We start from the raw sequence: 56,187 nt of genomic DNA, 5'->3' as shown, positions 1-56,187 counted from the left end.
GGCGTCGGTCACAACCAGTTGATGTCCACTGATGTTGACTTGCATACCGCTTTCTCCTTATTGCCAGTGCATAAAGAGACAGGTCGGATAACCTGCCACTGGAACGCTGTGGCTCATCTGGCGCGCCCACCGGCGGCGCTTGCGCGCCGCCAGGATCACATCAACCGCTTGCGTTCGCTGGACGGCGCGATCCCAAGGGATTCACGGTACTTGGCGACAGTGCGGCGGGCTACCTGGATGCCTTGTGCCTCCAGTAAACCAGCGATCTTGCTGTCACTCAATGGCTTTTTCTGATTTTCGGCGGCAACCAGTTTCTTGATGATCGCGCGAATTGCCGTGGACGAGCATTCACCGCCTTCGGAGGTGCTGACGTGGCTGGAGAAAAAGTATTTCAGCTCGTATATGCCACGCGGCGTGTGCATGTATTTCTGCGTGGTCACCCGCGAAATGGTCGACTCGTGCATGCCCACCGCTTCAGCGATATCGTGCAGTACCAGTGGCTTCATGGCCTCGTCGCCGTAGTCAAGGAAACCACGCTGGTGCTCGACGATCTGGCTGGCCACCTTCATCAGGGTTTCGTTGCGGCTTTGCAGGCTCTTGATGAACCAGCGCGCTTCCTGCAACTGGTTGCGCATGAAGGTGTTGTCGGCGCTGGTATCGGCGCGGCGCACGAAGCCGGCGTACTGAGGGTTGACCCGCAGGCGCGGCACCGCTTCCTGGTTCAGTTCCACCAGCCAGCGTTCGTTGTCCTTGCGCACGATCACGTCCGGCACCACGTATTCGGCTTCGGTGGACTCGATCTGCGAGCCAGGGCGCGGGTTGAGGCTCTGCACCAGCTCGATCACCTGGCGCAGTTCGTCTTCCTTGAGCTTCATGCGCCGCATCAGCTGGCTGTAGTCGCGGCTGCCCAGCAGGTCGATGTACTCGGCCACCAGACGCTGGGCTTCCGCCAGCCACAGGGTCTTGGCGGGCATCTGGCGCAATTGCAGCAGCAGGCACTCGCTAAGGTCGCGGGCACCAATGCCGGCGGGCTCGAACTGCTGGATGCGGTGCAGCACGGCCTCGACTTCGTCCAGCTCGATGTCGAGCTCCGGGTCGAAGGAGTCGCAGATTTCCTGCAAGGTCTCGTCCAGGTAGCCCTGGTTGTTGATGCAGTCGATCAGGGTGACGGCGATCAGCCGGTCGGTGTCGGACATGGGCGCCAGGTTCAGTTGCCACAGCAGATGGCTCTGCAGGCTCTCGCCGGCCGACGTGCGGGTGGTGAAGTCCCATTCGTCGTCATCGTTGCTGGGCAGGCTGCTGGCGCTGGTCTGATAGATGTCTTCCCAGGCGGTGTCGACGGGAAGCTCGTTGGGAATGCGTTCGCTCCACTCGCCATCTTCGAGGTTGTCGACGGTGGGTGCGGTGGTTTCCTGGTAGCTGGGCTCCTGGATTTCCGGCGTGACCTGCTGCTCGGCCTTGTCGGCCATCGGGTCGCTGTTGTCGAAATCGTCGCCTTCTTCCTGGCGCTCGAGCATGGGGTTGGATTCCAGGGCCTCCTGGATTTCCTGCTGGAGGTCCAGGGTGGAGAGCTGGAGGAGGCGGATGGCCTGTTGCAACTGCGGTGTCATCGTCAGTTGCTGGCCCATTCTTAGGACGAGCGATGGTTTCATGGCAGGGGCTTAACACCTTATTCGCCGGCGCAAAGCGCCATCCACTACAGGGCGCCGAGGCTCTCGGCTTTTGTCGTAAGCAAATTATATGCCTGAAACCGAAGTGTTTGCCTAGAGCGATGCCGCAATAAAAGCCCCGTGGGGCTAAAAAAATGCGACACGCCCAGGCATCAAGCCAAACACCTCGCCTTTACAGGCGGAACTCGTGACCGAGGTAAACCTCTTTCACCAGTTGGTTTGCCAGGATGGTTTCGGCATCGCCCTCGGCGATCAACTGGCCATCGTTGACGATGTAAGCGGTTTCGCAGATGTCCAGTGTCTCGCGAACGTTGTGGTCGGTGATCAACACCCCGATACCCTTGTTCTTGAGGTGGTGGATGATCTGCTTGATGTCGCCGACCGAAATCGGGTCGACACCGGCGAACGGTTCGTCCAGCAGGATGAACTTGGGCGCGGTGGCCAGGGCGCGGGCGATTTCCACTCGGCGCCGCTCACCACCGGACAGGCTCATGCCCAGGTTGTCGCGAATATGGGTGATGTGGAACTCCTGCAGCAGGCTTTCCAGCTCCTTGAGGCGCCCGGGCTTGTCCAGCTCCTTGCGCGTCTCCAGGATCGCCATGATGTTGTCCGACACCGACAGCTTGCGGAAGATCGAGGCTTCCTGTGGCAGGTAGCCGATACCGGAGCGTGCGCGGCCGTGCATCGGCTGGTGGCTGACGTCCAGGTCGTCGATGAGCACGCGACCCTGGTCCGCCTGCACCAGGCCGACGATCATGTAGAAGCAGGTGGTCTTGCCGGCGCCGTTGGGCCCCAGCAGGCCGACGATCTGCCCGCTTTCGATGGACATGCTGACGTCACGCACCACTTGCCGGCCCTTGTAGGCCTTGGCCAGGTGCTGGGCTTTGAGAGTCGCCATTACTTGCCCTGCTGCTGGTCGGTTTTGCTTTTCGGCTGGATGACCATGTCGATCCGTGGACGCGGCGCCGTGATCTTGGTGCCATTGGCACGGCCAGCGTTGACCACCTGCTTGACGGTGTCGTAGATGATCTTCTCACCTTCGGAGGTATTGCCGTCGTTCACCACCTTGGCCTGGTCGATCAGGGTGATGTGGTTCAGCGCCGACTGGTACTGGATGGTCTTGCCCCAACCCTGCACGATCGGCTTGTCGATGGCCGGCTTCTGCTCGTAGTAGGCCAGGTTGCCCACGGAGGTGAAGGTGTCCACGTCGCCCTGCGCGTTTCGGGTGATGGTCACGGTGTTGCCGGTGATCTTCATGGTGCCTTGGGTAATGATCACATTGCCCTTGTAGACAGCCACGCCCTGCTTGTCATCCAGTTGCGCATCGTCGGACTGGATGTGGATCGGTTGGTCGCGGTCCGTTGGCAGTGCCCAGGCGCTAACGCTCCCCAGTGCAGAGCCCAGGGAGAGCAATAAAGGGAGGGTTTTAACGAGCCTCATACAATCCTCTTACGTTGGACAGCAAGTTGATCTTGCTGTCTTTCAAATATGCCTTCATGCCCTTGCCCGTAGAGACGCCACCGGCGCCGTCGATTCTAACGTCTCGGTCTGTCTGCGCATATTGCTGTTGTGGGAATACCGTCATGCGTGTGCTGGTAATCAGGGTAGGGCGGTCTTTCTGGTCGGTACGGGCGATGCGCACGTTGTCGATAAGCTCGACCTGGGTGCCGTCCGGGTTCACTTCGCCCTTGTCGCTGGTCACATGCCATGGGTATACGGTGCCACGGTACAGGTTCATGTCCGGGTTCGTCACCTTGGTGATCTGGCTGGCCTGCATGTGCTCGACCTTGTCGGCGGTCATGCGGTATTGCACGCCCCCATCCGGCAGGTACTGCACGCTGTGGGCGTTGATGGCGTAATAGTCGATGGCACTGTCGTCGATGGCCGCGGCGGGCTTTTCGAGGAAGGTGTCCGGGTTGATGTTCCAATAGCCGACCGAGACGAAGATCGCCACGATGACGCAGAACAGCAGTAGGTTGCGCAGTTTTTTGCTCGGCATGGGAAACTCTATAAATAGGCGGCCAAGGCCGCTTCGAGGTTGCCTTGGGCGCGCAGGATCAGCTCGCAGAACTCGCGGGCGGCGCCTTCGCCGCCACGGGCCTGGGTGACGCCGTCGGCATGTTCGCGCACGAATGGCGTGGCGTTGGCCACCGCCATGCCCAGGCCGACGCGGCGAATAGGCGCCAGGTCGGGCAGGTCATCGCCCAGGTAGGCTACCTGTTCATAGCTTAGGCCCAGTTGCGCCAGAAGCTCGTCCAATACCACCAATTTGTCTTCGCGGCCCTGGAACAGGTGGGCGATGCCCAGGCTCTTGGCCCGGCGCTCGACGATGGGGTTCTTGCGCCCGGTGATGATGGCGGTGGCCACCCCCGAGTTGATCAGCATCTTGATACCCTGGCCATCCAGGGTATTGAAGGTCTTGAGTTCGCTGCCGTCTTCCAGGAAGTACAAACGACCGTCGGTCAGTACGCCGTCGACGTCGAAAACGGCCAGCTTCACGGCCTGGCCGCGTTGCAGCAGGTTCTGGGTCATTTACATCACTCCCGCACGCAACAGGTCGTGCATGTTCAGGGCGCCCACGGGGCGGTCTTCCTTGTCGACCACCACCAGCGCGCTGATCTTGTGGTCTTCCATGATCTTCAGGGCTTCGGCGGCCAGCATCTCGGCGCGGGCGGTCTTGCCATGCGGTGTCATGACCTGCTCGATGCGCGCGCTGTGCACGTCGATGGCCTTGTCCAGGGTGCGGCGCAGGTCACCGTCGGTGAAGATCCCGGCCAGGCGGCCATCGGCCTCCAGTACCACGGTCATGCCCAGGCCCTTGCGGGTCATTTCCATGAGCGCGTCCTTGAGCAGGGTGCCGCGTTGCACCTGCGGCAGTTCGTCGCCGGCATGCATCACGTTCTCCACCTTGAGCAGCAGGCGGCGGCCCAGGGCACCACCGGGGTGCGAGAAGGCGAAGTCCTCGGCGGTGAAGCCGCGGGCTTCCAGCAGGGCAATGGCCAAGGCGTCGCCCAGCACCAGGGCCGCGGTGGTGGACGAGGTGGGCGCCAGGTTCAGCGGGCAGGCTTCGTGAGCAACGCGAGCGTCCAGGTTGACTTCGGCAGCCTTGGCCAGCGGCGAATCGGGGTTGCCGGTGAGGCTGATCAGTTGAATGCCCAGGCGCTTGATCAGCGGCAGCAGGGTGACGATCTCGGCCGTGGAGCCCGAATTGGACAGGGCCAGAATGATGTCGTCGCCGGTGATCATGCCCATGTCGCCATGGCTCGCTTCGGCCGGGTGCACGAAAAACGCCGTGGTGCCGGTGCTTGCCAGGGTGGCGGCGATCTTGTTGCCGATATGCCCGGACTTGCCCATGCCGACCACCACCACGCGGCCCTTGCTGGCCAGAATCAGCTCGCAGGCACGGACGAAATCGGCATTGATATTGGCCAGCAGGCCTTCTACCGCCTCGAGTTCAAGGCGGATAGTGCGTTGTGCCGATTGGATCAGGTCGCTGGATTGGCTCATGTCGAAAACGTATTGCCCGATGAAAAGGCGGCGATTATAGCGGTATTGAGCGAAACCCTCACGTTCGATCGTCAACCTTTAAATGTCTTGTTGCTCAACCACTGGTTCGACGGCCTTGGGGCGGGTGTGTCAGGGGTGATATAGTTCGCCGCCAGTTGGCCCGCCAGAAGCGCGCGTGTCTTCGTGACAGGGGGAAGCGTCCGAGGACAGGCTGCATCGCAAGGAGTTTAGATGAGTGCCGATAATGACTACGCGGTCGAGCTGAAGGGTGTTTCCTTCAAGCGCGGCTCGCGGAGTATCTTCAATAATGTCGATATCCGCATTCCACGCGGCAAGGTCACCGGTATCATGGGACCTTCCGGCTGCGGCAAGACCACGCTGCTGCGCCTGATGGGCGCGCAGCTGCGCCCCAGCGCCGGCCAGGTACTGGTCAACGGCCAGGACCTGCCGACCCTGTCGCGCAGCGCGTTGTTCGATGCGCGCAAGCACATGGGCGTGCTGTTCCAGAGCGGCGCGCTGTTCACCGACCTCGACGTGTTCGAGAACGTGGCGTTCCCGCTGCGGGTGCACACCGACCTGCCCGACGACATGATCCGCGACATCGTGCTGATGAAGTTGCAGGCCGTGGGCCTGCGCGGCGCGGTGGAACTGATGCCCGACGAGCTGTCCGGCGGCATGAAGCGCCGCGTGGCACTGGCCCGGGCCATCGCCATGGACCCGCAGATCCTCATGTACGACGAGCCGTTCGTGGGCCAGGACCCCATCGCGATGGGGGTACTGGTGCGCCTGATTCGTCTGCTCAACGACGCGCTGGGCATTACCAGCATCGTGGTGTCCCATGACCTGGCGGAAACCGCCAGCATCGCCGACTACATCTATGTGGTCGGCGATGGCCAGGTGCTGGGCCAGGGCACGCCGCAGGAGCTGATGGCCGCCGACAACCCGCGCATCCGTCAATTCATGAAAGGCGACCCCGATGGGCCGGTTCCTTTCCATTTCCCGGCGCCGGACTACCGCGCCGATCTTCTGGGGACGCGCTGATGCGCAAGAAATCACTGCTGGAACGCATTCGCCTGTTCGGCCGCGCGGCCATCGACATGGTGGCGGTGCTGGGGCGCTCCGGGCTGTTTTTGCTGCATGCGCTGGTCGGCCGCCGGGGTATCGGCGGTGGCTTTCAACTGCTGGTCAAGCAGTTGTACTCGGTGGGCGTGATGTCGCTGCTGATCATCGTCGTGTCCGGCATGTTCATCGGCATGGTGCTGGCCCTGCAGGGGTTCAGCATCCTCACCAAGTACGGTTCCGAGCAGGCCGTGGGGCAGATGGTTGCGCTTACCCTGCTGCGTGAACTGGGGCCGGTGGTCACCGCGTTGCTGTTCGCAGGGCGCGCCGGTTCGGCGCTGACCGCCGAAATAGGCAACATGAAGTCCACCGAGCAGTTGTCGAGCCTGGAAATGATCGGCGTGGACCCGCTCAAATACATCGCCGCGCCGCGCTTGTGGGCCGGTTTCATTTCCCTGCCGATCCTGGCCATCATTTTCAGCGTGGTCGGTATCTGGGGTGGTTCGTGGGTCGCCATCGACTGGCTGGGCGTGTATGACGGTTCGTTCTGGGCCAACATGCAGAACAGCGTCAGCTTTACCGACGATGTCGTCAACGGCGTGATCAAGAGTGTCGTGTTCGCCTTCGTGGTGACGTGGATCGCCGTGTTTCAGGGGTACGACTGCGAGCCCACTTCAGAGGGGATCAGCCGTGCCACCACCAAGACCGTGGTGTACGCCTCGCTGGCCATCCTGGGCCTGGACTTTATTCTGACCGCTTTGATGTTTGGAGATTTCTGATGCAAAACCGCACCCTGGAAATCGGTGTCGGCATGTTTTTGCTGGCCGGGATACTGGCGTTGATTCTGCTGGCCCTGCGTGTCAGCGGCCTGTCCACCAGCGCTGCCAACGACACCTACAAGCTGTATGCGTACTTCGACAACATCGCCGGCCTGACCGTCCGCGCCAAGGTCACCATGGCTGGCGTCACCGTCGGCAAGGTCACGGCCATTGACCTGGACCGCGACAACTTCACTGGCCGCGTCACCATGCAGGTCGACAAGAAGGTCAACAACCTGCCGGTCGACTCCACCGCTTCCATCCTGACGGCTGGCCTGCTGGGCGAGAAATACATCGGCCTGAGCGTGGGGGGCGATGACAAGCTGCTCACCGACGGCGGAACCATTCATGACACCCAGTCGTCCCTTGTACTGGAAGATCTGATCGGCAAATTCCTGCTCAATACCGTTAACAAAGACGCCAAATGAGGAGTTACTCCATGATGTCCATCCTGCGACGTGGCCTGCTCGTACTGCTGGCCTGCATGCCGCTGCTGGCCACTGCTGCCGACCAGTCGGCCCATGACCTTGTGGATCGCACCACCAAGGAACTGCTGGCCGACCTGGCCGCGAACAAAGAGCAGTACAAGACCGATCCAAGCAAGTTCTATGACGCGCTGAACACCATCATTGGCCCTGTGGTCGATGCCGACGGTATTTCCAAGAGCATCATGACCGTCAAGTACTCGCACAACGCCACCCCTGACCAGGTCAAGCGCTTCGAGGAGAACTTCAAGAAAGGCCTGATGCAGTTCTATGGCAACGCGCTGCTGGAATACAACAACCAGGGCATCACCGTGGGCCCGGCCAAGGGCGACGAGGGTGACCGCACCAGCGTCGACATGACCGTCAAGGGCACCAATGGCGCCGTCTACCCCGTGCAGTACACCCTGGTGAAGCTGAACGGCGAATGGAAAGTGCGTAACGTCATCGTCAACGGCATCAACCTGGGCAAGCTGTTCCGTGACCAGTTCGCCGATGCCATGCAGCGCAATGGCAACAACCTGGACAAGACCATCGACGGCTGGGCCGGCGAAGTGGCCAAGGCCAAGGCCGAGAAGGGCACTGGTGCTGCCCAATGACCGACGCCGCCATCAGCCAGGGCGCCGGCGGCGAGCTGCTGCTGACCGGCGTGCTGGACTACAGCACGGGCACCGCCTTGCGCAAGCAGGGCCAGGCCCTGGTCAAGGCCAGCCCCGGCACCGCCCTGGTGCTGGACTGCGCCGGCGTGGTCAAGTCCAGCAGCGTGGGCCTGTCCCTGCTGCTGTGCCTGCGGCGTGAGGCCATCGCCTGTGGCAAGACCCTGACTTTCAGGGCCCTGCCGCGGGACATGCAGCAGATCGCCGAGGTGTGCCAACTGAGCGGAATTTTATCCGCGGCGTGAGCAATCAGGCACAATGAACAAGCCCCTCCGTCAGAGTCCTGTTAACCAGGGTTCGCAGGCGAGGGGCTTTTTTTGTATGATGGCCGACCCGCGCGCACAGGGCGCCGATCGAGGTTGAGCATGCAGGCCGTAGAAGTTAAGCGTTTTCTTGAAGAAAAACTGGCAAATGTCCAGGTCGAAGTTGAAGGCGAAGGCTGCAACTTCCAATTGAACGTGATCAGCGACGAGCTGGCCGCACTGAGCCCGGTCAAGCGTCAGCAGCAGATCTATGCTCATCTCAATCCCTGGATCGTCGATGGCAGCATTCATGCGGTCACAATGAAATTTTTCAGCAGCGCAGCCTGGGCTGAGCGCACCTGAGCCTGAGGGCGTCGAGATTCTTATGGACAAACTGATTATTACTGGCGGCGTTCGTCTTGATGGCGAAATCCGTATTTCCGGGGCGAAGAACTCTGCCCTGCCGATTCTGGCGGCCACGCTGCTGGCCGATGGCCCGGTGACCGTGGCGAACCTGCCGCACCTGCACGACATCACCACGATGATCGAGCTGTTCGGCCGCATGGGCATCGAGCCTGTGATCGACGAGAAACTGTCGGTCGAGATCGACCCGCGCACCATCAAGACCCTGGTCGCACCGTACGAGCTGGTGAAAACCATGCGTGCCTCGATCCTGGTGCTGGGCCCCATGGTCGCCCGTTTCGGCGAGGCCGAAGTGGCCCTGCCTGGCGGTTGCGCTATTGGTTCGCGCCCGGTAGACCTGCACATCCGTGGCCTTGAAGCCATGGGCGCGGTCATCGACGTGGAAGGCGGCTACATCAAGGCCAAGGCGCCGGAAGGCGGCCTGCGCGGCGCGAACTTCTTCTTCGACACCGTCAGCGTGACCGGTACCGAGAACATCATGATGGCCGCGGCCCTGGCCAATGGCCGCAGCGTGCTGCAGAACGCCGCGCGTGAGCCGGAAGTGGTCGACCTGGCCAACTTCCTGATCGCCATGGGCGCCAAGATCCACGGTGCCGGCACCGACACCATCACCATCGATGGCGTCAAGCGCCTGGACTCGGCCACCTACAAGGTGATGCCCGACCGTATCGAGACCGGCACCTACCTGGTGGCTGCCGCCGCCACCGGTGGCCGCGTGAAGGTCAAGGACACCGATCCGACCATCCTTGAAGCCGTGCTGGAAAAACTCAAGGAAGCCGGCGCCCAGATCACCACCGGTGAAGACTGGATCGAGCTGAACATGCATGGCAAGCGTCCGAAGGCCGTCAATGTGCGCACCGCGCCGTACCCGGCTTTCCCGACCGACATGCAGGCGCAGTTCATCTCCCTGAACGCCATTGCCGAAGGCACTGGCGCGGTCATCGAGACCATCTTCGAGAACCGCTTCATGCACGTGTATGAAATGCACCGCATGGGCGCGCACATCCAGGTGGAAGGCAACACCGCCATCGTCACCGGTACCGAGAAGCTCAAGGGCGCGCCAGTGATGGCTACCGACCTGCGTGCCTCGGCCAGCCTGGTGATCTCGGCCCTCGTGGCCGACGGTGACACCCTGATCGACCGCATCTACCACATCGACCGTGGTTACGAGTGCATCGAGGAAAAACTGCAGATGCTGGGCGCCAAGATCCGTCGCGTACCGGGCTAAGCTGTTTTCGGGCGCAGGGACGCGCCCCATGAATCTGTCCAGCCGGGCCCCCAGGGGGCCGGCAGTGGCCCGGCGCCGGTTGCGACCGGGCACAATCCTGATTAAGGAAAGACGTTTTCCATGTTGACCATCGCGCTGTCCAAGGGCCGCATTCTCGATGACACCCTGCCACTGCTGGCAGAGGCGGGCATTGTTCCGACCGAGAATCCGGATAAGAGCCGCAAGCTGATCATCCCCACGACCCAGGACGATGTGCGCCTGCTGATCGTGCGTGCCACCGACGTGCCGACCTACGTCGAGCATGGCGCCGCCGACCTCGGTGTCGCCGGCAAGGACGTGCTCATGGAATACACCGGCCAGGGGCTGTACGAGCCACTGGACCTGCAGATTGCCCAGTGCAAACTGATGACCGCCGGTGCCATTGGTGCCCCAGAGCCCAAGGGCCGCCTGCGCGTGGCCACCAAGTTCGTCAACGTCGCCAAGCGCTACTACGCCGAACAGGGCCGCCAGGTCGACATCATCAAGCTGTACGGCTCCATGGAGCTGGCCCCGCTGGTGGGCCTGGCCGACAAGATCATCGATGTGGTCGACACCGGCAACACCCTGCGTGCCAACGGCCTGGAGCCCCAGGAGCTGATCGCCACCATCAGCTCGCGCCTGGTGGTGAACAAGGCGTCGATGAAGATGCAGCACGCCCGCATCCAGTCACTGATCGATACCCTGCGCAAGGCGGTGGAGTCGCGACACCGCGGCTGACCCACATGCGCGGCCTTGAGCCGTGCCCATCTATCCGTGTCATAGCCAGAATTCTCAGGTGCCCACGCGGATGGCTTGGTAGTCTAGCGGCGCCTGAGATTTGCTATTTTCAGCATTCGCCAACTATTGAGGCCCGCTATGACCACGTCCACAGCAATCCGTCGACTCAACGCCACTGATCCGGACTTCGCGCGCCATCTGGATCATCTGCTGAGCTGGGAAAGCGTGTCCGACGACTCGGTCAACCAGCGCGTGCTCGACATCATCAAGGCGGTGCGCGAGCGCGGCGATGCGGCGCTGGTGGAGTTCACCCAGCGTTTCGATGGCTTGCAGGTGGCCTCCATGGCTGACCTGATCCTGGGCCGTGAGCGCCTGGAGCTGGCCCTGACCCGCATCACCCCCGAGCAGCGCCAGGCCCTGGAAAAAGCCGCCGACCGCGTGCGCAGCTACCACGAGAAGCAGAAGCAGGACTCGTGGAGCTACACCGAGGCCGACGGCACCGTGCTGGGCCAGAAGGTCACCCCGCTGGACCGCGCTGGCCTGTATGTGCCGGGCGGCAAGGCGTCGTACCCGTCCTCGGTGCTGATGAACGCCATTCCGGCCAAGGTCGCCGGCGTGACCGAAGTGGTCATGGTGGTGCCTACGCCGCGTGGTGAGGTCAACGAACTGGTACTGGCCGCCGCGTGCATCGCCGGTGTCGACCGGGTGTTCACCATCGGTGGCGCCCAGGCCGTGGCCGCGCTGGCCTACGGTACCGAGAGCGTGCCGCAGGTCGACAAGGTGGTGGGCCCCGGCAACATCTACGTGGCCACCGCCAAGCGCCACGTGTTTGGCCAGGTGGGCATCGACATGATCGCCGGCCCGTCCGAGATCCTTGTGGTATGCGACGGCCAGACCGACCCGGACTGGATCGCCATGGACCTGTTCTCCCAGGCAGAGCACGACGAAGACGCACAGGCCATCCTGGTCAGCCCTGACGCAGAGTTTCTCGACAAGGTGGCCGCCAGCATCGACAAGCTGCTGCCCACCATGGACCGTGCCGAGATCATCAATACGTCGATCAATGGCCGCGGTGCCCTGATCAAGGTGGCGGACATGGAACAGGCCATCGAAGTGGCCAACCGTATCGCCCCCGAGCACCTGGAGCTGTCGGTGGCTGACCCGCAAGCCTGGTTGCCGAAGATCCGCCACGCTGGCGCCATTTTCATGGGCCGCCACACCAGCGAGGCCTTGGGCGACTATTGCGCGGGCCCCAACCACGTGCTGCCGACGTCCGGTACCGCGCGTTTCTCCTCGCCGCTGGGCGTGTATGACTTCCAGAAGCGTTCGTCGATCATCTTCTGCTCGCAGCAGGGTGCATCCGAGTTGGGCAAGACCGCTTCGATCCTGGCCCGCGGTGAGTCGCTGAGTGCCCACGCTCGCAGCGCCGAATACCGCATTCTCGCCGACGACCAGCAAGGGAACTGAGACATGAGCAAATTCTGGAGCCCCTTCGTCAAGGAACTGGTGCCCTACGTGCCGGGCGAACAGCCCAAGGTCGCCAACCTGGTGAAGCTCAACACCAACGAAAACCCTTATGGCCCGTCGCCCAAGGCCATAGAAGCGATGCGTGCCGAGTTGGGTGACAACCTGCGCCTGTACCCGGACCCCAACAGCGACCTGCTCAAACAGGCCGTGTGCGAGTTCTACGGCGTTCAGCCCAACCAGGTGTTCCTGGGCAACGGCTCGGACGAAGTGCTGGCGCACATCTTCCACGGCCTGTTCCAGCACGACCTGCCGCTGCTGTTCCCGGACATCAGCTATAGCTTCTACCCGGTGTATTGTGGTCTCTACGGCATTGCCTCGGCGCCGGTGGCGCTGGATGAGCAGTTCCAGATCCGCGTCGAAGACTATGCCCGCCCCAATGGCGGCATCATCTTCCCCAACCCGAACGCGCCTACTGGTTGCGTGCTGGCACTGGACGCTGTGGAGCAACTGGTGAAGAACAGCCCGGATTCGGTAGTGGTGGTCGACGAGGCCTACATCGACTTCGGCGGCGAGACCGCGATCGCCCTGGTCAACCGCTACCCCAACCTGCTCGTGACCCAGACCCTGTCCAAGTCGCGGTCCCTGGCCGGCCTGCGGGTTGGCCTGGCCGTTGGCCACCCGGACCTGATCGAGGCGCTGGAGCGGGTCAAGAACAGCTTCAACTCCTACCCGCTGGACCGCCTGGCGATTGTCGGTGGTGCGGCTTCGTTCAAGGACCGCGAATACTTCGAGCGCACCTGCCAGCTGGTGATCGACAGCCGCGAGAAGCTGGTGGCCGAACTGACCCAGCGTGGTTTCGAGGTGCTACCGTCTGCCGCGAACTTCATCTTCGCCCGCCATTCGCAACAGGATGCCGCTGCGATCGCGGCGAAAGTGCGGGAAAAGGGCGTGATCGTGCGCCACTTCAAACAGCCGCGCATTGCCCAGTTCCTGCGCATCAGCATCGGTACGCCCGAACAGAATCAGGCGCTGCTCGACGCGCTGTAACCGCTGGGCCGTAGCCGCTTTAGAAAGCGGCTATGGCCCGCTCGGCGGGATGATGGGCATTAGCCAACGCTGACGCGTTTGATCGAAATGCTATCGAAGGCAACGTCGGAACCCACAAGCACCAAGGTCAACGTGTCACGGGTGACCATAAGGGGATGTCGGTATATACGCTCATCTTCCCTGATTGCAAAAATCGGTTGTTCCGATGGTCCCTCAGGCCCATCGAATCTGATATAGACTTCACCGAAATAAAATGGTGAAAAAGGCTGGGTGGTGCAGTGGAATTCGTAAGTGGCTCCAGGGACTAAATCGCGAATAGTTTGAGTCACATGAGCATTGTTCTGTGCCACGCACAGCCCGTCGTAGAAGCGTACTGTGCCTTGAGTCGTCCAGCCTTCACCACCGAAATCAAATTCACCATTGCGAACTCGTTCTTCCAGGTCAGGCACGTCCCTGAACAGTAGAATTTCGTTAAGATAAAAGGGTGTCGCATTTAGGCCAGTGAAGCGGGCCTGCAACGATGCAGTACTTTCACGGGTCACGAAACTAAGCTTGAAATCCCCCCCCTGGGGATTAGCGGTTTGGGTAACGACTCCATTTTCCACTATTTCGGCGAGGTTCGCCCCAATGCCCGCGGATTTGAAGCGCAGGGTATAGGGTGCTGCTGACGCGACCTCAACCTGCTGGGCAATGGTGCCCTGGTTTTTCAGCTCGGCGCTGCCGTTTACGGTTTTGCAATTGTCGGGGTCGCCCTTGTCATCAACTTCCCAGTGATCAAAACCGTCATCAAAATTATTATTTTTAATCAGGTTGTCGATGCGGAGCGAAGCGTCCGAGTGTTCGGCTGAGTGAGCATTGTGCGATTTTTTTTGCGATGATGAATTTGTCATTTCATTTTCCTGGCCATAGTGGTTTTAGGAACGACTGCCAGGTGATCTTCGAGTCAGAACAATATGGCGACAACTGTCATATCTTACAGATGGCCTAATGGCGGCATGCTCTTGGGCGCGCCATGTTCAATCGCACACAGTTTGTCGGCGGCAATCTCCGTCCCGCTCAGTCCATGAAAAAGCCCGCGTTCGCGGGCTTTATCGTTACTGCACTTCTTCCGTGGCACTCGGCGCCGGTGGCGGCCGCAGGCCCACTTCGGCGGTGAGTTTCTTCTCCTTGCCATTGCGCATGATCTGGATCTCGATGCGGTCGTTCGGCTTGGTGCGCGCCACCTGATTCATGGACTTGCGCCCGTCACCGGCTGGCTGGCCGTCGATGCTCAGGATGACGTCGCCCAGTTGCAGGCCGGCTTTCTGCGCCGGGCCGTCGCGGAAGATGCCAGCGACGACGATGCCGGGCCGGTCTTTCAGGCCGAAGGAATCGGCCAGCTCCTGGGTCAGGGGCTGTACTTCGATGCCCAGCCAGCCGCGGATCACCTGGCCGTGCTCGATGATCGATTTCATCACCTCCAGCGCCAGCTTGATCGGGATGGCGAAGCCGATGCCCTGGGAGCCACCGGACTTGGAGAAGATGGCCGTGTTGATACCGGTCAGGTTGCCGTTGGCGTCCACCAGCGCGCCACCAGAGTTGCCCGGGTTGATGGCGGCGTCAGTCTGGATGAAGTCTTCATAGGTGTTCAGGCCCAATTGGTTGCGGCCCGTGGCGCTGATGATGCCCATGGTCACGGTCTGGCCGACGCCGAACGGGTTGCCGATGGCCAGCGCCACGTCCCCGATGCGGATGGTGTCGGAGCGGCCGATGGTGATAGAGGGCAGGTTCTGCAGGTCGATCTTGAGCACCGCCAGGTCCGTCTCCGGGTCGCTGCCGATCACCCGGGCCAGGGTTTCACGGCCGTCCTTGAGGGCCACCACGATCTGGTCGGCGTTGGCCACCACGTGGTTGTTGGTCAGCAGGTAGCCTTCGGGGCTCATGATCACGCCCGAACCGAGGCTTGACTCCATGCGCCGCTGCTTGGGCAGGTTGTCGCCGAAGAAGCGGCGAAATTGCGGGTCTTCGAACAAGGGGTGGCTGGTCTTGTTCGCGACCTTGGTGGTGTACAGGTTGACCACGGCGGGGGCCGCCAGCACCACGGCGTCGGCATAGGTGACGGGGCCCTGGACCACGCTGGAGGAACTCTGGGCCACTTGTTGCAGGTTGACGTCCTGGCTGGGCAAGCCCACCAGTTGCGGGAAACGCTGAATGATCAGCAAGGCGATGAGTAAACCAGTCAGCAGCGGCCAGCCAAAATAACGCAGTGCCTTGAACATTTAACGGATCCTGGGAATTTGCTAAGGAGCGCGAGCCATTCCCCAGGGCGTGGGGGAGGCTCATAATGGGCGCCATTATACGAGGGCTTGCGCCGCTCTGAACTGCCTATTTAGGAGTCTTTTATGGCTGTTGCACTGAGCACACTGGTGGAGGAAGCCGATCGCTACCTCAGCAGCGGAAAAATCCAGGATTATTGCCCCAATGGCCTGCAGGTGGAAGGCCGTCCGCAGGTGATGCGCATCGTCAGTGGCGTGACCGCCAGCCAGGCGCTGCTGGACGCGGCGGTGGAAGCTGGGGCGGACCTGGTGCTGGTGCACCATGGCTATTTCTGGAAGGGCGAAAACCCCTGCGTGGTCGGCATGAAGCAGCGGCGCCTGAAAACCCTGCTCAAGCACGACATCAGCCTGTTGGCCTACCACCTGCCCCTGGACCTGCACCCGGAAGTGGGCAACAACGTGCAGTTGGCGCGCCAGCTGGACATCACCGTGGAAGGGCCGCTGGACCCGGACAACCCGCGCGTGGTGGGCCTGGTGGGTTCGTTGGTCGAGCCCGTGACCGCCCGCGACTTTGCCCGCCGGGTGCAGGAAGCCCTGGGCCGTGAACCCCTGTTGATCGAAGGCCAGGAGATGATCCGACGGGTGGGCTGGTGCACGGGCGGTGGTCAGGGCTACATCGACCAGGCGATCGCCGCGGGTGTCGACCTGTACATCAGCGGCGAGGCCTCGGAGCAGACCTTCCACAGCGCCCGGGAAAACGGCGTCAGCTTCATCGCCGCCGGCCACCATGCCACCGAGCGCTATGGCGTCCAGGCTTTGGGCGACTACCTGGCCCGGCGCTTCGCCGTGGAGCACATCTTCATCGATTGCCCCAACCCGATCTGAAGTCGCCCGGTTCTGCAAAGGGCTGCGTCCGGGTGGGATGCCGGGCTGCGCCAAACCTGCGGGCATATTCTTATACTGCTTCGTTCTAACCACCCAATTAGATAGAAGAGGCCGCTGTGCTAGAGTGGGCGGCTCGAACACGGCCCGCAGGCCGTCCATAACGAATGTAATTCCGTGAGTAGCCATGGTCGACAAACTGACGCATTTGAAACAGTTGGAGGCAGAGAGCATCCACATCATCCGTGAGGTGGCTGCCGAGTTCGATAACCCGGTGATGCTCTACTCCATCGGTAAAGACTCTGCCGTGATGCTGCACCTGGCACGCAAGGCGTTCTTCCCAGGCAAGCTGCCGTTCCCGGTCATGCACGTGGACACCCAGTGGAAGTTTCAGGAGATGTACAAGTTCCGTGACCGCATGGTCGAAGAACTGGGCCTGGACCTGCTGGTGCACGTCAACCCCGAAGGCGTGGCCCAGGGCATCAACCCGTTCACCCACGGCAGCTCCAAGCACACCGACATCATGAAAACCCAGGGCCTGAAACAGGCGCTGGACAAGTACGGCTTCGACGCCGCCTTCGGTGGCGCGCGCCGCGACGAAGAGAAGTCGCGTGCCAAGGAACGTGTCTACTCGTTCCGTGACAGCAAGCACCGCTGGGACCCGAAGAACCAGCGCCCCGAGCTGTGGAACGTCTACAACGGCAAGGTCAACAAGGGCGAGTCCATTCGCGTGTTCCCCCTGTCGAACTGGACCGAGCTGGACATCTGGCAGTACATCTACCTGGAAGGCATCCCGATCGTGCCGCTGTACTTCGCTGCCGAGCGTGACGTGATCGAGAAAAACGGCACGCTGATCATGATCGACGACGATCGCATCCTCGAGCACCTCAGCGAGGAAGAGAAGGCCCGGATCGTCAAGAAGAAAGTGCGTTTCCGTACCCTTGGCTGCTACCCGTTGACGGGCGCGGTGGAGTCGGAGGCCGAGAGCCTGACCGACATCATTCAGGAAATGCTCCTGACGCGAACTTCCGAGCGCCAGGGCCGGGTCATCGACCACGATGGCGCCGGTTCGATGGAAGACAAGAAACGTCAAGGCTATTTCTAAGTTAGGGTCAGACCATGTCGCACCAATCCGATTTGATCAGCGAGGACATCCTCGCCTACCTGGGCCAGCACGAGCGCAAGGAACTGCTGCGCTTCCTGACCTGTGGCAACGTCGATGACGGCAAGAGCACCCTGATCGGGCGCCTGCTGCACGACTCCAAGATGATCTACGAAGATCACCTGGAAGCCATTACCCGTGATTCCAAGAAAGTCGGCACCACCGGTGAGGACATCGACCTGGCACTGCTGGTGGACGGCCTGCAGGCCGAGCGCGAGCAAGGCATCACCATCGATGTGGCCTACCGCTACTTCTCGACCGCCAAGCGCAAGTTCATCATCGCCGACACCCCCGGCCACGAGCAGTACACCCGAAACATGGCCACGGGTGCCTCCACCTGTGACCTGGCGATCATCCTGGTCGACGCCCGCTATGGCGTGCAGACCCAGACTCGCCGCCACAGCTACATTGCGTCGTTGCTGGGCATCAAGCATATCGTCGTGGCCATCAACAAGATGGACCTCAAGGGTTTCGACGAAGGCGTGTTCGAGGAAATCAAGGCCGATTACCTGAAGTTCGCCGAAGGTATCGCCTTGAAGCCGACCAGCCTGCACTTCGTGCCGATGTCGGCCCTCAAGGGCGACAACGTGGTGAATCACAGCGAACGGTCGCCGTGGTACACCGGCCAGACGCTGATGGAAATCCTCGAAACGGTGGAAGTGGCTGCCGACCGCAACCTCACCGACCTGCGTTTCCCGGTCCAGTACGTCAACCGTCCGAACCTGAACTTCCGTGGCTTTGCCGGCACCCTGGCCAGCGGCATCGTGCACAAGGGCGACGAAGTGGTGGTGTTGCCATCGGGCAAGAGCAGCCGCGTCAAATCCATCGTCACCTTCGAAGGCGAACTGGAGCAGGCCGGTCCTGGCCAGGCCGTGACTTTGACCATGGAAGACGAGATCGATATCTCCCGTGGCGACCTGCTGGTGCACGCCGATAACGTGCCAGCCGTGACCGACAGCTTCGATGCCATGCTGGTGTGGATGGCGGAAGAGCCGATGCTGCCGGGCAAGAAATACGACATCAAGCGCGCCACCAGCTACGTGCCGGGCTCCATCGCCAGCATCGTCCACAAGGTCGACGTCAACACCTTGGCCGAAGGCCCGGGCAGCGCGCTGGCGCTGAACGAGATCGGTCGTGTGAAGGTCGCGCTGGACGCTTCCATCGCCCTGGACGGCTACGACAGCAACCGCACCACTGGTGCGTTCATCGTCATCGACCGTCTGACCAACGGCACCGTCGGCGCCGGCATGATCATCGCACCGCCAGTGGTGCCGCATGGTTCGGCCAGCCACCACGGCAAACTGGCCCATGTGGCCACCGAGGAACGTGCCCTGCGCTTTGGCCAGCAGCCAGCCACCGTGCTGTTCAGCGGCCTGTCGGGCGCTGGCAAGAGCACCCTGGCCTATGCCGTGGAGCGCAAGCTGTTCGACATGGGCCGCGCGGTGTTCGTGCTGGACGGCCAGAACCTGCGTCACGACCTGAACAAGGGCCTGCCGCAGGACCGTGCCGGCCGTACCGAGAACTGGCGTCGTGCCGCCCACGTGGCGCGTCAGTTCAACGAAGCGGGCCTGCTGACCCTGGCTGCCTTCGTGGCGCCGGACGCCGAAGGCCGTGAACAGGCCAGGGCCCTGATCGGTGCTGACCGCTTGTTGACCGTGTACGTACAGGCTTCACCGCAGGTGTGCGCCGAGCGTGACCCGCAAGGGCTGTACGCGGCCGGCGGGGACAACATCCCCGGCGAGTCCTTCCCCTACGACGTGCCGCTCAATGCCGACCTGGTGGTCGACACCCAGAGCGTGTCGCTGGAAGAAGGCGTCAAGCAGGTACTGGACCTGTTGCGCAAGCGCGGCGCTATCTAAGCACTGGCATGCTCACCCAACCCCGCTTCGGCGGGGTTGGTCGTTTCCGGGGGAAGCAAACCCAGCGGTAGATCGTTACCACCTGGCGGGGCGTTGTTCGCGGTGTTATGCGCGGACCTCATCCAGACAGGACCCGCTCATGAACGATCTCTACTCCCTCAGTGCCCAGGTCGCACGGTTGGCGCCGCTGGCCAGCAGTGTCAGCAAGCACTTCGCCGGGCGCCCGACCTTGCAGGATGCCGCCCGGCAGGTACTGACCATGCAGTTGGCGCTGCTGTACCCCGACTTGGCCATCGACCCCGCGCGCCTGGAACTGCTGGCGCCCATAAAGGACCCTGGCACTGGCCGGTTCGGCGGTTACCACCGCACCCTGATGATCGACGCATTGATGCGCCGCTACCTGGTTGATGAAAACATCCTGCTGATACCGGACTATCACTTGCTGACCCATGAAGGCGGGGCTGAACAGCCCGGCGCACTGGCCGTGGATATCAAGCAGGTGCAGCGCATTGTCAACGAATGGGGCCCGCAACTGTTGAATGTACACGGGCAGGCCCTGTGTGATTACTGGAACGTAGTCCAGCTTGGCGGCGGCAACCGCTGGAAGTGGCTGGCTGTGTGGCTGCAGACCCGGTTGAAGCGGTGCGTTGAGCGCGACCACAAGGCGGGGGCGCTGGACCAGGACCAGGCTGCCACCGCCATGGCGTTGGTCACACTGCCCGATGCCCTGCACCGCAGGCAATACAGTGGCGATGCCCTGCGGGCCTCGCTGATCGGCCTAAGACCTGCCGGTGACGATGCGGCCAGCGTGGCGCAGGTCACCCATGCGCTGGTGATTCAGCGGCACGTCAGCCTTGATGATCGAGACGTGGTCCTGCTGTATACGCCCCTCAAGGGTATCGAGGCCTTCGCCAGCCTGGACGCCCTGGCCGTCAGTGTGGCCAAGCTGTTGCCGCCTCAGTTCTCGCCTTCGGCCATCCGCCTGGCACTCTTTGAGCCCGATGAAAGCGTGTTCGAGGTGCAGGCCAAGGCCATCCTCGCCCAGCAACTGGCAGCCGTGCAGGCAGTGGGCGCGCGCTGCCGGGCCGAAGCCAGCACCGTCAGCGAACTGGAGCGGCAAGTGGAGCGCGTGACCTGCCTGTTCGAGGTGGATACTGCCGAGGAGGTGGCCGAACTCAAGTCCGTGGAGGGTGCTGTGCCCCAGTGGTTGCTGGCGGCGAGCGGCGCTGATCGGCGCGCGTACTCCCTGCATCTGGCGGACCTGGCCGTGCTGCGCCAGCAGCAGGGTGGGCGTGTGTTTACCGATGGTATTGCGTCGATCATGACGTTCGCCCGTCAAGCGTTGAGCGAAGCAGTCGCCAAGGCCCATCCACAGGCGCCCGCTACACTGCTCGATGATGTGCAGGTGCATATCCTCACCCTGCCCGATGCGCCGATGAGTATCGTCGACGGCGGGCACAGGACGATGGTCGACCAGACCATCAGCCTGGTCCAACTGGCGGTGATGAACCTGGCAGGCCGCCCCAGGGGCCATTTGATCGTCGAGCCCAGGCAAGGGGCAACCTTGCCGGCCTGGGTCGATACGGCGGCCATCGAGGCGCTGGTGACCCGGGTGGATGTCGGCGGGGCCTACATCAGCATGCTGCGGGCCAGGCTGCGCGATAATGAGGTCGAAGCAGCGGGGCGCAAAAGCAACTTCACGGCACAATTGGCCATTCAACTGCCGATGCTTGCCCTGGAGAACAAGATCCGCCAGCAGCAGGGCTTCACCGAGCGCGGCCAGCGCCTGGTCGCCCAGGTGCTGGCGCATCCACAGGCGGCGAGCGTGGATGGCCATGCCGTATCGATGAAAACCCTTGGCTTCAAGGCTGCGGCGAACCGTTCTCCTGACCGGGTGCAGAACATGTTTGTGATGGGGGCCGTGGACGGTACCGGCACGCAGGTTCTTTACCGGCCATTGTTCACGCCGGCACTGATGGAGTTCGACAGTGGCGAGGCGTTGCTGGACGCCATTGCCGAGCCCGGTGCGCTGCAGGACAGTGTGGTGGATTGGCTGGAGCCCGCCACGCGCAAAGTGTATGCCCAGGGTGGTTTCAAGGAACCGCACGTGGCGCGCTTTGGCCTCGGTTCAGACGCCGCCGTGCTGGAGCCGCCGGCGCCCGTTCGCTTGAGCCTGGCGCCGATGGCGGGGCCGTTGCTCGCTGGCCTCTATGAGCAGAGTGTGGAAGCCTTGATCACGGTGGCCAGGCGGCAGTCCCTGTCCAGTGAGCAGAGCCGCTGGATCAACTATCAGGCACTGGCGTGGACGCTCTTCAATGCCTTGTTGCCCGTATTTTCCGGACCTTTGGTCACGGCCGGCTGGATGATTCAGGCCATCACCAGCCTGGGTATCGCCCTGGACGCCCGTGTACAGGGCAAGGATGAGGCCGTCACTGACACCCTTGCCGATCTGTTTTTCAATGTCGCACTGGTGCTGTTGACCCGCGGCATCAGCCGGGGTCCCTGGATCAAGGCTTATCCCGAACCGCTGCCTGTCACGATGGAACCGTTGGCGGCCTCCCGGTTCGATGTGCGCCCCGTGCAGGCCAGCCAGGTTACCAGTGAATTGAGTTTCAGCTGGTCGCGGGCCAACCACCGCTTGACCCGCGAGGACCTTGAGCGGCTGATGGGGTTTGAAGTGGCCAAGCCCGCTACGTTGGGCGAACCAGTGCCCCACGGCGCGTTGCAAGGGCTTTACCAGGACGGCCAGCGTTGGCTGGTGAGCCTGGACGGGCATTTCTTTCAGGTCAGCCTTGATGAGGGCCAGGCGCGCATCGTCGACACCGCGCGCCCCGACCTTCCCGGCCCTTGGCTGGAGCGCGATGAGGTGCACCGCTGGCGCCTTGACCTGAGCTTGCGCCTGCGCGGTGGTAGCCCGAAGCGAAACATCGAGCAACAGCGTGCGCAGAACCTGGCACGCAAGCTCGAATGCGGGCGCATCGTCAGCGAGTTCAACGCCACGCGTACCGAGATGAACGTCAAGGTCAATGTGTTGATCCGCAAGGTCGGGGTGGCTGCCGCGGCCAACGATCTGGCATTGGTCCAGCGCTTGCGCGAGCGCCTGTCGGCCGAAACGGAACCTTATCTGGCATCGCTGCGCAGGGTGCTCGCCGTGTGCATCGAACTCAAGGCGCTGGACCCCGGTTTCGACCGGAGCCGCGACCAGGCCGAGTTGCTGGGGTTCCTGCACCTGGTGGGCACCGAGGAACTGATCAACCTGCGCATGCGCAGCAGAATCATCAACAACGAGGCCGAGCCACTGGGCATGGAGCTGCAAGCGCAGCACGTGGACCCGGCACAGTCGCGGCTGTTCTTCGACTTCGTTCAACGCAGCAGCGACCTCACCGAGAAACAGGTGCGGTTGACCAAGGAAGTCAGGGGCTGGAAAAAGCAGCTCGAACGCTTGCCGCTTGAGGGCGACCGGGTGCTTAAAACCCTGACCACGTCCTATGAAATCGACCTGCCCGTCGAGTACTGGATTGGCTTGCTGATCGATGGTCTTGGCCTGTTGTGTGTTCGTCACATTCCGGAACTGCCGGTGGCCAGCCGGCTGGTCGACAGCGTGGTCAGTTCGGCGCGTCTGGCGGCACTGAGCCACGCCGAGCTACAGCAGAGCGCGCATTTCACCCTCAACGACCGGGTGGAGGTACTCGATAGTGTCGAGCAACAGTATGCCGCGGCACTGGACGCGTTGGCCGACTACCGCACGCAGTTGGGGGCGCAGCTGGATCTCACGGCCATGGGCCGCCTGGAGGGCTTCATCGCCGAATTGCGGGCGAGTGCCAAGGAGGAATTGGTGCCGTTGGTCAAAGAGCAGGAGAAAATGACGCGCAAGCAGCGTCGCTCCGAGCGCAACGTCAACCTCTTCGTCACGGCGCGCCGTGGCGTGGTGGTTGGCAAGCGCCGCACGACAAGCGCGGGCGCCACGGCGGAAACATTCGAGATGGTAGACCCCATCGAATCCAAGGTACTGGCGGCTTTCGAGAAAGACCCCGTGGCCGGTACCTGGACCGAAGTGCAGCCGGACAAGTCCGCTGCGGCCCCGCTGAAATCCCTGAACAGCGTGGTCAACAAAAGCCAGGGCTTGCTCAAGGCCGCAGACAAGGAGGTGCTGTCGGCGTGGCGCCAGGCCGCCAAGCCTTATATCCCGTCGGAAGTGGAAGACCAGCTATTGTCCTACGCGCGCCAGCTCAATGACCACGCCGACGCTATCGACCGGCAACTGACGTTGCGCAACGAGACAGACCTGGCCCTGCCTGCCCATCAGTCCGCCGAGACAAGGGCCAAGGAGCTGCGTGACAAGGCGGCGCAATTGACGGAGGAGGGCCGCTTGATTCGCATCGACATGAGCAAGCGCCAGCCGCCGACCGTGGCCCGCGTCGATTACCTGCTGCGTCAGAAGGCCATCCGGATACGCCGAATTGGCGAGCGCAAGGCGCTGAAGAAAGGGCGTGATTTCATGCAGGAATATGAGGTCGCCGACCTGGAGGGCGCGCCGCTGTGGTACGCCCATTTCCACTACGCCCAGGCCCGTGGCCTGGCCTCGGCCTATGAGCGGGCGCATTTGAAAACCGCTTCGCAGCGCCTGGATGGGTTGAGCAGGCAGATGGCCCAGGACGCGGCGGGCGAAGAAGTCATCGCCATTCTGCGTAGCCGCATCGAGGCGCCGTTGGACCATCTGTTCCTGGACCTGGAACCCGAGGGGTGAAGCGGGTGGTCAGAGGGTCTTGCCGACCATCAGGTAGAAAATCGCGATAAAGGCCAGGAACGCCGGCCAGCCCAGGCCAAACCACCAGGCCATGTACCGCCGTGCTTGCAGGGGCATGGCGGTACCCTGTGCCAGCGCCGTTTCCGCCAGGCGATGCACGCGAATCTGCAGCCACACCACGGGCAGCCAGCATAGCCCGGCGAACACGTACAGGCCCAGGCTCCACACCAGCCAGGGGCTCTGCAGCGGCCAGCCGGCCAGGTGCGCCAGCCCCAGGCCGCTGAGGGGCTGGAACACGGCTGCCGTGGCGGTGAACGCCCAGTCGGCGAACACCAGGTGGCGAAAAGTGCTGGAGATGACCGCCACGTTGGCGCTGCGCCATGCGCGCAGGGCGTAGTACGCTGAACCGAGGCCGGTGCCAAACAGCACGGTCGAGCAGAGGATGTGCAAGGTCTTGAGGATGATGTACAGGCTCACGGGCGTGGCTCCTGCTGATACAGCCACAGTGTGACCACCAGCAGTATCAGGTTCTTCGACACGCCGCCGTAAGGGTCAAGCCAATAGCGGGGCAGCACGACGCTGATGAACAGCGTATAGCCCAGCATCAACAGCAGTTGCGCCAGCAGTGCCTGGCGCCGCCAGCGGCGCACCAGCAACCCCAGCCCCAGCAGCGCATCGCACAGGGCACCGCCCACCACGCTGGCAGTGGCCAGCCAGCCGCTGACCCCGGCCTCGCCCATGATCTGCACGCCCCAGTTAAACCCAGGGCCCAGGCAGACGAACGCAGTCCATAGCCATACCAGCACCAGCGCGGCCAGCAGGGCGGGGCGCAGCCAGTTGCCATGAGTTGTCATGTCGCAAAATCCTTTTCAGTCGTGCACCGGCCGTGCCGCGTGGGACCGGGCTGCGCCCATTCCCACAGGGGATGGCCGTAGGCTCAATTGCACAAAAAAGGAGCCCGAAGGCTCCTTGTTCAACAGGCGGCGCTTACTTGCGCTTGAGCCCGTACTGCTCGTCCAGCATGCCGGGCGAGTTCGGCGCCTTGGGCGCGTAGTCGCGTGGCGGCTCGGCGTCGCGTGGCGGCGTGAGGCGTTCGCGCGGGCCGGCCGGTTCGGCGTGCAGGGCCGCCAGCAGGCGCTGGCGGGTGAGCTCGTCGAGGGCCAGCTGGTTGGCACCCTCGGCCAGGTGTTCCTGCACTTCCTGGTAGCTCTGGGTCATCTTCTTGACCAGCGAAGCCGTTGTGTTGAAGTGGGTGACCACGTCATTCTGATAGCTGTCGAAGCGTTCCTGAATCTCGTCCAGCTGGCGCTGAGTGCTGCTGGGGGCGGCATTGGGCACGAGGCGGGCGACGACCAGGCCAATCACGACACCCACGACGAGGGCGATAGTCGGCAACAACCAAACTAAGAGCGAGTGTTCCACGAGTCCTTCCTCTATAAACGGCTTTGCTTTACGTTAACGGCTCTAACCTGCGCTGTATACCGCGAGCAATCGCAAATATGCCAGACAGAATCCTTCGACTAGACGAGTCGACCCCTATCGAGGTCACGGAGTACCCCCTTGCTGATCCGCGAAACCCCCGTTTTCATCGATGGCCCCCAAGGCCCGCTCGAAGCGCTCTACCTGGATACCGCCGATGCGCGGGGCATTGCCCTGATCTGCCATCCGAACCCGGTACAGGGGGGCACGATGCTCAACAAGGTCATCTCGACCTTGCAGCGCACCGCCCGTGATGCCGGTTTTGTAACCTTGCGTTTCAATTACCGCGGCGTCGGCCAGAGTGCCGGCAGTCACGACATGGGCAATGGCGAGATCGACGATGCCCAGGCGGCCGCCGCCTGGCTGTGCCGCCAGCACCCGGACCTGCCACTGACCCTGCTGGGCTTCTCGTTCGGCGGCTTCGTTGCCGCCAGCCTGGGCGGCCGCCTGGAAGCGGCAGGCCAAAGCGTGCAGCGCCTGTTCATGATCGCCCCGGCCGTGATGCGCCTGGGCCCTGAGCATAGCCTGCCGGTGGGCGGGACGCTGACCGTGGTGCAACCGGAAACCGACGAAGTGGTGGACCCCTCCCTGGTGTATGCCTGGTCCGAGCAGCTGCAACGCCCCCATGAGCTGCTGAAAGTGGCAGAATGCGGACACTTTTTTCATGGCAAGCTGACCGACCTGAAAGATCTGGTCCTGCCACGCCTTTCGAACTGAATGCAGACCGACAAGAATCAGACCATGACCACTCGTATCCTGACCGGCATCACCACCACTGGCACGCCACACCTGGGCAACTACGCCGGTGCCATTCGCCCGGCCATCGTCGCCAGCCGCAAGAGCGACGCCGACTCGTTCTATTTCCTGGCCGACTACCACGCGCTGATCAAGTGCGACGACCCGCTGCGCATTCAGCGCTCGCGCCTGGAAATCGCCGCGACCTGGCTGGCCGCCGGCCTGGATACCGACCGTGTGACGTTCTACCGCCAGTCCGATATTCCCGAGATCACCGAGCTGACCTGGCTGCTGACCTGCGTGGCCGGCAAGGGCCTGCTCAACCGCGCCCATGCCTACAAGGCGTCGGTGGACAAGAACGTCGAGGCCGGTGAAGACCCGGACGCGGGCGTCACCATGGGGTTGTTCAGCTACCCGGTGCTGATGGCCGCCGACATCCTGATGTTCAACGCCCACCAGGTGCCCGTCGGCCGTGACCAGATCCAGCACGTGGAAATGGCCCGAGACATCGGCCAGCGCTTCAACCACCTGTTCGGCAACGGTCGCGAGTTCTTCGTGATGCCCGAGGCCCTGATCGAAGAGGGCGTGGCGACCTTGCCTGGGCTGGACGGGCGCAAGATGTCCAAGAGCTACGACAACACCATCCCGTTGTTCACCAGCGCCAAGGACATGAAGGACGCCATCTCGCGCATCGTCACCGACTCGCGCGCGCCGGGCGAGGCGAAAGATCCGGACAACTCGCACCTGTTCACCCTGTTCCAGGCCTTCGCCACCCCGGCCCAGGAAGCCGAGTTCCGCGAAGAGTTGCTGCAGGGCCTGGGTTGGGGCGAGGCCAAGAGCCGCCTGTTCACCTTGCTCGATACCGAACTGGGCGAAGCCCGCGAGAAGTATCACCAGTTCATCGCTCGCCCGGCAGACCTGGAGGACATCCTGCTGGCTGGTGCCGCCAAGGCCCGCAAAGTGGCCACGCCGTTCCTCGGCGAGCTGCGCGAAGCCGTGGGCCTGCGTTCGTTCCGTGAGCAGGCCCAAGCCGCCACGGCGACGAAGAAAAAGGCCGCCAAGACCGCCCGTTTCGTGAGCTTCCGTGACGAAGACGGCAGCTTCCGCTTCCGCTTGCTGGGCGCCGATGGTGAGCAACTGCTGCTGTCGCGCAACTTTGCCGATGGCAAGGCGGCGGGCCAGGCCAGCAAGCAACTGCAAAGTGGTGCCGCGCTGGACGTGCGTAGCCAAGGCAATGCCTTCACCGTATGGCTGGACGACGCCTGCGTGGGGGAAAGCCCCGCGTTCGCCGACGCCGCCACCCGCGATGCCGCGGTAGAGGCTCTGCGCCTTGCCTTGCAGCCCCAACAGGATTAATGCGACCAACTGTCGCAAGTCTAATTGCCATAAGCCAGGGCCGTCGTTACAGTGACGGCCCGTTTTTGTTGCCCTGCTAACGAATATGACGCCTCTAGAACGATATCAAGCTGACCTCAAACGCCCCGAGTTCTTCCATGATGCTGCGCAGGAAACGGCAGTGCGTCACCTTCAGCGTCTGTACGACGACCTGATCGCGGCGCACGACAGTAAGCCGGGCCTGTTCGGCAAGCTGTTCGGCAAGAAGGAACAGGCGCCGGTCAAGGGCCTGTACTTCTGGGGCGGCGTGGGGCGGGGCAAGACCTACCTGGTGGACACCTTCTTCGAGGCGCTGCCGTTCAAGGAAAAAGTGCGCACCCACTTTCACCGCTTCATGAAGCGCGTGCACGAGGAAATGCGCACCCTCAAGGGCGAGAAAAACCCGCTGACCGTGATCGCCAAGCGTTTTTCGGATGAGGCACGGGTGATTTGCTTCGATGAATTCTTCGTCTCCGACATCACCGACGCCATGATCCTGGGCACGTTGATGGAAGAGCTGTTCAAGAACGGCGTGACGCTGGTCGCCACCTCCAACATCGTTCCGGACGGCTTGTACAAGGATGGGCTGCAGCGCGCCCGTTTCCTGCCGGCCATTGCCCTGATCAAGCAGAACACCGAGATCGTCAACGTCGACAGCGGCGTGGACTATCGCCTGCGCCACCTGGAGCAGGCCGAACTGTTCCACTACCCGCTCAACGAAGCGGCTGCCGACAGCCTGCGCAAGAGCTTCAAGGCGCTCACCCCCGAATGCACCCAGGCGGTTGAAAACGACAAGCTGATCATCGAGAACCGCGAAATCATCGCGCTGAAGACCTGTGACGACGTGGCCTGGTTCGACTTTCGTGAACTGTGCGACGGCCCGCGCAGCCAGAACGACTACATCGAACTGGGCAAGATCTTCCACGCCGTGCTGCTCAGTGGCGTGGAGCAAATGGGCGTGGCCACCGACGACATCGCCCGGCGCTTCATCAACATGGTGGACGAGTTCTACGACCGCAACGTGAAGCTGATCATCTCGGCCGAGGTGGAGTTGAAAGACCTGTACACCGGTGGTCGCCTGACGTTCGAATTCCAGCGGACCCTGAGCCGGTTGCTGGAAATGCAGTCGCACGAATTCCTGTCGCGCGCGCACAAGCCATAACATCGACGGCGCGCTTTTCCCGAGCTTCGCCCGGTCCCACAGACACCTCCCGGATAGGGGGTAACCTGCGGGGACGGGCGCGGCGCTGTATCAGGCCTCTTGCAGGAACTGCTGGCGGTACTGGTTCGGCGACAGCGCCGTGTGCTGGCGGAACAGCCGGGCGAAGAAACTCGCGTCGTCGTAGCCCACCTCATAGCTGATGGTCTTGATGCTTTTGCGCGACCCTGACAGCAAGCCCTTTGCCGTTTCAATGCGCAGCCGTTGCAGGTAATGCAGCGGCTTGTCGCCGGTTGCGTTCTGGAACCGGCGCATAAAGTTGCGGATGCTCATGCCATGTTCGCGCGCCACGTCCTCGAAGCGAAACTTGTCGGCGAAGTGTTCTTCCAGCCATTGCTGGATCTGCAGGATAAGCAGGTCCTGGTGCAGTTTCTGCCCCCCGAAGCCCATGCGCCCGGGGGTGTAGTTGCGCTGCACCTCGTAGAGAATGTCGCGCGATACCGCCTGCGCCACGCTGGCGCCGCAGAAACGCTCGATCAGATAAATGTACAGGTCGCAGGCCGAGGTGGTGCCGGCCGCGCAGTACAGGTTATCGGCGTCGGTCAGGTGTTTATCCTGGTTGAGGATCACCTTGGGAAAGCGTTCGGCGAACTGGCCGAAGAAGCGCCAGTAGGTGGTTGCCTCCTTGCCGTCCAGCAGGCCGGCTTCCGCCAGCCAGAACACGCCGCTGGCCTCGCCGCACAATACTGCGCCGCGGGCATGTTGTTCGCGTAGCCACGGCAGCACTTGCGGGTAGCGCAGGCACAGGGCGTCGAAATCATCCCAGAAGGCGGGCAGCACGATCACGTCGGCATCTTCCAGCGTGCCGTCCACCGGCACTTGCACGCCGCTGAAGGTCACCACGGGTTGGCCGTCGGGGCTGATCAGGCGGGTTTCGAACAGTGAAGTCAGGCCCTGGCCCAGTTGCTTGCCGTAACGCAGGCTGGCCAGGTGGAAGAAATCCTTGGCGTGCATCAGCGTCGAGGCAAAGACCTTGTCGATGGCCAGAATGCTCACGCGCCGTAAGGACGGGGTATTCGGGGTAAACATCATGTTGATTATTCTTATAAGAGATAGTGGTCAATCAGCGGCTGGATCGTCTTATTTTTTGGCGGTTGTGTCCAGTGTAGATCCCTGCCGCTGCGCCTAGGCTCTGCTATCTACCACGGATTGCTCAGCCAGAGGTGTCAGATGATTCCCAGGACAGTGTTCAGCTCAGACCATGAACTGTTTCGTGACAGTGTGCGCAAGTTCTTCGAAAAGGAAGCTGCGCCGTTTCATGCCCAATGGGAAAAGCGCGGCCACGTGGACCGCACCCTCTGGAACAAGGCGGGGGAGGCCGGGTTGCTCTGCTCGCACATTCCCGAGGAGTACGGTGGCATGGGCGCTGATTTTCTCTACAGCGCGGTTGTCATCGAGGAGATCAGCCGCCAGGGCCTGAGTGGCGTCGGTTTTTCACTGCATTCGGACATCGTTGCCCCTTATATCCTGCATTACGGCAGCGAAAGCCTGAAGCACAAGTACCTGCCCCGCCTGGTCAGTGGCGAGCTGGTCGGCGCCATCGCCATGACCGAGCCGGGCGCCGGTTCGGACCTGCAGGGGGTCAAGACCAATGCCGTGCTGGACGGCGACGAGTACGTGCTCAACGGCTCCAAGACCTTCATCACCAACGGCCTGCTGGCAGACCTGGTGATCGTGGTGGCCAAGACCGACCCCAAGGCCGGGGCCAAGGGCACCAGCCTGTTTCTGGTGGAGGCGGGTACGCCCGGGTTCGACAAGGGCAAGCGTCTGGAAAAGGTTGGCATGAAGGCTCAGGACACCGCCGAGCTGTTCTTCCAGAACGTGCGCATTCCCAAGGACAACCTGCTGGGTCAGACCGGGCAGGGCTTCAGTTACCTGATGCAGGAACTCCCCCAGGAACGCCTGACCGTGGCCATCGGCGCGCTAGCCTCGGCCGAAGCGGCCGTGCAGTGGACGCTGGACTACACCCGCGACCGCAAAGCCTTCGGCAAGGCCGTCAGCGACTTCCAGAACACCCGTTTCAAGCTGGCGGAGATGGCCACCGAGGTGCAGATCGGCCGAGTATTCATTGACCGCTGCCTGGAACTTCACCTCAAGGGTGAACTGGACGTGCCCACGGCGGCGATGACCAAATACTGGGGCTCGGACCTGCAGTGCAAGGTGCTGGACGAGTGCGTGCAGCTGCACGGTGGGTACGGTTTCATGTGGGAATACCCCGTGGCCCGCGCCTGGGCGGACGCACGGGTGCAGCGCATCTATGCAGGCACCAATGAAATCATGAAGGAAATCATCGCCCGCTCGATCATTTAGGGCAGCTTGCAGCCCTTTCCCATCAGGGGGCAGGGTTTGGTTGATCCTTGTGGATGGCTTCGATGCCTTCCAGCACTTCATCGGTGAGTTTCAGGCCAAAGCTGGCAATGTTGCTGTCCAGTTGCTCCAGCGAGGTGGCACCGATGATGTTGCTGGTCACGAACGGCTGCTGTGTCACGAACGCCAAGGCCATTTGCGCCGGGTCCAGGCCGTGCTCGCGGGCCAGGGCCACGTAGCGGCTGCAGGCAGCCACGCTCTGTGGGTTGGAATAGCGGCTGAAGCGGCTGAACAGGGTCAGGCGCGCGCCGGCAGGCTTGGCGCCATTCTCGAACTTGCCCGAGAGCATGCCGAACGCCATGGGCGAGTAGGCCAGCAGGCCGCACTGTTCGCGAATGGCGATTTCCGCCAGGCCCACTTCGAAGCTGCGGTTGAGCAGGTTGTAGGGGTTCTGGATCGACACCGCCCGCGGCCAGCCACGGCTTTCGGCCAGTTGCAGGAACTTCATGGTGCCCCACGGCGTTTCGTTCGACAGGCCGATGTGGCGAATCTTGCCGGCCTTGACCTGCTCGTCCAGGGCTTCCAGGGTTTCTTCCAGCGGGGTGATCAGGTCGTCCTGGGTGTGCTGGTAGCCCAGCTTGCCGAAGAAGTTGGTGCTGCGCTCGGGCCAGTGCAGCTGGTACACGTCGATCCAGTCGGTCTGCAGGCGCTTGAGGGTGGCGTCCAGGGCTTGGACGATGTGCGCGCGGTTGTGGCGCAGTTCGCCGTCGCGAATGTGGGCGATGCCGTTGCCGGGGCCGGCGATCTTGCTGGCCAGTACCCAGTCGGCGCGGTCGCCGGTGCGCTTGAAGTAGTTGCCGATGATGCGTTCGGTGCTGGCGTAGGTTTCCGGACGAGGGGGCACGGGGTACATTTCAGCCGTGTCGATGAAGTTGATTCCGGCCTGCTTGGCGCGCTCGATCTGCGCGAAGCCCTCTGCCTCGGTGTTCTGCTCGCCCCAGGTCATGGTGCCCAGGCACAGGGCGCTGACGTTGATGTCGGTGCGTCCCAGTCGGCGGTAATCCATCTGCTTCTCCTCAAGGCAAAAGGAATCATAAAAGCAGGTTGATATTTTTTTCGCAATCTGGATAATTCGCCCCCTCTCTCTGCAGTGGAAGTGATGCGCCGCTCGCCGAAGAATCTTGCCGTGTATTGGACGCGCTGACCCGAGCCCCCGATAGCGTCTGTATCCGGCTGCCTTTGACTTGTCAAAGTACGCACTATTCAGTAAGATCTGCCGTCTATTTTTGCTGGACGGCCTTCGAGGCTATAAAGAATGAAAACTTTTACTGCTAAACCGGAAACAGTAAAACGCGACTGGTTCGTCGTTGATGCTGCTGGTCAGACCCTGGGTCGTCTGGCTACTGAAATCGCGAGCCGTCTGCGTGGCAAGCACAAACCAGAATACACCCCTCACGTTGACACCGGTGACTACATCGTCGTCATCAACGCTGAGCAGGTTCGTGTCACTGGCGCTAAAACCACTGACAAAATGTACTACTCCCACTCCGGTTTCCCGGGCGGCATCAAGTCGATCAACTTCGAGAAGCTGATCGCCAAGGCCCCTGAGCGCGTGATCGAGACCGCGGTAAAAGGCATGCTGCCTAAGAACCCGCTGGGTCGCGACATGTACCGTAAGCTGAAAGTCTATGCGGGCGCTGCACACCCTCATACTGCTCAGCAGCCCCAAGAACTGAAGATTTAACGGAATAGTTCATTATGTCGGCGACTCAAAATTACGGCACTGGCCGTCGCAAGACTGCAACCGCACGCGTTTTCCTGCGTCCGGGCACTGGCAACATCTCCATCAACAACCGTTCCCTGGACACGTTCTTCGGCCGTGAAACTGCCCGCATGGTAGTTCGTCAGCCGCTGGAACTGACCGAGACCACCGAGAAGTTCGACATCTACGTCACCGTTATCGGTGGTGGTGTCAGCGGTCAGGCCGGTGCGATCCGTCACGGTATCACCCGTGCCCTGATGCAGTACGACGAGACCCTGCGTGGCGCCCTGCGTAAAGCTGGCTACGTCACTCGTGACGCTCGTGAAGTTGAACGTAAGAAAGTCGGCCTGCGTAAAGCGCGTAAGCGTCCGCAGTACTCGAAGCGTTAATTTTACGCCTCGCGACTCCGTTCAAGAAAAAGCCCGGTTCCATTGGAATCGGGCTTTTTTTATGTCGACTAGACTACCAAGTGCTATTGCTTAATGGCGGCTTGTGAAGTCTTCGCGTGGCGGCTTGCCACGCCTGCACAGGTTGCCTGGACAGGGGTGCTGCCGTTTGCCACGGGTTTTCTCCTTGTCTGCGTTTGGGCTTGTAACTACCATTCGGCAGATTTTCAGGTGCTGACCTCGCCGGCCGGATGGAACCAACAATGTGAATGCCTGTTGCAACAGGCCACGAAAAGCTGATGGGAGAGCACTGAATGAGCAATGACGGCGTGAATGCAGGCCGGCGTCGCTTCCTCGTAGCGGCCACATCCGTGGTTGGCGCAGCAGGAGCGGTAGGGGCTGCGGTCCCGTTCGTCGGGTCTTGGTTCCCCAGCGCCAAGGCGAAGGCGGCCGGGGCGCCAGTCAAGTTCAACATCAGCAAGATCGAGCGAGGCCAGCAGGTCATCGCCGAATGGCGCGGCCAGCCGGTGTTCGTGGTGCGCCGCACCGAGGAGATTCTGGCCAACCTGGCCAAGATAGAAGATCGCCTTTCCGACCCTGAGTCCAAGAATTCTACCCAGCCTGCCTACGTCGACCCCAAGCTGCGCTCCATCAAGCCGCAGGTACTGATTGTGATCGGTATCTGCACGCACCTGGGTTGCTCGCCAACGTTCAGGCCTGAAGTGGCCCCGGCCGACCTGGGCAAGGACTGGGTGGGGGGCTATTTCTGCCCTTGTCACGGTTCCCACTACGACCTTGCCGGGCGCGTTTACAAGTCCCAGCCCGCACCGCTCAACCTGGCGGTGCCGCCGCACTCGTACGAGTCGGACGATGTGATTGTCATCGGCGTTGACCAGGAGAAAGCGTGATGAGCAAATTCATGGCCTGGGTGGATGCCCGTTTCCCTGCCACCAAAATGTGGGAAGAGCACCTCACCAAGTACTACGCGCCGAAAAACTTCAATTTCTTCTACTTCTTCGGGTCCCTGGCGTTGCTGGTGCTGGTCAATCAGATCGTCACCGGTGTGTGGCTGACCATGAGCTTTACCCCCTCTGCCGAAGAAGCGTTCGCGTCGGTCGAGTACATCATGCGCGACGTGTCCTACGGCTGGATCCTGCGTTACCTGCACTCCACGGGCGCGTCGGCGTTCTTCATCGTCGTTTACCTGCACATGTTCCGTGGCCTGCTGTATGGCTCCTACAAGAAGCCCAGGGAGCTGGTGTGGATCTTCGGCATGCTGATCTACCTGGCGCTGATGGCCGAGGCCTTCATGGGCTATCTGTTGCCTTGGGGGCAGATGTCGTATTGGGGCGCGCAGGTGATCATTTCCCTGTTCGGCGCCATTCCGGTCATCGGTAACGACCTGACCCAATGGATACGCGGCGACTACCTGATTTCCGGCATCACCTTGAACCGTTTCTTTGCCCTGCACGTGATTGCCTTGCCCATCGTCATCCTCGGGTTGGTCGTGCTGCACATCCTGGCGCTGCACGAGGTGGGCTCCAATAACCCTGATGGCATCGAAATCAAGAAGCTCAAGGATGAAAACGGCGTGCCGCTGGACGGCATCGCCTTCCACCCGTACTACACGGTCAAGGATATCGTCGGGGTAGTGGTGTTCCTGTTCGTGTTCTGCTCCATCGTGTTCTTCTTCCCGGAGATGGGCGGCTATTTCCTGGAGAAGCCCAACTTCGAGCAGGCCAACGCCTTCAAGACACCGGAGCACATCGCCCCGGTGTGGTACTTCACGCCGTTCTACGCGATCTTGCGGGCAGTGCCGGACAAGCTGCTGGGGGTCATGTCCATGGGCGCGGCTATCGCCGTGCTGTTCGTGCTGCCGTGGCTGGACCGCAGCCCGGTCAAGTCCATGCGGTACAAGGGCTGGGTCAGCCGCGTAGCGCTGACGCTGTTCTGCGTGTCGTTCATGACGCTGGGGTACCTGGGTGTGCAACCGCCGACACCCGAGCGAACGCTGGTGTCCCAGGTGTGCACGGTGCTGTATTTCGCCTATTTCATTCTGATGCCGTTCTACACCCGTTTCGAGCGAACCAAACCGGTACCGGAAAGGGTGACTGGCTGATGAAAAAAATAATAGCGTTGCTCGTGCTGGTCTTCTTGCCTGCCGTGGTACTGGCTGCCGAAGGGGGGCCGGCGCTGGAAAAGGTCGACATCGACCTCACTGACAAGGCCGCGCTGCAGGACGGCGCGCGCACCTTCGTCAACTACTGCATGGGGTGCCACAGTGCCAAGTTCCAGCGCTATGAGCGTGTGGCGGATGACCTGGGCATTCCCCATGACATGATGCTGGAAAAGCTGGTGTTCACCGGCGCCAAGATTGGTGACCACATGACCATCGGCATGCAGCCGGCAGACGCCAAGGCGTGGTTTGGCGCGGCGCCGCCGGACCTCACCCTGGTGGCGCGGGTGCGCGGCACTGACTGGCTGTACGGGTACCTGCGTGCCTTCTACGAAGACCCTTCACGGCCCTGGGGCGTGAATAACCTGGTCTTCCCCAATGTAGGTATGCCCAACGTGCTGGCAGGCCTCCAGGGACGCCAGGTAATGGGGTGCAAGCAGGTACAGGTGGAGACCGACGGCAAGAAACAGTACGACCCGCTCACCGGTGCACCCTTGACCCACGAAGCCTGTGATCAGCTGACGTTGCTGCCCAAGACCGGCAGCCTCACGCCCGAGCAGTTCGATGACAAGATCCACAACCTGGTGACCTTCCTGGCCTACTCGGCCAACCCCAACAAGCTCGCCAGCGAGCGCATCGGCGCTTACGTGTTGCTGTATCTGGCGATCCTGTTCATTTTTGCTTACCTGCTCAAGCGTGAATATTGGAAGGACGTTCATTGAATATGCGGTAAGATTTGCAGTTAAATGCGCGCGCCCCTCACATTCGCCAAAGGAGTGTTTCAGGGGCGCGCGCGTTTTTGTGATATTCATGTTTTTTTCCACGCGAGGAGGACCGCCATGGGCGTGACCAATCGGTTGGCCTGTTACTCCGACCCCGCTGACCACTATTCTCACCGGGTGCGCATCGTGCTGGCCGAGAAGGGTGTCAGCGCCGAAATCATCAGTGTGCCCGCGGGTTCGCAACCGGCGAAATTGATTGAAGTGAATCCCTACGGCAGTCTGCCGACGCTGGTAGACCGTGATTTGGCGCTGTACGAATCCACCGTTGTGATGGAGTATCTGGATGAGCGCTACCCGCATCCGCCGCTGATGCCGGTGTACCCGGTCGCGCGGGCCAATAGCCGCCTGCTGATCCACCGTATCCAGCGCGACTGGTGTGGGCTGGTGGATCTGATCCTTGATTCACGCGCCAAGGAGCCGGCCCGCGTCCAGGCCCGCAAGGAACTGCGCGAGAGCCTGACTGGCGTATCGCCACTGTTTGCCGACAAGCCTTTCTTCCTCAGTGAGGAGCAAAGTCTGGTTGATTGCTGTCTACTGCCCATACTCTGGCGATTGCCGATATTGGGTATCGAATTGCCGCGGCCTGCAAAGCCGCTGCTGGACTATATGGAGCGTCAGTTTGCCCGTGAGGCCTTCCAGGCTAGCCTCTCGGCCGCTGAACGTGAAATGCGCTAGGTTTGAAGGAGCCGTTGATGAACTCCAGTCGTCCGTATCTTGTGCGTGCACTCTACGAGTGGATCGTGGACAACGATTGCACGCCTCACATGCTGGTCAACTCCGAATTCCGTTCCGTGCAGGTCCCCAAGGGCTTCGCCAGTGACGGCCAGATCGTGCTGAACGTATCGCCCAAGGCGGTTCGCCACTTGCACATGGACAACGAAGCGGTCAGCTTCGAGGGCCGCTTCGGTGGCGTTGCCCATACCCTGTACGTGCCCATTGGCGCGATTCTCGGCGTCTATGCGCGCGAGAATGGCCAGGGCATGGTCTTCGACCTCGAGCCCTCGATGATGGAAGAGGAAGAAGACAGCGGGTTCGAAGTGCATGCCGTCTCCGATGACGACCTGCCACCCGACGGAGGCCGCCCACAGCGCCCTGCCGGGCGCCCGAGCTTGAAGGTGGTCAAGTAACAAAAAAAGGCGATCCGTGTGGATCGCCTTTTTTCAGACATGAAGCTTTTGCCTTGCAGCGCGAAGCTGCCTCTAGTCGATGTATTCGAACAGCTTGACGATCTTCTGCACGCCACCCACGCCCTGCACCAGCGCCGCGGCCTGGGCTGCTTCCTTCTGGGTCACCAGGCCCAGCATGTAGACGATGCCGTTCTCGGTGATGATCTTGATGCGCGAGCCCGGAATACTGGCGTCGGCCAGCATCTGGGTCTTGATTTTCGTGGTCAGCCAGGCGTCGTTGTTGCGCGCCAGGATGGACGAGGGGGCCATCACCTGCAGTTCGTTGTGCACGCGCTTGACGCGTTGCACACCGCTGGCGGCCTGCTCCGCCATGGCCTTGAGATCGGCGCGCGGGGTCTGGCCGGCGAGCAGCACGATGCCGTTGAAGCTGCTGACGACGATGTGAGAGTTCTGGTCCAGGTCGGGGCTGGCCTTGGCCACGTTGACCGAGACCTTTGTTTCGATCAGTGAGTCGTCGATCTTGCTGCCAAAGGTACGGGTGCCGCGGTCGTCCTCGATCGGCTTGTCGCGGGTGGCGGTCAGGAACGAGCTGCAGCCGGTCAGGCTCAGGCACAGGGTCAGGGCCATCAGGCCCAGGCGGTTAGGGGTCATTCTTCACTCCCGAACAATTGGCTGTCGATCAGATCGCAGAGGCAGTGGATCGCCAGCAGGTGGACTTCCTGGATACGTGCGGTGACGTTGGCCGGTACGCGGATCTCGACGTCTTCAGGCAGCAGCAGTGAAGCCATGCCGCCACCGTCGCGGCCCGTCAGGGCTACGACAACCATTTCGCGGTCATGTGCGGCCTGGATCGCCTGGATGATGTTGGCCGAGTTGCCGCTGGTGGAAATCGCCAGCAGCACGTCACCGGGCTGCCCCAGGGCGCGAATCTGCTTGGAGAAGACTTCGTTGTAGCTGTAGTCGTTGGCGATCGAGGTGATGGTCGAACTGTCGGTAGTCAGCGCGATGGCCGGCAGGCTCGGGCGCTCGCGCTCGAAACGGTTGAGCAGTTCGGAAGAAAAATGCTGGGCATCGCCCGCAGAGCCGCCGTTGCCGCATGACAGCATCTTGCCTTCGTTGAGCAAGGCATTGACCATCACCTGGCTGGCTTGCTCGATGTGCGGTGCAAGGACTTCCATCGCCTGTTGCTTGGTATCGATACTGGCCTGGAAAAGCCGGCGAATTCGGGATTGCATGTCCATCAGTGTGACCTTAATTAGGGCGGCTGGTCGGGCGCGGTTCAGCGTCCCGGCACATGAATGTGCAGCCCGCAAAGCAAAGAGCAAAAACGTAAGTAAAGGGGTGGTTCAGTCGCGTTCGAGCCGTATTGTTCAACTCTCGAACGCATTGCGTAGCCAATTCAGGCGTATGTCCTTGCTGGCAGTGCCTTCCAGGGCGATCACGTCGAAGCGGCAGGGGTGGTTCGCCCAGCGCGCTTCCTTGTGCAGATACAGATGGGCAGCGTTGACTACCCGGGCCACCTTGCGCGCATCGATACTTTCGAGCGCGCCGCCCCATTGTGCGTGCAGGCGGTAACGAACTTCGACGAATACTACTGTATCGCCATCGAGCATGACCAGATCAAGCTCGCCGCCTTTACACAGCCAGTTGCGCGCAAGCAGTTGCAGGCCCTGCTGCTGCAGGTGGGCAAGTGCTTGCGCTTCGGCCTCCAGGCCTGCCTGGCGCGGTGAGGCGGCAGGCATTACTGGGCGGTGTCCGGCAGGCGCTGAACCTGGCCGCCGTTGAACTGTGCCCACGGCAGCTGGCGCTCGATGCGTTGCCCGGCATTCACGCTCAGGTTGCCCGACAGGCCCTGCATGCGGTTGTCTGGCAGCGCCTTGAGTTGTTCCAGGCGTGGGGCCAGGCCGAAGGCGTCGGCGCCCATGGCGTACAACCGGCCCAGGCTGCCACCGGCCTGGGGCCACTGGCGCACGACCTGCTGGCGCAGCGGGTTGGCGTTGTCCAGCAGCCATGGGGTTTCACAGAAGCGCACGCCGTTCATATCATTGTATTGCGAGGTGTCGCCGCTGGCGCTGTACACGTTGGACGTCGCATACACCGGCACGTCACCGGCGTATTGGAAATTCAGCGTCGGCTTGATCTGCTGGGCCAGTTGGGGAGTGGAAGCCAGGAAAATGAAGTCCACATCCTGGCGGCGCGAACCGTTGGAGCCGTTGGCGCCTTGGTGGGCCTGCATCAGGTCGCCGATCTGCTGGGCCAGCGCGACTGGCTGGTCGACCCGCTGGGAGCCCAGCAGGCTGCCGCCGTTTGCCTCGAAGTCCTGGCGGAACGCTGCCAGCACGCGGTCGCCCCACTCGCCGCGCGGCACCAGGGCCACGGCGCGGTGCAGGCCATCGGCACGGGCGCGGCGCGACACTTCGCGGGCTTCGTCTTCGGCGGCCAGGCCGAACTGGAACAATTGCGGCGGGTTGGCGGCGGCGGTGTCGCTGTAGTTCAGGGCCAGGGTCGTAAGCGGCAGTTGCGGGCGGCCGGCCAGTTGCTTGACCAGCGGCTTCTCCAGCGGGCCCACCACCATTTGTGCGCCAGCGGCCTGGGCCTGGCGGTAGAAGTCGTCCATGGAGGTCACGCGCGAGCTGTCGAACACCTCGACCACGGGTGGCTTCTGGCCTGCCTGCTGGGCCTGGTAGTAGGCGGCCATGAAGCCGTCACGCAGTGCTTTGCCCACTGACGCCAGTTGCCCTTGTTGCGGCAACAGCAGGGCAATCTTGGTCAGCGGCTGGCTGGTCAGCTCCATCAGCTTGGTCAGGGCCGCGGGCAGTTGCTTGGCTGCTGGGTGGCCGGCGTGGGTGTTGCGCCAGTCGTTGATGGCGGCTTTCTGCTGGTCCAGGGTGCCGGCGCTTTTCACGGCCTGGGCCAGGCTCTGCCAGCCAGCCAGGTCGTCGGTGCCGGTGGTTTGCAGTTGGTCGGCGGGCAGGCTGCTGACCAGTGCCCAGATAGCGTCGCTGTTGGCCGCTGCCGCGTCACCGCTGAGCAGGGGGGCGATGAACACCCGCTCCTGGGCGGCGGGCAAGGTCTGGCCATCGGCCTCCAGGGCGCGGGCGCGAACGGTGTGGGTGCGTACCTGCTGCTCCACCGACGCTTCACCCAGGCGTTGCAGGCTCGGGTGGTTGAGTGCGTTCAACGCTTGCTTGGGCTGGTTGCGGGCCAGGGCCAGTTCGGCCGCCAGGGTGCTGGCGATGATCTGCTGGCCGACGTTGAGCTGCTCGACCTGCACCTGGGCCAGGATCTGCGCTGCGCGGTCATTGGCATGCTGGCGGTATGCAAGGTCGGCGGCGCTCAGGCGCAGCAGCGATGCCTCGGCAGGTGTCTTCGCCGACGCGGCCTGGCCTAGCAGTTGCTCGATGGTGGCATCGGGGGTGCGTGGCAGTTCGCCCAGGTTGCTGGAGGGCGAGCTGGCGCAGGCCGCCAGCAACACGGCAAGGCAAAGGGCTGAAAGCAGCCGCAGGCAAGCTGTCATGTATATCTTCCTGATACTCGATCGGTTAGGCCGGCAATTGTACCCAAGCATGGCGCCCGGTGCGATGTCGCAGGCAGGAAAGCCGCACCAAAGGTCATTCAGGGTTTTGCCGGGTGGCTTTTTTGGCCGGCGGCTGGCATGGCAGGCTACAATGCCGCTTTTGCCAACGACAGGTGTGTGCTGTGACTGCTGCAGGTGCTTCGAATTCCGCCACGGGAACGCTTTATGTTGTGGCCACGCCCATTGGTAACCTGGATGACATGAGCGCGCGCGCCTTGAAGATTCTAGGCGATGTGGCGCTGATCGCCGCGGAAGACACTCGTCACTCCATCCGCCTGCTGCAGCATTTCGGCATCAACACGCCGCTTGCCGCGTGCCATGAGCACAACGAGCGGGATGAGGGCGGTCGGTTTCTCGACAAGCTGCGCGCGGGCGAGAGCGTTGCGCTGATCTCCGACGCCGGCACGCCGTTGATCTCCGACCCCGGTTACCATCTGGTTCGTCAGGTGCGTGCCGCGGGTATCCAGGTGGTGCCGGTCCCCGGCCCTTGCGCGTTGATCGCGGCGCTGTCGGCGGCCGGTCTGCCGTCGGACCGGTTCATTTTCGAAGGTTTCCTGCCAGCCAAGACCGTGGGTCGCCGTTCGCGCCTGGAACAGGTGCGTGAAGAGCCGCGCACGCTGATTTTCTATGAGGCGCCGCACCGGATCCTGGAGTGCCTGCAGGACATGGAGTCGGTATTCGGGCCTGATCGCCCCGCATTGCTGGCGCGTGAACTGACGAAAACTTTTGAAACATTGAAAGGCCTGCCACTGTCCGAATTACGTGCGTTCGTGGAGGCGGACAGCAACCAGCAGCGGGGTGAGTGCGTGGTGCTGGTGGCGGGCTGGACGGCGCCCGACAGTGATGAGGCGGTCAGCGCCGAGGTGATGCGCGTGCTGGATCTGCTGCTCAAGGAGATGCCACTCAAACGAGCGGCGGCGCTGGCGGCGGAGATCACCGGGGCGCGCAAGAACGTGTTGTATCAGGTGGCATTGGAGCGGCAGAAAGGCAGCTGATAGCCAGGAAGCACGCTGCGAGCCGCACGCTTAATGCTTGCAGCTTCCCCCGCTATTCCGTAACCTTGTCGGCGGAGAGTCGATTGGACAGTCGCTGCCTGCTTTTGTTCCGCAAAAGCGGGGGGAGGAAAGTCCGGGCTCCATAGGGCGGAGTGCCAGGTAATACCTGGGAGGCGCGAGCCTACGGAAAGTGCCACAGAAAATAACCGCCTAAGCACTTCGGTGCCGGTAAGGGTGAAAAGGTGCGGTAAGAGCGCACCGCACGTCTGGTAACAGTGCGTGGCTAGGCAAACCCCACTCGGAGCAAGACCAAATAGGGTTCCATATGGCGCGGCCCGCGTTGGAACCGGGTAGGTTGCTAAAGGTGTCCAGTGATGGCCATCGTAGAGGAATGACTGTCCTCGACAGAACCCGGCTTACAGATCGACTCTCCACCTCCTTCTCCCTTGGGCTTCAATCAACAGCAGAAGCCGATTCCTAATACCGAAAAAATCTTACTCTTGATAATTCACTTTAACTTTGGCCCGTAGCTCATTGAGTTAACTTGGCTTTATACCCCTTCGCTTCCCTCGAATTAGCCTTTCGCCTTCCTTTTATCTCCTAAATCTCCGATCTGTAAGGGTTTTCCTTACGAGCGTGCCTTGACGGTGGTACGGGCGCATTCCTATAGTGTGCGCAAGTGGCGGAAAGTGGCACAAAGTGGGTTTTTCAGGCACAAAAAACTAAAAAATGGGGAAGCGCCTCTGTGTTTCGCGGAGCAAATGCCATCAGTCTCGATGCCAAAGGCCGGCTAGCCATGCCCAGCCGGTACCGTGACGAGCTGGTTTCGCGCTCCAATGGCCAGCTGATCGTGACCATCGATGCCGTTGACCCCTGCCTTTGTGTGTACCCGCTGGACGAATGGGAATTAATTGAAACAAAGCTGCGCGCACTGCCGTCGCTCCGGGAAGAAAACCGCCGTCTGCAAAGGTTGCTGATTGGCAACGCGGTTGACCTGGAGCTCGACGGCAGTGGGCGTTTTCTGGTTCCGCCACGTTTGCGCGAGTACGCGAAGCTGGACAAGAAAGCCATGCTGGTCGGCCAGCTGAACAAGTTTCAATTGTGGGACGAGGATGCCTGGAACGCTGTTGCTGAAGCGGACCTGGCAGCTATTCAACAACCGGGCGCCATGCCTGATGAACTGCGTGATTTGATTCTGTGACTATAGATAGCGGCTTTAACCACATCACCGTATTGCTTGACGAAGCCGTCGAGGCTCTCGCCATACAGGGCGATGGCTGCTATGTGGACGGTACCTTCGGGCGGGGTGGTCACAGCCGGCTGATCCTCCAGCACCTGGGGCCGCAGGGCCGATTGCTGGGGTTCGACAAAGACCCACAAGCGATTGCCACAGGGCAAGCGCTGGCGGCCGAAGACGGCCGCTTTGTCATTGTGCAGCGCAGCTTTGCGGAAATGGGTAGCGAAATTGCTAGCCAAGGCCTGGCGGGCAAGGTCAACGGCGTGCTGCTGGACCTGGGCGTCTCGTCGCCCCAGCTGGATGACCCCGAGCGCGGCTTCAGCTTCATGAATGACGGCCCGCTGGACATGCGCATGGACCCCACCCGTGGTGTCAGTGCCGCCGAGTTCATCGCCAATGCCCCCGCCGAGGAAATCGCCCGGGTGTTCAAGGAATACGGTGAAGAGCGGTTCGCCAAGCGCATGGCCAACGCCGTGGTAGCGCGCCGGGAGGTCAAGCCGTTCGAGCGCACCGCCGACCTGGCCGAAGTGCTCAAGGTCGCCAACCCGGCCTGGGAAAAGGGCAAGAACCCTGCTACTCGCGCGTTCCAGGGCCTGCGCATTCACGTCAACAACGAACTGGCCGACCTTGAGGCGGGCCTCGAAGCGGCGCTGGAGTCGCTGGAAGTCGGTGGGCGCCTGGTGGTGATCAGCTTCCACTCGCTGGAAGACCGTATCGTCAAACTGTTCATGCGCAAACTGGCCAAGGGCGAGGCTGACAACCTGCCGCGCAACCTGCCGGTGCGCTTCCAGGCTTTCGAGCCGAAGATCAAGGTTCACGGCAAGGCCCAGTTCGCCTCCGAGGCTGAATTGAAGGCCAACCCGCGCTCGCGCAGCGCGGTCATGCGCGTGGCGGAGAAGCTGCGGTGAGCAAGCTCTTTGCAAAGCCCTTGCCAGGCGGAAGCTTCCTGATGCTTCTGCTGTTCATCGGCGTGCTGGTGTCGGCCATCGCCGTGTCTTACAGCGCGCACCTGAACCGTCAGTTGCTCAACAGCCTGTACAACGAACTGAGTGAGCGCGACAAGGCTCAGGCCGAGTGGGGGCGCCTGATTCTGGAACAGAGCACCTGGACGGCCCACAGCCGGATCGAGGCGCTGGCCAGCGGCCAATTGAAAATGCGCATTCCCGATGCCGCCGAAATCAAGATGGTGGCGCCATGATGAAGCTTGATGGTGCCCTGTACCCGTGGCGGTTCCGGGTACTCGTGTCGTTGCTGGGTATCATGGTGGGCGCGATCGTCTGGCGTATCGTCGACCTGCAGGTCATCGACCATGACTTCCTCAAAGGGCAGGGCGACGCCCGCAGCGTGCGCCATATTCCTATTCCTGCACACCGTGGCCTGGTCACAGACCGCAACGGCGAACCCCTGGCCGTGAGCACCCCGGTCACTACCTTGTGGGCCAACCCCAAGGAAATGCAACTGGACAAGAGCAAGTGGCCCGCGCTGGCCGCCGCTCTCGGCCAGGACCCGCGCGAGCTTGCGGCGCGCCTGGAAGCCCAGGCCACCAAGGAGTTCATCTACCTGGTGCGGGGCCTGACCCCAGAGCAGGGGCAGACCGTGCTCGACCTCAAGGTTCCTGGTGTCTACGGCATCGAGGAATTTCGTCGTTTCTACCCGGCCGGTGATGTCACCGCGCACATGGTCGGCTTCACCGACCTGGATGACCATGGCCGCGAAGGTGTGGAGCTGGCCTATGAAGACTGGCTGGCGGGCGTGCCCGGCAAGCGGCAGGTCATCAAGGACCGCCGTGGCCGTCTGATCAAGGACGTGCAGGTCACCAAGAACGCGAAGGCGGGCAAGACCCTGACGCTTTCCATCGACCTGCGCCTGCAGTACCTGGCCTCGCGAGAACTGCGCAACGCCATCGTCGAGAACGAAGCCAAGGCCGGCAGCCTGGTGATCATGGACGTGAAAACCGGCGAAGTGCTGGCCATGGTCAACCAGCCGACCTACAACCCCAACAACCGCAAGACCATGTTCCCCGCTTCCATGCGCAACCGGGCGATCACCGACGTGTTCGAGCCCGGCTCGACCATGAAGCCGATCTCCATGAGCGCGGCCCTGGAAACCGGGCGCTGGAAGCCCACCGACAAGGTCGAGGTGTACCCGGGTACCTTGCAGATCGGCCGCTACACCATCAAGGACGTGACCAAGACCGAGGGCCCGATCCTCGACCTGACCGGCATCCTGATCAACTCCAGTAACGTGGGCATGAGCAAGGTGGCCTTCGACGTGGGTGGCGAGAACATCTTCCGCGCCATGTCGGCCGTGGGCCTTGGGCAGTACACCGGTCTGGGCTTCCCGGGCGAGCGCGTGGGCAACCTGCCCAACCACCGCGACTGGAAAAAAGCCGAGACCGCGACCCTGTCCTACGGGTACGGCCTGTCCGTGACGGCATTGCAGCTGGTGCACGCCTATTCGGCCATCGCCAACAATGGCGAGATCGTGCCGCTGACCATTCTCAAGACTGACCAGAAGCCGCCGGCAACACGGGTCATGCCCGAGCAGATCGCCAAGACCCTGCAAGGCATGCTCCAGCAGGTGATCGAGGATAGCCGCGGCGTATACCGTGCGCGTGTACCGGGTTACCACGTGGCCGGCAAGTCGGGTACCGCCCGCAAGGCCACCATCGGTTCGCGTGGCTATACCGAGAACGCCTACCGGTCGCTGTTCGCCGGGTTCGGCCCGCTGAGCGACCCGCGCTACGCCATCGTCGTGGTCATCGACGAGCCGAGCAAGGCCGGTTACTTCGGTGGCCTGGTATCGGCGCCAGTGTTCAGCAAGGTGATGTCCGGCACGCTGCGCCTGATGAACGTGACCCCTGACAACCTGCCGAGTACGCCTCAGCAGCAAGCCCAGGCCCAGCCTGCGGCCAGCAAGGGAGGGCGTGGCTGATGAGCATGCCACTGAGCAAGATCTTCGCCCAGGCCGGCCGCGATCCGTTGATCCGCGAACTGGCCCTGGACAGCCGCAACGTGCGCCCCGGCGACCTGTTCCTGGCCGTGCCAGGGGCCAAGGTCGATGGCCGTGCGCACATCGCCGACGCCTTGGGGCGCGGCGCCGCGGCGGTCGCCTACGAAGTGGAGGGCGCTACCGTGCTGCCCATCACCGACGTACCGCTGATTCCGGTCAAGGGCCTGGTGCGCCAGCTGTCCGACATCGCCGGGCGCTTTTATGGTGACCCAAGCCGCCTGCTGAACCTGGTCGGCGTCACCGGTACCAATGGCAAGACCAGCGTTACCCAGCTGGTGGCCCAGGCGCTTGACCTGCTGGGCCAGCGTTGCGGCCTGATCGGTACCCTGGGCACCGGCTTCCACGAAGCGCTGCAAAGCGGGCGCCTGACCACGCCGGACCCGATCGCGCTGCAATCGACCCTGCTCGACCTGAAAAAGGCCGGCGCCAAGGCCGTGGCCATGGAAGTGTCTTCCCACGCCCTGGACCAGGGGCGCGTCACCGCACTGGCCTTCGACGTGGCAGTGCTGACCAACCTCAGCCGTGACCACCTGGACTACCACGGCAGCATGCAGGCCTATGCCGCGGCCAAGGCCAAGCTGTTCGGCTGGGCCGGCCTGCGTTGCCGGGTGCTGAACCTGGACGATGCTTTCGGCAGCACCCTGGCTGAAGAAGAACATGAATCCCGGCTGATCACTTACAGCCTGCTGGACCCGTCCGCGACCCTGTATTGCCGTGAAGCCGAGTTCGACGACCACGGCGTGCGCGCCACCCTGGTCACCGCCCAGGGCGAGCATCTGTTGCGCAGCCGCCTGTTGGGGCGTTTCAACCTCAGCAACGTGCTGGCGGCGGTGGGTACCTTGCTGGCGCTGGACTACCCGCTGGACGACATTCTCAAGGCCATGCCGCAGCTGGAAGGCCCGCTGGGCCGCATGCAGCGCCTGGGTGGCGGCAAGCAGCCGCTGGTAGTGGTCGATTACGCCCACACCCCGGATGCCCTGGACAAGGTATTGCAAGCCCTGCGCCCGCACGCCAAGGGCGAGTTGCTGTGCCTGTTCGGCTGTGGCGGTGACCGCGACCGCGGCAAGCGCCCCCTGATGGCCGAAGTGGCCGAGCGCCTGGCTGACCGTGTGCTGGTCACCGACGACAACCCGCGCAGCGAAGATCCGTTGCAGATATTCAGTGAGATTCGCCCCGGTTTCAGTGCTGCTGCCCGGGTCGAATTCGTGTCCGGCCGTGGCCCCGCCATCGCTCAGCTCATCGCCCAGGCCAAGGCCGACGACGTGGTGCTGCTAGCGGGCAAGGGCCATGAGGACTATCAGGAAATCAACGGCCAGCGCCTGGCATTCTCCGACCTGGAAGAGGCTGCCCGTGCCCTGGCCACCTGGGAGGTGGACCATGCTTAAGCCCATGTCCCTGGCGGAACTGCTCAAGCCATTGGCTGCGCGTTTGCATGGCCAGGATGTGGCATTCACCGGTGTCAGCATCGACAGCCGTGCCATTGTGCCCGGCCAGTTGTTCGTGGCGCTCACCGGCCCGCGTTTCGACGGCCACGACTACCTGGCTGACGTGGCCGCCAAGGGCGCCGTCGCGGCCCTGGTGGAACGTGAAGTGGCGGGCACCGACCTGCCGCAACTGGTGGTCGCCGATTGCCGCGTTGCCCTTGGCCAACTGGCTGCGCTGAACCGCTCGCGGTTCAGCCGCCCGGTGGCTGCGGTGACTGGCTCCAGCGGCAAGACCACGGTCAAGGAACTGCTGGCCGGAATCCTGCGCACCCAAGGTGAAGTGCTGGCCACCCGTGGCAACCTCAACAACGACCTGGGCGCGCCGCTGACCCTGCTTGAACTGGCACCGCAGCACACCGCGGCGGTCATCGAGCTGGGCGCCTCGCGCCTGGGCGAAATTGCCTACACCGTGGGGCTGACCCGGCCGCACGTGGCCATTCTCAACAACGCGGGCACTGCTCACGTGGGCGAATTCGGTGGCCCGGACAAGATCGTCCAGGCCAAGGGCGAGATCATCGACGGCCTGGCCGCCGATGGCACCGCTGTCCTGAACCTGGATGACAAGGCGTTTGGTATCTGGCACGCCCGCGCCGGCCAGCGTCGGGTGCTCAGTTTTGCCCTGACCAACACCGCGGCCGACTTCCACGCCAGCGACATCAGCGCCGACGAGCGCGGTTGCCCGGCCTTCAACCTGCATGGCCTGCAAGGTACCGCGCGGGTCCAGCTCAACCTGCTGGGCACCCACAACGTGCAGAATGCTCTGGCCGCCGCCGCCGCGGCCCACGTGTTCGGCCTGGCCATCGGCGACATCGTCAACGGCCTGGAAAGCGTGCAACCGGTCAAGGGCCGTACCGTGGCCCAGGTCACTGCCGCCGGCTTGCGCGTAATTGACGATACATACAACGCAAACCCCACCTCAATGTGCGCTGCCGTTGATATACTCGCCGGCTTTTCCGGCCGCACCGTCCTGGTGCTCGGAGACATCGGCGAATTGGGGCAGTGGGCAGAAGAAGGGCACCGGCAGGTGGGCGAGTACGCCCGGGGCAAGGTCGACGCCCTGTATGCCGTGGGCCCGAACATGCTGCACGCGGTAAACGCGTTCGGCGCCAACGCTCGGCATTTCGCCACTCAGTCTGACCTGATCGCAGCGCTTGGCGCCGAACAGGGCAAAAACATCACTATTTTGATCAAGGGTTCGCGCAGCGCTGCGATGGAAAACGTCGTGGCGGCCTTGTGCGGTTCCAGCGGGGAGAAACATTAATGCTGCTGCTGCTGGCGGAGTATCTGCAACAGTTCTACAAAGGCTTCGCGGTCTTCCAGTACCTGACCCTGCGCGGGATCCTGGGTGTGCTGACCGCGCTGTCGCTGGCCCTGTGGCTGGGCCCCTGGATGATCCGTACCTTGCAGATTCGCCAGATTGGCCAGGCTGTGCGCAATGACGGCCCTGAATCGCACCTGAAAAAATCCGGCACCCCAACCATGGGCGGCGCCTTGATCCTGTCGGCCATCGGCGTCAGCACCCTGCTGTGGGCCGACCTGACCAACCGCTACGTGTGGACCGTACTGCTGGTGACCCTGCTGTTCGGCGGCATCGGCTGGGTGGACGACTACCGCAAGGTGATCGAGAAGAACTCGCGTGGGCTGCCAAGCCGCTGGAAGTATTTCTGGCAGTCGGTGTTCGGCCTGGGCGCTGCGATCTTCCTGTACGCCACCGCGCCAAGCGCCGTGGAAACCACCCTGATCATCCCGATGTTCAAGGACGCCAGCATCTATCTGGGCGTGGGCTTCGTGGTGCTGACCTATTTCGTCATCGTCGGCTCCAGCAACGCGGTCAACCTGACCGACGGCCTGGACGGCCTGGCCATCATGCCGACCGTGATGGTGGGCGGCGCCCTGGGCATCTTCTGCTACCTGTCGGGTAACGTGAAGTTCGCCGACTACCTGCTGATCCCGTACGTGCCAGGCGCTGGCGAGCTGATCGTGTTCTGTGGCGCGCTGATCGGCGCCGGCCTGGGCTTTCTGTGGTTCAACACCTATCCGGCGCAAGTGTTCATGGGTGACGTCGGCGCACTGGCGCTGGGCGCGGCCCTGGGCACCATCGCGGTCATCGTGCGCCAGGAAATCGTGTTGTTCATCATGGGTGGCGTGTTCGTGATGGAAACCCTTTCAGTGGTCATTCAGGTGGCTTCTTTCAAACTGACCGGTCGCCGCGTGTTCCGCATGGCGCCCATCCACCACCACTTTGAACTCAAGGGCTGGCCCGAGCCGCGCGTGATCGTCCGTTTCTGGATCATCACCGTGATCCTGGTGCTGTTCGGCCTTGCCACCCTGAAACTGAGGTAGAAACGAGTGTCTCTGATCGCTTCTGACCAATTCCGCATCGTTGTCGGCCTCGGCAAGAGCGGCATGTCCCTGGTGCGCTTCCTGGCGCGCCGGGGCGTTGCCTTTGCCGTGGCCGACACGCGCGCGAATCCGCCGGAGCTGGCGACGCTGCGCCGTGACTACCCGCAGGTGGAAGTACGTTGCGGCGAGCTGGACGTGGAGTTCCTGTGCCGCGCCAGCGAGCTGCTGGTCAGCCCCGGCCTGGCGCTGGCCACGCCGGCGCTGCAGCAGGCGGCCGCCCGTGGCGTGAAGCTGTCGGGTGACATCGAGCTGTTCGCGCGTAACGCGCAAGCGCCTATCGTCGCCATCAGCGGCTCCAATGCCAAGAGCACCGTGACTACCCTGGTGGGTGACATGGCCGCTGCCGCCGGCAAGCGCGTGGCCGTGGGCGGCAACCTCGGCACTCCGGCCCTGGACCTGCTGGCCGACGACGTCGAACTGTACGTGCTGGAACTGTCGAGCTTCCAGCTGGAAACCACCGACCAGCTCAATGCCGAAGTCGCCACCGTGCTGAACATCAGCGAAGACCACATGGACCGCTATAGCGGCCTGCCGGCGTACCACCTGGCCAAGCACCGGATCTTCCGTGGTGCGCGCCAGGTGGTCTACAACCGCCAGGACGCCCTGACCCGCCCCCTGATGGGCGAGGGGCTGCCGTGCTGGACCTTCGGCCTGAACAAACCCGACTTCAAGGCCTTTGGCCTGCGCGAAGAGAACGGCCAGACGTACCTGGCGTTCGAATTCCAGAACCTGATGCCGGTCAGCGAGCTGAAGATCCGCGGTTCGCACAACCAGGCCAACGCCCTGGCTGCCCTGGCCCTGGGCCACGCCGTAGGCCTGCCGTTCGAGCCGATGCTGGCTACCCTGCGTACCTTCGCCGGGCTGGCCCATCGTTGCCAATGGCTGCGCGAGCGTGACGGCGTCAGCTACTACGACGACTCCAAGGCCACCAACGTCGGTGCTGCCGTGGCGGCCATCGAAGGCCTGGGTGCCGACATCGATGGCAAGCTGGTGCTGGTGGCCGGTGGTGATGGCAAGGGTGCCGATTTCTCCGGCCTCCAGGCACCGGTGGCTGCCCATTGCCGCGCCGTGGTGCTGCTGGGCCGCGACGCTGAACTGATCGCCGCCGCCCTGGGCGACCGTGTGCCGCTGGTGCGGGTGACGACCCTGGACGAAGCCGTCGAACAATGCGCTGCCCTGGCCCAGCCCGGCGATGCCGTGCTGCTGTCGCCAGCCTGCGCGAGCCTGGACATGTTCAAGAACTATGAAGAGCGTGGGCGCCTGTTCGCCCAGGCCGTGGAGGGCTTGTCATGATTTTTGGCGTGATCAAGCCATACCCGTCGCCGCTGATTACCGGCCGTGGCATCGATGTCGACTTCCCGATGCTGGCCGGCTGCCTGGCGCTGCTGGGCCTGGGCCTGGTGATGATCACCTCGGCCTCCTCTGAAGTGGCCGCGGTGCAATCGGGCAACCCGCTGTACATGATGATCCGTCACCTGGTGTACCTGGTGCTTGGCCTGGGTGCCTGCGGCGTGACCATGATGATTCCCATCGCCACCTGGCAGCGCCTGGGCTGGTTGATGCTGTTGGGCGCCTTCGGCCTGCTGGTGCTGGTGCTGGTGCCTGGCATCGGCCGCGAGGTGAACGGCTCCATGCGCTGGATCGGCTTCAGCGCGTTCAACGTGCAGCCTTCTGAAGTGGCCAAGGTGTTCGTGGTGATCTTCCTGTCGGGGTACCTGATCCGGCAACAGAAGGAAGTGCGCGAAACCTGGATGGGCTTCTTCAAGCCTTTCATCGTGCTGCTGCCCATGGCCGTGCTGTTGCTGATGGAACCTGACTTCGGTGCCACCGTGGTGATGATGGGCGCTGCGGCGGCCATGCTGTTCCTCGGTGGGGTCGGGCTGTTCCGTTTCGCCCTGATGGTGGTGCTGGCCGTGGCCGCGGTATTCATCCTGGTGCAGGCGCAGCCGTACCGGATGGCGCGTCTGACCACCTTCACCGACCCGTGGGCCGACCAGTTCGGTTCCGGCTACCAGCTGACCCAGGCACTGATTGCCTTCGGGCGTGGCGGCTGGCTGGGCGCCGGCCTGGGCAACAGCGTGCAGAAGCAGTTCTACCTGCCCGAAGCACACACCGACTTCGTGTTCTCGGTACTGGCCGAAGAACTGGGGGTGGTCGGCTCGCTGTGCACCGTGGCGCTGTTCGTGTTCGTGTGTATCCGTGGCATGTACATCGGCGTCTGGGCCGAGCGTTCCAAGCAGTATTTCGCCGCCTACATGGCCTATGGCCTGTCGTTCTTGTGGATCGGCCAGTTCCTGATCAACATCGGCGTGAACGTCGGCCTGCTGCCGACCAAGGGCCTGACGCTGCCGTTCCTCAGCTACGGGGGCAGCTCGTTGGTGATCTGCTGTGCCTGCCTGGGGCTGTTGTTGCGTATCGAATGGGAGAGCCGCACGCACCTGGGCAGTGAAGAAACCGAGTTCAACGAGAGCGACTTCGCCGAGGAGCCTGCCCGTGGCCGGTAACGTATTGATCATGGCCGGCGGCACTGGCGGGCACGTGTTTCCCGCGCTGTCGTGCGCCCGGGAATTCCAGGCCCGCGGCTATACCGTGCATTGGCTGGGCACCCCGCGCGGCATCGAAAACGAACTGGTACCGCAGGCGGGCTTGCCGCTGCACCTGATCAATGTCGCGGGCCTGCGTGGCAAGAGCAAGCTGTCGCTGCTCAAGGCCCCGTTCGTGCTGGTGCGCGCGCTGCTGCAGGCGCGCAAGGTGATGCGCCAGCTCAAGCCGGTATGCGTGGTCGGCTTCGGCGGCTACGTGACAGGCCCTGGTGGCCTGGCCGCGCGCCTGAGCGGCGTGCCGGTGATCGTCCACGAACAGAACGCCGTGGCCGGTACCGCCAATCGCCTGCTGGCCCCCCTGGCGGCCCGTATCTGCGAGGCTTTTCCCAACACCTTCGCAGCGTCCGCCAAGCGCCGCACCACCGGTAACCCGGTGCGCACCGAACTGTTCCTGGAAACCCCGCGCCAGGCCCTGGCCGGGCGCAAGCCGCGGCTGTTGATCACCGGTGGCAGCCTGGGTTCGGAACCCCTGAACAAGTTGATCCCTGCCGCCCTGGCACTGGTGCCCGAGGCCATTCGCCCCGAAGTGTTCCACCAGTCCGGCAAGCAGCACGATGAAGTGACCGCCCAGCGTTATCGCGAGGCCGGCATCGAGGCGCAGGTGGCGCCCTTCATCAAGGACATGGCCCAGGCCTATGGCTGGGCCGACATGGTGGTCTGCCGCGCTGGCGCACTGACCGTCAGCGAGCTGGCCGCCGCCGGCCTGGCGTCGGTGCTGGTGCCCTTGCCACATGCCATCGACGACCACCAGACCCGCAATGCCGAATATCTGGCCCGCGAAGGCGCTGCCTTCCTGATGCCACAAGCGACAACCGGCGCAGCCGAGCTGGCTGAGCGCCTGAACGAGGTTTTGATGCAACCGGAAAAACTCAACACCATGGCGAGTACCGCACGCCGCCTGGCCAAGCCCGATGCAACCCGTACCGTTGTCGATGTCTGCCTGGAGGTGGCCCATGGTTGAGAACCAGAAAGCCATGCCGCAGCCGGAAATGCGCCGCATCCGTCGCATCCACTTCGTCGGTATCGGCGGCGTGGGCATGTGCGGCATCGCTGAAGTGCTGCTGAACCTGGGTTACCAGGTGTCGGGCTCCGACCTGAAAGCGTCGCCGGTCACCGAGCGCCTGGAGTCTTTCGGTGCGCACATCTTCATCGGCCACCGCGCCGAGAACGCCGCCAACGCTGACGTGCTGGTGGTGTCGAGCGCCGTGAACCCGTCCAACCCGGAAGTGGCCACTGCCCTTGAGCGCCGTATTCCCGTGGTGCCCCGCGCCGAGATGCTCGCCGAGCTGATGCGCTACCGCCATGGCATCGCCGTGGCCGGCACCCATGGCAAGACCACCACCACCAGCCTGATCGCCTCGGTGTTCGCCGCCGGTGGCCTGGACCCGACCTTCGTCATCGGTGGCCGCCTGAACGCCGCCGGTACCAACGCGCAGTTGGGCACCAGCCGCTACCTGATCGCCGAAGCCGACGAAAGCGATGCCAGCTTCCTGCACCTGCAGCCGCTGGTGGCCGTGGTCACCAACATCGACGCCGACCACATGGCTACCTACGGTGGCGACTTCAACAAGCTGAAGAAAACCTTCGTCGACTTCCTCCACAACCTGCCGTTCTACGGTCTGGCCGTGGTGTGCCTGGACGACCCGGTGGTGCGTGAGATTCTGCCGCAGATCGCCCGCCCGACCCTGACCTACGGCGTCAGCGAAGAAGCCGATGTGCGCGCCATCAACATCCGCCAGGACGGCATGCTGACCTACTTCACCGTGCTGCGCCGCGACCGCGAGCCGCTGAACGTGTCGGTGAACATGCCTGGCAACCACAACGTGCTCAACGCGCTGGCCACCATCGCCATCGCCACGGATGAAGGCGTCAGTGACGAAGCCATCGTCCAGGGCCTGTCGGGCTTCCAGGGTGTTGGCCGGCGCTTCCAGGTGTACGGCGAACTGCCGGTGGACGGCGGCAGCGTGATGCTGGTCGACGACTACGGCCACCACCCCCGCGAAGTGGCGGCGGTCATCAGCGCCGTGCGCGGTGGCTGGCCGGAGCGCCGCCTGGTGATGGTCTACCAGCCGCACCGCTACAGCCGTACCCGCGACCTGTACGACGACTTCGTCCAGGTACTGGCCGACGCCAACGTGCTGCTGCTGATGGAAGTGTACCCGGCCGGCGAAGAGCCGATTCCGGGCGCCGACAGCCGCCAGTTGTGCCACAGCATCCGCCAGCGCGGCCAGCTGGACCCGATCTACATCGAGCGCGGTGTCGAATTGGCTCCGCTGGTCAAACCGTTGCTGCGTGCCGGCGACATCCTGCTGTGCCAGGGTGCCGGCGATATCGGCGGGCTCGCCCCGCAATTACTGAAAAGTCCGTTGTTCGCCGCTGACCAAGCCGGCGAGGGGAAATCGAAATGACAGTCTGCACCTCATCCTCCCTGCTATCGACCATTGCCCCGAAGGACTTCGGGCGCGTGGCCGTGCTTTACGGCGGCAAGAGCGCCGAGCGGGAGGTTTCGCTGAAGTCCGGCGCCGCCGTGTTGGAAGCCCTGCAAGGCGCGGGCGTGGACGCGTTCGGCCTGGACGTGGGCGATGACCTGCTGGCGCGCCTGCAAAGCGAGAAGATCGACCGCGCCTTCATCATCCTCCACGGCCGTGGCGGAGAGGACGGCAGCATGCAAGGCCTGCTGGAATGCCTGGACATCCCGTACACCGGCAGTGGCATCCTGGCGTCGGCCCTGGCCATGGACAAGTTGCGCACCAAGCAGGTGTGGCAGAGTCTGGGCCTGCCGACGCCGTCGCACGCGGTATTGGCGAGCGAAACCGATTGTATTTCCGCGGGCGCGGAACTGGGCTTCCCTTTGATCGTCAAACCGGCCCATGAAGGTTCAAGTATCGGTATGGCCAAAGTGACCAGCGTCGAGGAATTGATCGGCGCATGGAAAGCGGCCAGCACCTACGATTCGCAAGTTCTGGTGGAGCAATGGATTCAGGGTCCTGAATTCACCATCGCGACCCTGCGCGGTCAGGTCCTGCCACCGATTGCCCTGGGCACCACCCATTCGTTCTACGACTACGACGCCAAATACGTGGCCAACGATACCCAGTATCGAATCCCGTGCGGCCTCGACGCTACCCGCGAACAAGAGCTGATCGACCTCACGGCCCGTGCCTGTGACGCCATCGGCATCGAAGGCTGGGCCCGCGCCGATGTCATGCAGGACGAGCAGGGGCGTTTCTGGCTGCTTGAAGTCAACACGGCCCCAGGCATGACCGACC

Annotated in this window: 54 protein-coding genes, 1 other RNA gene and 2 pseudogenes (2 of these 57 running past the window's edge); 39 read left to right on the top strand and 18 right to left on the bottom strand. The window is 62.7% G+C overall.

Annotated features, from left to right (window positions below; genetic code table 11):
• From hpf to QBK88_RS03225, 7 genes are all read right to left on the bottom strand, one after another.
• A protein-coding gene (gene hpf, locus QBK88_RS03255) for a ribosome hibernation-promoting factor, HPF/YfiA family (RefSeq protein WP_008365312.1) crosses the window boundary here: on the bottom strand, positions 1-45 show its start. 264 nt of this gene lie to the left of the window's left edge; only the first 45 of its 309 coding nucleotides appear in the window; it begins with the start codon at positions 43-45; its stop codon lies beyond the left edge, outside the window.
• A 110-nt stretch (positions 46-155) separates the two neighbouring features.
• Complete coding sequence (locus QBK88_RS03250) at positions 156-1,652, bottom strand: RNA polymerase factor sigma-54 (RefSeq protein ID WP_277960883.1); 1,497 nt, start codon at positions 1,650-1,652, stop codon at positions 156-158.
• 190 nt (positions 1,653-1,842) lie between these two features.
• Positions 1,843-2,568 carry an LPS export ABC transporter ATP-binding protein gene (lptB, locus tag QBK88_RS03245; protein WP_277960882.1) on the bottom strand — a complete coding sequence of 242 codons (726 nt, stop codon included), beginning with the start codon at positions 2,566-2,568 and terminating at the stop codon, positions 1,843-1,845.
• Entirely contained in the window at positions 2,568-3,110 is a 543-nt protein-coding gene (gene lptA, locus QBK88_RS03240; RefSeq protein ID WP_043300629.1) for a lipopolysaccharide transport periplasmic protein LptA, read from the bottom strand. The genes lptB and lptA overlap by 1 nt, the downstream gene beginning before the upstream one ends.
• Positions 3,097-3,669, bottom strand: a complete 573-nt coding sequence (gene lptC / locus QBK88_RS03235) for an LPS export ABC transporter periplasmic protein LptC (RefSeq protein WP_277960881.1) — start codon at positions 3,667-3,669, stop codon at positions 3,097-3,099. The genes lptA and lptC overlap by 14 nt, the downstream gene beginning before the upstream one ends.
• An 8-nt stretch (positions 3,670-3,677) precedes the next feature.
• Complete coding sequence (locus tag QBK88_RS03230; RefSeq protein WP_268148455.1) at positions 3,678-4,202, bottom strand: KdsC family phosphatase; 525 nt, start codon at positions 4,200-4,202, stop codon at positions 3,678-3,680.
• Positions 4,203-5,177 carry a KpsF/GutQ family sugar-phosphate isomerase gene (locus tag QBK88_RS03225; protein ID WP_268148457.1) on the bottom strand — a complete coding sequence of 325 codons (975 nt, stop codon included), beginning with the start codon at positions 5,175-5,177 and terminating at the stop codon, positions 4,203-4,205.
• A 231-nt stretch (positions 5,178-5,408) separates the two neighbouring features.
• Between QBK88_RS03225 and QBK88_RS03220 the strand changes: the two genes are divergently transcribed.
• The 10 genes from QBK88_RS03220 to hisC all read left to right on the top strand — a co-directional run bounded on the left by QBK88_RS03220 (position 5,409) and on the right by hisC (position 13,355).
• Positions 5,409-6,218 (top strand): ATP-binding cassette domain-containing protein, encoded by an 810-nt coding sequence (locus QBK88_RS03220; RefSeq protein WP_268148459.1) that lies wholly within the window; start codon positions 5,409-5,411, stop codon positions 6,216-6,218.
• Positions 6,218-7,015 (top strand): lipid asymmetry maintenance ABC transporter permease subunit MlaE, encoded by a 798-nt coding sequence (gene mlaE, locus QBK88_RS03215; RefSeq protein WP_277960880.1) that lies wholly within the window; start codon positions 6,218-6,220, stop codon positions 7,013-7,015. Before QBK88_RS03220 ends, mlaE begins: the two co-directional genes overlap by 1 nt.
• A complete protein-coding gene (gene mlaD / locus QBK88_RS03210; protein WP_277960879.1) occupies positions 7,015-7,482 on the top strand; it encodes an outer membrane lipid asymmetry maintenance protein MlaD in 468 nt (155 codons plus the stop codon). Before mlaE ends, mlaD begins: the two co-directional genes overlap by 1 nt.
• A gap of 11 nt (positions 7,483-7,493) precedes the next feature.
• Positions 7,494-8,135: a Tgt2/MlaC family protein gene (locus tag QBK88_RS03205; protein WP_277960878.1), complete on the top strand. Its 642-nt coding sequence runs from the start codon at positions 7,494-7,496 to the stop codon at positions 8,133-8,135.
• Positions 8,132-8,437: an STAS domain-containing protein gene (locus QBK88_RS03200; protein ID WP_268148467.1), complete on the top strand. Its 306-nt coding sequence runs from the start codon at positions 8,132-8,134 to the stop codon at positions 8,435-8,437. The genes QBK88_RS03205 and QBK88_RS03200 overlap by 4 nt, the downstream gene beginning before the upstream one ends.
• A gap of 120 nt (positions 8,438-8,557) precedes the next feature.
• Entirely contained in the window at positions 8,558-8,797 is a 240-nt protein-coding gene (locus tag QBK88_RS03195) for a BolA family protein (RefSeq protein ID WP_158155220.1), read from the top strand.
• 22 nt (positions 8,798-8,819) lie between these two features.
• On the top strand, positions 8,820-10,085 hold the full coding sequence (gene murA, locus QBK88_RS03190) for a UDP-N-acetylglucosamine 1-carboxyvinyltransferase (RefSeq protein WP_268148469.1): 1,266 nt from the start codon (positions 8,820-8,822) through the stop codon (positions 10,083-10,085).
• A 120-nt stretch (positions 10,086-10,205) separates the two neighbouring features.
• Complete coding sequence (gene hisG / locus QBK88_RS03185; RefSeq protein WP_158155224.1) at positions 10,206-10,841, top strand: ATP phosphoribosyltransferase; 636 nt, start codon at positions 10,206-10,208, stop codon at positions 10,839-10,841.
• A 138-nt stretch (positions 10,842-10,979) separates the two neighbouring features.
• Positions 10,980-12,308 (top strand): histidinol dehydrogenase, encoded by a 1,329-nt coding sequence (hisD, locus tag QBK88_RS03180; protein WP_277960877.1) that lies wholly within the window; start codon positions 10,980-10,982, stop codon positions 12,306-12,308.
• 3 nt (positions 12,309-12,311) lie between these two features.
• The gene (gene hisC / locus QBK88_RS03175; RefSeq protein ID WP_277960876.1) at positions 12,312-13,355 is read left to right on the top strand and encodes a histidinol-phosphate transaminase; all 1,044 of its coding nucleotides are present in this window, start codon (positions 12,312-12,314) and stop codon (positions 13,353-13,355) included.
• A gap of 59 nt (positions 13,356-13,414) precedes the next feature.
• Here the strand turns inward: hisC and QBK88_RS03170 are convergent, their stop codons facing one another.
• Positions 13,415-14,245, bottom strand: coding sequence for a hypothetical protein (locus tag QBK88_RS03170; protein ID WP_277960875.1), 831 nt, complete (start codon positions 14,243-14,245; stop codon positions 13,415-13,417).
• A gap of 204 nt (positions 14,246-14,449) precedes the next feature.
• Entirely contained in the window at positions 14,450-15,613 is a 1,164-nt protein-coding gene (gene algW / locus QBK88_RS03165; protein ID WP_277960874.1) for a Do family serine endopeptidase AlgW, read from the bottom strand.
• A 123-nt stretch (positions 15,614-15,736) separates the two neighbouring features.
• Between algW and QBK88_RS03160 the strand changes: the two genes are divergently transcribed.
• The 4 genes from QBK88_RS03160 (at position 15,737) to QBK88_RS03145 (ending at position 24,260) form a co-directional block, all read left to right on the top strand.
• Positions 15,737-16,495, top strand: coding sequence for a Nif3-like dinuclear metal center hexameric protein (locus tag QBK88_RS03160; RefSeq protein ID WP_277960873.1), 759 nt, complete (start codon positions 15,737-15,739; stop codon positions 16,493-16,495).
• Between the two features lie 184 nt (positions 16,496-16,679).
• Positions 16,680-17,597, top strand: a complete 918-nt coding sequence (cysD, locus tag QBK88_RS03155) for a sulfate adenylyltransferase subunit CysD (protein WP_268148478.1) — start codon at positions 16,680-16,682, stop codon at positions 17,595-17,597.
• A 14-nt stretch (positions 17,598-17,611) separates the two neighbouring features.
• Positions 17,612-19,513: a sulfate adenylyltransferase subunit CysN gene (cysN, locus tag QBK88_RS03150; RefSeq protein ID WP_277960872.1), complete on the top strand. Its 1,902-nt coding sequence runs from the start codon at positions 17,612-17,614 to the stop codon at positions 19,511-19,513.
• A 139-nt stretch (positions 19,514-19,652) separates the two neighbouring features.
• The gene (locus tag QBK88_RS03145; protein ID WP_277960871.1) at positions 19,653-24,260 is read left to right on the top strand and encodes a dermonecrotic toxin domain-containing protein; all 4,608 of its coding nucleotides are present in this window, start codon (positions 19,653-19,655) and stop codon (positions 24,258-24,260) included.
• A 9-nt stretch (positions 24,261-24,269) separates the two neighbouring features.
• On the opposite strand, the gene QBK88_RS03140 is transcribed toward QBK88_RS03145, so the two are convergent.
• The 3 genes and pseudogenes from QBK88_RS03140 to QBK88_RS03130 all read right to left on the bottom strand — a co-directional run bounded on the left by QBK88_RS03140 (position 24,270) and on the right by QBK88_RS03130 (position 25,682).
• The gene (locus tag QBK88_RS03140) at positions 24,270-24,737 is read right to left on the bottom strand and encodes a DUF2269 domain-containing protein (protein WP_277960870.1); all 468 of its coding nucleotides are present in this window, start codon (positions 24,735-24,737) and stop codon (positions 24,270-24,272) included.
• Positions 24,734-25,093 (bottom strand): annotated as a pseudogene (locus QBK88_RS03135) (DoxX-like family protein); the annotation flags it as partial. The gene QBK88_RS03140 and the pseudogene QBK88_RS03135, both read right to left, overlap by 4 nt.
• Positions 25,094-25,247: 154 nt before the next feature.
• A complete protein-coding gene (locus QBK88_RS03130; RefSeq protein ID WP_158155240.1) occupies positions 25,248-25,682 on the bottom strand; it encodes a YhcB family protein in 435 nt (144 codons plus the stop codon).
• Between the two features lie 120 nt (positions 25,683-25,802).
• Here QBK88_RS03130 and QBK88_RS03125 point away from each other — a divergent pair.
• The 3 genes and pseudogenes from QBK88_RS03125 to zapE form a co-directional block, all read left to right on the top strand.
• Positions 25,803-26,456, top strand: a pseudogene (locus tag QBK88_RS03125) (alpha/beta hydrolase); the annotation flags it as partial.
• A gap of 24 nt (positions 26,457-26,480) precedes the next feature.
• On the top strand, positions 26,481-27,830 hold the full coding sequence (locus tag QBK88_RS03120; RefSeq protein WP_277960869.1) for a tryptophan--tRNA ligase: 1,350 nt from the start codon (positions 26,481-26,483) through the stop codon (positions 27,828-27,830).
• 85 nt (positions 27,831-27,915) lie between these two features.
• Positions 27,916-29,010: a cell division protein ZapE gene (zapE, locus tag QBK88_RS03115; RefSeq protein WP_277960868.1), complete on the top strand. Its 1,095-nt coding sequence runs from the start codon at positions 27,916-27,918 to the stop codon at positions 29,008-29,010.
• Positions 29,011-29,100: 90 nt separating this feature from the next.
• On the opposite strand, the gene QBK88_RS03110 is transcribed toward zapE, so the two are convergent.
• On the bottom strand, positions 29,101-29,997 hold the full coding sequence (locus tag QBK88_RS03110; protein ID WP_277960914.1) for a GlxA family transcriptional regulator: 897 nt from the start codon (positions 29,995-29,997) through the stop codon (positions 29,101-29,103).
• Between the two features lie 240 nt (positions 29,998-30,237).
• On the opposite strand from QBK88_RS03110, the gene QBK88_RS03105 reads away from it, so the two are divergent.
• Positions 30,238-31,377, top strand: coding sequence for an acyl-CoA dehydrogenase family protein (locus tag QBK88_RS03105; RefSeq protein ID WP_277960867.1), 1,140 nt, complete (start codon positions 30,238-30,240; stop codon positions 31,375-31,377).
• Between the two features lie 22 nt (positions 31,378-31,399).
• Here the strand turns inward: QBK88_RS03105 and QBK88_RS03100 are convergent, their stop codons facing one another.
• Positions 31,400-32,440, bottom strand: coding sequence for an NADP(H)-dependent aldo-keto reductase (locus QBK88_RS03100; protein WP_277960866.1), 1,041 nt, complete (start codon positions 32,438-32,440; stop codon positions 31,400-31,402).
• 249 nt (positions 32,441-32,689) lie between these two features.
• Here QBK88_RS03100 and rplM point away from each other — a divergent pair, with 249 nt between their 5' ends.
• The 7 genes from rplM to QBK88_RS03065 all read left to right on the top strand — a co-directional run bounded on the left by rplM (position 32,690) and on the right by QBK88_RS03065 (position 37,607).
• Positions 32,690-33,118, top strand: coding sequence for a 50S ribosomal protein L13 (gene rplM / locus QBK88_RS03095; protein ID WP_007928449.1), 429 nt, complete (start codon positions 32,690-32,692; stop codon positions 33,116-33,118).
• Positions 33,119-33,132: 14 nt separating this feature from the next.
• Positions 33,133-33,525 (top strand): 30S ribosomal protein S9, encoded by a 393-nt coding sequence (gene rpsI, locus QBK88_RS03090; RefSeq protein ID WP_158155251.1) that lies wholly within the window; start codon positions 33,133-33,135, stop codon positions 33,523-33,525.
• A gap of 311 nt (positions 33,526-33,836) precedes the next feature.
• On the top strand, positions 33,837-34,430 hold the full coding sequence (petA, locus tag QBK88_RS03085) for a ubiquinol-cytochrome c reductase iron-sulfur subunit (RefSeq protein WP_277960865.1): 594 nt from the start codon (positions 33,837-33,839) through the stop codon (positions 34,428-34,430).
• Complete coding sequence (locus QBK88_RS03080; RefSeq protein ID WP_268148498.1) at positions 34,430-35,641, top strand: cytochrome b; 1,212 nt, start codon at positions 34,430-34,432, stop codon at positions 35,639-35,641. Before petA ends, QBK88_RS03080 begins: the two co-directional genes overlap by 1 nt.
• Positions 35,641-36,420 (top strand): cytochrome c1, encoded by a 780-nt coding sequence (locus tag QBK88_RS03075; protein ID WP_277960864.1) that lies wholly within the window; start codon positions 35,641-35,643, stop codon positions 36,418-36,420. Before QBK88_RS03080 ends, QBK88_RS03075 begins: the two co-directional genes overlap by 1 nt.
• Positions 36,421-36,537: 117 nt before the next feature.
• Entirely contained in the window at positions 36,538-37,155 is a 618-nt protein-coding gene (locus tag QBK88_RS03070) for a glutathione S-transferase N-terminal domain-containing protein (protein WP_277960863.1), read from the top strand.
• Positions 37,156-37,172: 17 nt separating this feature from the next.
• Positions 37,173-37,607 carry a ClpXP protease specificity-enhancing factor gene (locus tag QBK88_RS03065; protein WP_268148504.1) on the top strand — a complete coding sequence of 145 codons (435 nt, stop codon included), beginning with the start codon at positions 37,173-37,175 and terminating at the stop codon, positions 37,605-37,607.
• 72 nt (positions 37,608-37,679) lie between these two features.
• Here the strand turns inward: QBK88_RS03065 and QBK88_RS03060 are convergent, their stop codons facing one another.
• From QBK88_RS03060 to QBK88_RS03045, 4 genes are all read right to left on the bottom strand, one after another.
• Entirely contained in the window at positions 37,680-38,258 is a 579-nt protein-coding gene (locus QBK88_RS03060; RefSeq protein WP_277960862.1) for a BON domain-containing protein, read from the bottom strand.
• Entirely contained in the window at positions 38,255-38,848 is a 594-nt protein-coding gene (locus QBK88_RS03055) for a phosphoheptose isomerase (RefSeq protein WP_158155265.1), read from the bottom strand. The genes QBK88_RS03060 and QBK88_RS03055 overlap by 4 nt, the downstream gene beginning before the upstream one ends.
• A gap of 129 nt (positions 38,849-38,977) precedes the next feature.
• Positions 38,978-39,349, bottom strand: a complete 372-nt coding sequence (locus tag QBK88_RS03050) for a YraN family protein (RefSeq protein WP_277960861.1) — start codon at positions 39,347-39,349, stop codon at positions 38,978-38,980.
• On the bottom strand, positions 39,349-41,124 hold the full coding sequence (locus QBK88_RS03045) for a penicillin-binding protein activator (protein WP_277960860.1): 1,776 nt from the start codon (positions 41,122-41,124) through the stop codon (positions 39,349-39,351). The genes QBK88_RS03050 and QBK88_RS03045 overlap by 1 nt, the downstream gene beginning before the upstream one ends.
• A gap of 182 nt (positions 41,125-41,306) precedes the next feature.
• Between QBK88_RS03045 and rsmI the strand changes: the two genes are divergently transcribed.
• The 14 genes from rsmI to QBK88_RS02975 form a co-directional block, all read left to right on the top strand.
• Positions 41,307-42,179 carry a 16S rRNA (cytidine(1402)-2'-O)-methyltransferase gene (gene rsmI / locus QBK88_RS03040; protein WP_277960859.1) on the top strand — a complete coding sequence of 291 codons (873 nt, stop codon included), beginning with the start codon at positions 41,307-41,309 and terminating at the stop codon, positions 42,177-42,179.
• 75 nt (positions 42,180-42,254) lie between these two features.
• An RNA gene (gene rnpB / locus QBK88_RS03035) (RNase P RNA component class A) lies at positions 42,255-42,614 on the top strand.
• Positions 42,615-42,924: 310 nt separating this feature from the next.
• The gene (gene mraZ / locus QBK88_RS03030; RefSeq protein WP_158155324.1) at positions 42,925-43,380 is read left to right on the top strand and encodes a division/cell wall cluster transcriptional repressor MraZ; all 456 of its coding nucleotides are present in this window, start codon (positions 42,925-42,927) and stop codon (positions 43,378-43,380) included.
• Positions 43,377-44,324 (top strand): 16S rRNA (cytosine(1402)-N(4))-methyltransferase RsmH, encoded by a 948-nt coding sequence (rsmH, locus tag QBK88_RS03025; RefSeq protein ID WP_445764885.1) that lies wholly within the window; start codon positions 43,377-43,379, stop codon positions 44,322-44,324. The genes mraZ and rsmH overlap by 4 nt, the downstream gene beginning before the upstream one ends.
• Entirely contained in the window at positions 44,321-44,614 is a 294-nt protein-coding gene (gene ftsL, locus QBK88_RS03020; RefSeq protein WP_158155272.1) for a cell division protein FtsL, read from the top strand. Before rsmH ends, ftsL begins: the two co-directional genes overlap by 4 nt.
• Complete coding sequence (locus QBK88_RS03015) at positions 44,614-46,350, top strand: peptidoglycan D,D-transpeptidase FtsI family protein (RefSeq protein ID WP_277960912.1); 1,737 nt, start codon at positions 44,614-44,616, stop codon at positions 46,348-46,350. Before ftsL ends, QBK88_RS03015 begins: the two co-directional genes overlap by 1 nt.
• Positions 46,350-47,813, top strand: a complete 1,464-nt coding sequence (locus QBK88_RS03010) for a UDP-N-acetylmuramoyl-L-alanyl-D-glutamate--2,6-diaminopimelate ligase (protein ID WP_277960858.1) — start codon at positions 46,350-46,352, stop codon at positions 47,811-47,813. Before QBK88_RS03015 ends, QBK88_RS03010 begins: the two co-directional genes overlap by 1 nt.
• Entirely contained in the window at positions 47,806-49,173 is a 1,368-nt protein-coding gene (locus QBK88_RS03005; RefSeq protein ID WP_277960857.1) for a UDP-N-acetylmuramoyl-tripeptide--D-alanyl-D-alanine ligase, read from the top strand. Before QBK88_RS03010 ends, QBK88_RS03005 begins: the two co-directional genes overlap by 8 nt.
• Positions 49,173-50,255 (top strand): phospho-N-acetylmuramoyl-pentapeptide-transferase, encoded by a 1,083-nt coding sequence (gene mraY, locus QBK88_RS03000; protein WP_158155280.1) that lies wholly within the window; start codon positions 49,173-49,175, stop codon positions 50,253-50,255. Before QBK88_RS03005 ends, mraY begins: the two co-directional genes overlap by 1 nt.
• A 6-nt stretch (positions 50,256-50,261) precedes the next feature.
• Positions 50,262-51,608, top strand: a complete 1,347-nt coding sequence (gene murD, locus QBK88_RS02995) for a UDP-N-acetylmuramoyl-L-alanine--D-glutamate ligase (RefSeq protein ID WP_277960856.1) — start codon at positions 50,262-50,264, stop codon at positions 51,606-51,608.
• Positions 51,605-52,819, top strand: a complete 1,215-nt coding sequence (ftsW, locus tag QBK88_RS02990; RefSeq protein ID WP_445764884.1) for a putative lipid II flippase FtsW — start codon at positions 51,605-51,607, stop codon at positions 52,817-52,819. Before murD ends, ftsW begins: the two co-directional genes overlap by 4 nt.
• Entirely contained in the window at positions 52,809-53,879 is a 1,071-nt protein-coding gene (gene murG, locus QBK88_RS02985) for an undecaprenyldiphospho-muramoylpentapeptide beta-N-acetylglucosaminyltransferase (RefSeq protein ID WP_277960855.1), read from the top strand. The genes ftsW and murG overlap by 11 nt, the downstream gene beginning before the upstream one ends.
• A complete protein-coding gene (gene murC / locus QBK88_RS02980; RefSeq protein ID WP_277960854.1) occupies positions 53,872-55,326 on the top strand; it encodes a UDP-N-acetylmuramate--L-alanine ligase in 1,455 nt (484 codons plus the stop codon). Before murG ends, murC begins: the two co-directional genes overlap by 8 nt.
• Positions 55,323-56,187: the 5' portion of a D-alanine--D-alanine ligase gene (locus QBK88_RS02975; protein ID WP_277960853.1), read on the top strand. 95 nt of this gene lie beyond the right edge of the window; only the first 865 of its 960 coding nucleotides appear in the window; it begins with the start codon at positions 55,323-55,325; its stop codon lies beyond the right edge, outside the window. The genes murC and QBK88_RS02975 overlap by 4 nt, the downstream gene beginning before the upstream one ends.

The sequence above is a fragment of the Pseudomonas sp. RIT-To-2 genome (assembly GCF_029623465.1).
Taxonomy (GTDB): Bacteria; Pseudomonadota; Gammaproteobacteria; order Pseudomonadales; family Pseudomonadaceae; genus Aquipseudomonas; species Aquipseudomonas silvicola.
This window is presented reverse-complemented; position numbering and strand designations above follow the sequence as displayed.

Bases quoted from the DNA above. Each gene is read 5' to 3' on its own strand.
- QBK88_RS03120 (WP_277960869.1), top strand. From the start codon at position 26,481: ATGACCACTCGTATCCTGACCGGCATCACCACCACTGGCACGCCACAC.
- QBK88_RS03105 (WP_277960867.1), top strand. From the start codon at position 30,238: ATGATTCCCAGGACAGTGTTCAGCTCAGACCATGAACTGTTTCGTGAC.
- QBK88_RS03200 (WP_268148467.1), top strand. From the start codon at position 8,132: ATGACCGACGCCGCCATCAGCCAGGGCGCCGGCGGCGAGCTGCTGCTG.
- lptB (WP_277960882.1), bottom strand. From the start codon at position 2,568: ATGGCGACTCTCAAAGCCCAGCACCTGGCCAAGGCCTACAAGGGCCGG.
- zapE (WP_277960868.1), top strand. From the start codon at position 27,916: ATGACGCCTCTAGAACGATATCAAGCTGACCTCAAACGCCCCGAGTTC.
- QBK88_RS03050 (WP_277960861.1), bottom strand. From the start codon at position 39,349: ATGCCTGCCGCCTCACCGCGCCAGGCAGGCCTGGAGGCCGAAGCGCAA.
- cysN (WP_277960872.1), top strand. From the start codon at position 17,612: ATGTCGCACCAATCCGATTTGATCAGCGAGGACATCCTCGCCTACCTG.
- QBK88_RS03005 (WP_277960857.1), top strand. From the start codon at position 47,806: ATGCTTAAGCCCATGTCCCTGGCGGAACTGCTCAAGCCATTGGCTGCG.
- QBK88_RS03055 (WP_158155265.1), bottom strand. From the start codon at position 38,848: ATGGACATGCAATCCCGAATTCGCCGGCTTTTCCAGGCCAGTATCGAT.
- QBK88_RS03230 (WP_268148455.1), bottom strand. From the start codon at position 4,202: ATGACCCAGAACCTGCTGCAACGCGGCCAGGCCGTGAAGCTGGCCGTT.
- QBK88_RS03015 (WP_277960912.1), top strand. From the start codon at position 44,614: ATGAAGCTTGATGGTGCCCTGTACCCGTGGCGGTTCCGGGTACTCGTG.
- QBK88_RS03145 (WP_277960871.1), top strand. From the start codon at position 19,653: ATGAACGATCTCTACTCCCTCAGTGCCCAGGTCGCACGGTTGGCGCCG.
- hisG (WP_158155224.1), top strand. From the start codon at position 10,206: ATGTTGACCATCGCGCTGTCCAAGGGCCGCATTCTCGATGACACCCTG.
- QBK88_RS03250 (WP_277960883.1), bottom strand. From the start codon at position 1,652: ATGAAACCATCGCTCGTCCTAAGAATGGGCCAGCAACTGACGATGACA.
- QBK88_RS03225 (WP_268148457.1), bottom strand. From the start codon at position 5,177: ATGAGCCAATCCAGCGACCTGATCCAATCGGCACAACGCACTATCCGC.
- ftsW (WP_445764884.1), top strand. From the start codon at position 51,605: ATGATTTTTGGCGTGATCAAGCCATACCCGTCGCCGCTGATTACCGGC.
- rpsI (WP_158155251.1), top strand. From the start codon at position 33,133: ATGTCGGCGACTCAAAATTACGGCACTGGCCGTCGCAAGACTGCAACC.
- rplM (WP_007928449.1), top strand. From the start codon at position 32,690: ATGAAAACTTTTACTGCTAAACCGGAAACAGTAAAACGCGACTGGTTC.
- QBK88_RS03070 (WP_277960863.1), top strand. From the start codon at position 36,538: ATGGGCGTGACCAATCGGTTGGCCTGTTACTCCGACCCCGCTGACCAC.
- mlaD (WP_277960879.1), top strand. From the start codon at position 7,015: ATGCAAAACCGCACCCTGGAAATCGGTGTCGGCATGTTTTTGCTGGCC.
- lptC (WP_277960881.1), bottom strand. From the start codon at position 3,669: ATGCCGAGCAAAAAACTGCGCAACCTACTGCTGTTCTGCGTCATCGTG.
- hisC (WP_277960876.1), top strand. From the start codon at position 12,312: ATGAGCAAATTCTGGAGCCCCTTCGTCAAGGAACTGGTGCCCTACGTG.
- QBK88_RS03160 (WP_277960873.1), top strand. From the start codon at position 15,737: ATGGCTGTTGCACTGAGCACACTGGTGGAGGAAGCCGATCGCTACCTC.
- QBK88_RS03075 (WP_277960864.1), top strand. From the start codon at position 35,641: ATGAAAAAAATAATAGCGTTGCTCGTGCTGGTCTTCTTGCCTGCCGTG.
- hisD (WP_277960877.1), top strand. From the start codon at position 10,980: ATGACCACGTCCACAGCAATCCGTCGACTCAACGCCACTGATCCGGAC.
- QBK88_RS03195 (WP_158155220.1), top strand. From the start codon at position 8,558: ATGCAGGCCGTAGAAGTTAAGCGTTTTCTTGAAGAAAAACTGGCAAAT.
- petA (WP_277960865.1), top strand. From the start codon at position 33,837: ATGAGCAATGACGGCGTGAATGCAGGCCGGCGTCGCTTCCTCGTAGCG.
- QBK88_RS03170 (WP_277960875.1), bottom strand. From the start codon at position 14,245: ATGACAAATTCATCATCGCAAAAAAAATCGCACAATGCTCACTCAGCC.
- algW (WP_277960874.1), bottom strand. From the start codon at position 15,613: ATGTTCAAGGCACTGCGTTATTTTGGCTGGCCGCTGCTGACTGGTTTA.
- QBK88_RS03010 (WP_277960858.1), top strand. From the start codon at position 46,350: ATGAGCATGCCACTGAGCAAGATCTTCGCCCAGGCCGGCCGCGATCCG.
- QBK88_RS03045 (WP_277960860.1), bottom strand. From the start codon at position 41,124: ATGACAGCTTGCCTGCGGCTGCTTTCAGCCCTTTGCCTTGCCGTGTTG.
- QBK88_RS03100 (WP_277960866.1), bottom strand. From the start codon at position 32,440: ATGGATTACCGCCGACTGGGACGCACCGACATCAACGTCAGCGCCCTG.
- mraY (WP_158155280.1), top strand. From the start codon at position 49,173: ATGCTGCTGCTGCTGGCGGAGTATCTGCAACAGTTCTACAAAGGCTTC.
- murA (WP_268148469.1), top strand. From the start codon at position 8,820: ATGGACAAACTGATTATTACTGGCGGCGTTCGTCTTGATGGCGAAATC.
- lptA (WP_043300629.1), bottom strand. From the start codon at position 3,110: ATGAGGCTCGTTAAAACCCTCCCTTTATTGCTCTCCCTGGGCTCTGCA.
- cysD (WP_268148478.1), top strand. From the start codon at position 16,680: ATGGTCGACAAACTGACGCATTTGAAACAGTTGGAGGCAGAGAGCATC.
- QBK88_RS03060 (WP_277960862.1), bottom strand. From the start codon at position 38,258: ATGACCCCTAACCGCCTGGGCCTGATGGCCCTGACCCTGTGCCTGAGC.
- QBK88_RS03220 (WP_268148459.1), top strand. From the start codon at position 5,409: ATGAGTGCCGATAATGACTACGCGGTCGAGCTGAAGGGTGTTTCCTTC.
- murC (WP_277960854.1), top strand. From the start codon at position 53,872: ATGGTTGAGAACCAGAAAGCCATGCCGCAGCCGGAAATGCGCCGCATC.
- QBK88_RS03065 (WP_268148504.1), top strand. From the start codon at position 37,173: ATGAACTCCAGTCGTCCGTATCTTGTGCGTGCACTCTACGAGTGGATC.
- QBK88_RS03205 (WP_277960878.1), top strand. From the start codon at position 7,494: ATGATGTCCATCCTGCGACGTGGCCTGCTCGTACTGCTGGCCTGCATG.
- mlaE (WP_277960880.1), top strand. From the start codon at position 6,218: ATGCGCAAGAAATCACTGCTGGAACGCATTCGCCTGTTCGGCCGCGCG.
- QBK88_RS03080 (WP_268148498.1), top strand. From the start codon at position 34,430: ATGAGCAAATTCATGGCCTGGGTGGATGCCCGTTTCCCTGCCACCAAA.